The 41,709-nt window shown below is 61.3% G+C and carries 51 protein-coding genes and 2 pseudogenes; 14 read left to right on the forward strand and 39 right to left on the reverse strand.

The window, feature by feature from the left end; all coding sequences use genetic code 11:
* Positions 1–304, forward strand: a 304-nt coding sequence (locus KY379_RS23850; RefSeq protein ID WP_261241639.1) for a transposase, incomplete at its 5' end; no start/stop codon positions are given.
* Here the strand turns inward: KY379_RS23850 and KY379_RS23855 are convergent.
* Together KY379_RS23855 and KY379_RS23860 are read right to left on the reverse strand one after the other, a co-directional pair.
* Positions 301–1,002 (reverse strand): ATP-binding cassette domain-containing protein, encoded by a 702-nt coding sequence (locus KY379_RS23855; protein WP_261241642.1) that lies wholly within the window; start codon positions 1,000–1,002, stop codon positions 301–303. The two genes, KY379_RS23850 and KY379_RS23855, sit on opposite strands and share 4 nt — an antisense overlap.
* On the reverse strand, positions 1,002–1,760 hold the full coding sequence (locus KY379_RS23860) for an ABC transporter permease (RefSeq protein ID WP_261241638.1): 759 nt from the start codon (positions 1,758–1,760) through the stop codon (positions 1,002–1,004). The genes KY379_RS23855 and KY379_RS23860 overlap by 1 nt, the downstream gene beginning before the upstream one ends.
* A 957-nt stretch (positions 1,761–2,717) precedes the next feature.
* Here KY379_RS23860 and KY379_RS23865 point away from each other — a divergent pair.
* Positions 2,718–2,936 (forward strand): annotated as a pseudogene (locus KY379_RS23865) (acyl-CoA dehydrogenase family protein); the annotation flags it as partial.
* 442 nt (positions 2,937–3,378) lie between these two features.
* On the opposite strand, the gene KY379_RS23870 reads toward KY379_RS23865, so the two are convergent.
* The 7 genes from KY379_RS23870 to ribBA all read right to left on the reverse strand — a co-directional run bounded on the left by KY379_RS23870 (position 3,379) and on the right by ribBA (position 11,278).
* Positions 3,379–4,386 carry a TerC family protein gene (locus tag KY379_RS23870; RefSeq protein WP_133326876.1) on the reverse strand — a complete coding sequence of 336 codons (1,008 nt, stop codon included), beginning with the start codon at positions 4,384–4,386 and terminating at the stop codon, positions 3,379–3,381.
* Between the two features lie 148 nt (positions 4,387–4,534).
* Positions 4,535–5,842 carry a substrate-binding domain-containing protein gene (locus KY379_RS23875; RefSeq protein WP_196172772.1) on the reverse strand — a complete coding sequence of 436 codons (1,308 nt, stop codon included), beginning with the start codon at positions 5,840–5,842 and terminating at the stop codon, positions 4,535–4,537.
* A 105-nt stretch (positions 5,843–5,947) separates the two neighbouring features.
* The gene (locus KY379_RS23880; protein WP_261241637.1) at positions 5,948–7,096 is read right to left on the reverse strand and encodes an ABC transporter ATP-binding protein; all 1,149 of its coding nucleotides are present in this window, start codon (positions 7,094–7,096) and stop codon (positions 5,948–5,950) included.
* Between the two features lie 19 nt (positions 7,097–7,115).
* The gene (locus KY379_RS23885) at positions 7,116–7,925 is read right to left on the reverse strand and encodes an ABC transporter permease (RefSeq protein ID WP_133326870.1); all 810 of its coding nucleotides are present in this window, start codon (positions 7,923–7,925) and stop codon (positions 7,116–7,118) included.
* Positions 7,926–7,931: 6 nt separating this feature from the next.
* Complete coding sequence (locus KY379_RS23890) at positions 7,932–8,849, reverse strand: ABC transporter permease (RefSeq protein WP_133326868.1); 918 nt, start codon at positions 8,847–8,849, stop codon at positions 7,932–7,934.
* Positions 8,846–9,871, reverse strand: a complete 1,026-nt coding sequence (locus KY379_RS23895) for a polyamine ABC transporter substrate-binding protein (RefSeq protein ID WP_133326866.1) — start codon at positions 9,869–9,871, stop codon at positions 8,846–8,848. The genes KY379_RS23890 and KY379_RS23895 overlap by 4 nt, the downstream gene beginning before the upstream one ends.
* 285 nt (positions 9,872–10,156) lie before the next feature.
* Entirely contained in the window at positions 10,157–11,278 is a 1,122-nt protein-coding gene (gene ribBA / locus KY379_RS23900; protein ID WP_133326864.1) for a bifunctional 3,4-dihydroxy-2-butanone-4-phosphate synthase/GTP cyclohydrolase II, read from the reverse strand.
* Between the two features lie 78 nt (positions 11,279–11,356).
* Between ribBA and KY379_RS23905 the strand changes: the two genes are divergently transcribed.
* Positions 11,357–11,650 (forward strand): DUF1330 domain-containing protein, encoded by a 294-nt coding sequence (locus KY379_RS23905; RefSeq protein WP_261241636.1) that lies wholly within the window; start codon positions 11,357–11,359, stop codon positions 11,648–11,650.
* Between the two features lie 65 nt (positions 11,651–11,715).
* Here the strand turns inward: KY379_RS23905 and KY379_RS23910 are convergent, their stop codons facing one another.
* The gene (locus KY379_RS23910) at positions 11,716–12,438 is read right to left on the reverse strand and encodes a pirin family protein (RefSeq protein ID WP_133326860.1); all 723 of its coding nucleotides are present in this window, start codon (positions 12,436–12,438) and stop codon (positions 11,716–11,718) included.
* Positions 12,439–12,493: 55 nt separating this feature from the next.
* Positions 12,494–13,501 (reverse strand): alpha/beta hydrolase, encoded by a 1,008-nt coding sequence (locus tag KY379_RS23915; protein ID WP_261241635.1) that lies wholly within the window; start codon positions 13,499–13,501, stop codon positions 12,494–12,496.
* A 144-nt stretch (positions 13,502–13,645) separates the two neighbouring features.
* Here KY379_RS23915 and KY379_RS23920 point away from each other — a divergent pair, with 144 nt between their 5' ends.
* Complete coding sequence (locus KY379_RS23920) at positions 13,646–14,530, forward strand: LysR family transcriptional regulator (protein ID WP_133326856.1); 885 nt, start codon at positions 13,646–13,648, stop codon at positions 14,528–14,530.
* 68 nt (positions 14,531–14,598) lie between these two features.
* Here KY379_RS23920 and KY379_RS23925 read toward each other — a convergent pair whose 3' ends face one another.
* Genes KY379_RS23925 through purU form a run of 6 tightly spaced genes read right to left on the reverse strand, consistent with a single transcriptional unit; the run spans position 14,599 to position 21,421 of the window.
* Positions 14,599–15,204 (reverse strand): sarcosine oxidase, encoded by a 606-nt coding sequence (locus KY379_RS23925; RefSeq protein WP_261241634.1) that lies wholly within the window; start codon positions 15,202–15,204, stop codon positions 14,599–14,601.
* The gene (locus KY379_RS23930; protein ID WP_261241633.1) at positions 15,201–18,110 is read right to left on the reverse strand and encodes a 2Fe-2S iron-sulfur cluster-binding protein; all 2,910 of its coding nucleotides are present in this window, start codon (positions 18,108–18,110) and stop codon (positions 15,201–15,203) included. Before KY379_RS23930 ends, KY379_RS23925 begins: the two co-directional genes overlap by 4 nt.
* Entirely contained in the window at positions 18,107–18,412 is a 306-nt protein-coding gene (locus tag KY379_RS23935; protein ID WP_133326852.1) for a sarcosine oxidase subunit delta, read from the reverse strand. The genes KY379_RS23930 and KY379_RS23935 overlap by 4 nt, the downstream gene beginning before the upstream one ends.
* An 11-nt stretch (positions 18,413–18,423) precedes the next feature.
* The gene (locus KY379_RS23940) at positions 18,424–19,665 is read right to left on the reverse strand and encodes an FAD-dependent oxidoreductase (protein WP_196172778.1); all 1,242 of its coding nucleotides are present in this window, start codon (positions 19,663–19,665) and stop codon (positions 18,424–18,426) included.
* Positions 19,647–20,558 (reverse strand): bifunctional methylenetetrahydrofolate dehydrogenase/methenyltetrahydrofolate cyclohydrolase FolD, encoded by a 912-nt coding sequence (gene folD, locus KY379_RS23945; protein WP_261241632.1) that lies wholly within the window; start codon positions 20,556–20,558, stop codon positions 19,647–19,649. Before folD ends, KY379_RS23940 begins: the two co-directional genes overlap by 19 nt.
* Entirely contained in the window at positions 20,555–21,421 is an 867-nt protein-coding gene (gene purU, locus KY379_RS23950) for a formyltetrahydrofolate deformylase (protein ID WP_133326846.1), read from the reverse strand. Before purU ends, folD begins: the two co-directional genes overlap by 4 nt.
* Positions 21,422–21,673: 252 nt before the next feature.
* On the opposite strand from purU, the gene KY379_RS23955 reads away from it, so the two are divergent.
* From KY379_RS23955 to KY379_RS23970, 4 genes and pseudogenes are all read left to right on the forward strand, one after another.
* Positions 21,674–22,075: a hypothetical protein gene (locus tag KY379_RS23955; protein ID WP_133326844.1), complete on the forward strand. Its 402-nt coding sequence runs from the start codon at positions 21,674–21,676 to the stop codon at positions 22,073–22,075.
* A 153-nt stretch (positions 22,076–22,228) separates the two neighbouring features.
* On the forward strand, positions 22,229–22,948 hold the full coding sequence (locus KY379_RS23960) for a thioesterase II family protein (RefSeq protein ID WP_261241641.1): 720 nt from the start codon (positions 22,229–22,231) through the stop codon (positions 22,946–22,948).
* A gap of 57 nt (positions 22,949–23,005) precedes the next feature.
* A pseudogene (locus KY379_RS23965) lies at positions 23,006–23,188 on the forward strand (hydrolase); the annotation flags it as partial.
* Positions 23,189–23,199: 11 nt separating this feature from the next.
* Complete coding sequence (locus KY379_RS23970; protein WP_409977296.1) at positions 23,200–24,282, forward strand: DUF1615 domain-containing protein; 1,083 nt, start codon at positions 23,200–23,202, stop codon at positions 24,280–24,282.
* Between the two features lie 128 nt (positions 24,283–24,410).
* Here the strand turns inward: KY379_RS23970 and KY379_RS23975 are convergent, their stop codons facing one another.
* On the reverse strand, positions 24,411–25,745 hold the full coding sequence (locus KY379_RS23975; protein WP_133326842.1) for a lysine N(6)-hydroxylase/L-ornithine N(5)-oxygenase family protein: 1,335 nt from the start codon (positions 25,743–25,745) through the stop codon (positions 24,411–24,413).
* 210 nt (positions 25,746–25,955) lie between these two features.
* Between KY379_RS23975 and KY379_RS23980 the strand changes: the two genes are divergently transcribed.
* Positions 25,956–26,408: a hypothetical protein gene (locus tag KY379_RS23980; protein ID WP_133326840.1), complete on the forward strand. Its 453-nt coding sequence runs from the start codon at positions 25,956–25,958 to the stop codon at positions 26,406–26,408.
* A gap of 40 nt (positions 26,409–26,448) precedes the next feature.
* Here KY379_RS23980 and pbpG read toward each other — a convergent pair whose 3' ends face one another.
* Both pbpG and KY379_RS23990 read right to left on the reverse strand, forming a co-directional pair.
* Positions 26,449–27,375, reverse strand: coding sequence for a D-alanyl-D-alanine endopeptidase (pbpG, locus tag KY379_RS23985; RefSeq protein ID WP_133326838.1), 927 nt, complete (start codon positions 27,373–27,375; stop codon positions 26,449–26,451).
* Between the two features lie 131 nt (positions 27,376–27,506).
* Positions 27,507–28,700: a site-specific integrase gene (locus tag KY379_RS23990; RefSeq protein ID WP_261241630.1), complete on the reverse strand. Its 1,194-nt coding sequence runs from the start codon at positions 28,698–28,700 to the stop codon at positions 27,507–27,509.
* 453 nt (positions 28,701–29,153) lie between these two features.
* Here KY379_RS23990 and KY379_RS23995 point away from each other — a divergent pair, with 453 nt between their 5' ends.
* Positions 29,154–29,339 (forward strand): hypothetical protein, encoded by a 186-nt coding sequence (locus tag KY379_RS23995; protein WP_133330755.1) that lies wholly within the window; start codon positions 29,154–29,156, stop codon positions 29,337–29,339.
* A gap of 15 nt (positions 29,340–29,354) precedes the next feature.
* Here the strand turns inward: KY379_RS23995 and KY379_RS24000 are convergent, their stop codons facing one another.
* Positions 29,355–29,816, reverse strand: coding sequence for a hypothetical protein (locus KY379_RS24000; protein WP_261241628.1), 462 nt, complete (start codon positions 29,814–29,816; stop codon positions 29,355–29,357).
* A gap of 43 nt (positions 29,817–29,859) precedes the next feature.
* The gene (locus tag KY379_RS24005; protein WP_261241627.1) at positions 29,860–30,438 is read right to left on the reverse strand and encodes a hypothetical protein; all 579 of its coding nucleotides are present in this window, start codon (positions 30,436–30,438) and stop codon (positions 29,860–29,862) included.
* A 212-nt stretch (positions 30,439–30,650) separates the two neighbouring features.
* Between KY379_RS24005 and KY379_RS24010 the strand changes: the two genes are divergently transcribed.
* Both KY379_RS24010 and KY379_RS24015 read left to right on the forward strand, forming a co-directional pair.
* Positions 30,651–30,899 carry a hypothetical protein gene (locus tag KY379_RS24010; RefSeq protein ID WP_261241626.1) on the forward strand — a complete coding sequence of 83 codons (249 nt, stop codon included), beginning with the start codon at positions 30,651–30,653 and terminating at the stop codon, positions 30,897–30,899.
* A gap of 145 nt (positions 30,900–31,044) precedes the next feature.
* The gene (locus KY379_RS24015; protein WP_261241625.1) at positions 31,045–31,344 is read left to right on the forward strand and encodes a hypothetical protein; all 300 of its coding nucleotides are present in this window, start codon (positions 31,045–31,047) and stop codon (positions 31,342–31,344) included.
* Positions 31,345–31,468: 124 nt separating this feature from the next.
* Here the strand turns inward: KY379_RS24015 and KY379_RS24020 are convergent, their stop codons facing one another.
* From KY379_RS24020 to KY379_RS24030, 3 genes are all read right to left on the reverse strand, one after another.
* On the reverse strand, positions 31,469–32,335 hold the full coding sequence (locus KY379_RS24020; protein ID WP_261241624.1) for a hypothetical protein: 867 nt from the start codon (positions 32,333–32,335) through the stop codon (positions 31,469–31,471).
* A 54-nt stretch (positions 32,336–32,389) separates the two neighbouring features.
* Positions 32,390–33,625, reverse strand: coding sequence for a DNA-methyltransferase (locus tag KY379_RS24025; RefSeq protein ID WP_261241623.1), 1,236 nt, complete (start codon positions 33,623–33,625; stop codon positions 32,390–32,392).
* A gap of 87 nt (positions 33,626–33,712) precedes the next feature.
* Complete coding sequence (locus KY379_RS24030) at positions 33,713–34,303, reverse strand: hypothetical protein (protein WP_261241622.1); 591 nt, start codon at positions 34,301–34,303, stop codon at positions 33,713–33,715.
* A 113-nt stretch (positions 34,304–34,416) separates the two neighbouring features.
* Here KY379_RS24030 and KY379_RS24035 point away from each other — a divergent pair, with 113 nt between their 5' ends.
* A complete protein-coding gene (locus KY379_RS24035; RefSeq protein ID WP_261241620.1) occupies positions 34,417–34,635 on the forward strand; it encodes a hypothetical protein in 219 nt (72 codons plus the stop codon).
* On the opposite strand, the gene KY379_RS24040 is transcribed toward KY379_RS24035, so the two are convergent.
* The 14 genes from KY379_RS24040 to KY379_RS24105 form a co-directional block, all read right to left on the reverse strand.
* Positions 34,632–34,943: a hypothetical protein gene (locus tag KY379_RS24040; RefSeq protein ID WP_261241619.1), complete on the reverse strand. Its 312-nt coding sequence runs from the start codon at positions 34,941–34,943 to the stop codon at positions 34,632–34,634. The two genes, KY379_RS24035 and KY379_RS24040, sit on opposite strands and share 4 nt — an antisense overlap.
* The gene (locus KY379_RS24045) at positions 34,918–35,265 is read right to left on the reverse strand and encodes a hypothetical protein (RefSeq protein WP_261241617.1); all 348 of its coding nucleotides are present in this window, start codon (positions 35,263–35,265) and stop codon (positions 34,918–34,920) included. The genes KY379_RS24040 and KY379_RS24045 overlap by 26 nt, the downstream gene beginning before the upstream one ends.
* A 41-nt stretch (positions 35,266–35,306) precedes the next feature.
* Entirely contained in the window at positions 35,307–35,501 is a 195-nt protein-coding gene (locus tag KY379_RS24050; protein WP_261241616.1) for a hypothetical protein, read from the reverse strand.
* Between the two features lie 2 nt (positions 35,502–35,503).
* On the reverse strand, positions 35,504–36,010 hold the full coding sequence (locus tag KY379_RS24055) for a single-stranded DNA-binding protein (RefSeq protein WP_261241615.1): 507 nt from the start codon (positions 36,008–36,010) through the stop codon (positions 35,504–35,506).
* Positions 36,007–36,792 carry an ATP-binding protein gene (locus tag KY379_RS24060; protein ID WP_409977295.1) on the reverse strand — a complete coding sequence of 262 codons (786 nt, stop codon included), beginning with the start codon at positions 36,790–36,792 and terminating at the stop codon, positions 36,007–36,009. Before KY379_RS24060 ends, KY379_RS24055 begins: the two co-directional genes overlap by 4 nt.
* Positions 36,793–36,877: 85 nt before the next feature.
* Positions 36,878–37,024 (reverse strand): hypothetical protein, encoded by a 147-nt coding sequence (locus KY379_RS24065; RefSeq protein ID WP_165976044.1) that lies wholly within the window; start codon positions 37,022–37,024, stop codon positions 36,878–36,880.
* Positions 37,025–37,031: 7 nt separating this feature from the next.
* Positions 37,032–38,129: a hypothetical protein gene (locus KY379_RS24070; protein ID WP_261241611.1), complete on the reverse strand. Its 1,098-nt coding sequence runs from the start codon at positions 38,127–38,129 to the stop codon at positions 37,032–37,034.
* A 157-nt stretch (positions 38,130–38,286) separates the two neighbouring features.
* Complete coding sequence (locus KY379_RS24075) at positions 38,287–38,481, reverse strand: hypothetical protein (RefSeq protein ID WP_261241610.1); 195 nt, start codon at positions 38,479–38,481, stop codon at positions 38,287–38,289.
* The gene (locus KY379_RS24080; RefSeq protein WP_261241609.1) at positions 38,478–38,708 is read right to left on the reverse strand and encodes a hypothetical protein; all 231 of its coding nucleotides are present in this window, start codon (positions 38,706–38,708) and stop codon (positions 38,478–38,480) included. Before KY379_RS24080 ends, KY379_RS24075 begins: the two co-directional genes overlap by 4 nt.
* Positions 38,705–38,959 (reverse strand): hypothetical protein, encoded by a 255-nt coding sequence (locus tag KY379_RS24085; protein ID WP_261241608.1) that lies wholly within the window; start codon positions 38,957–38,959, stop codon positions 38,705–38,707. Before KY379_RS24085 ends, KY379_RS24080 begins: the two co-directional genes overlap by 4 nt.
* A 20-nt stretch (positions 38,960–38,979) precedes the next feature.
* Positions 38,980–39,423, reverse strand: a complete 444-nt coding sequence (locus KY379_RS24090) for a hypothetical protein (RefSeq protein WP_261241607.1) — start codon at positions 39,421–39,423, stop codon at positions 38,980–38,982.
* 20 nt (positions 39,424–39,443) lie between these two features.
* A complete protein-coding gene (locus KY379_RS24095) occupies positions 39,444–39,737 on the reverse strand; it encodes a DUF551 domain-containing protein (RefSeq protein WP_261241605.1) in 294 nt (97 codons plus the stop codon).
* On the reverse strand, positions 39,734–39,973 hold the full coding sequence (locus KY379_RS24100) for a hypothetical protein (RefSeq protein WP_261241604.1): 240 nt from the start codon (positions 39,971–39,973) through the stop codon (positions 39,734–39,736). Before KY379_RS24100 ends, KY379_RS24095 begins: the two co-directional genes overlap by 4 nt.
* Positions 39,974–40,557: 584 nt before the next feature.
* Positions 40,558–40,830: a hypothetical protein gene (locus KY379_RS24105; RefSeq protein WP_261241603.1), complete on the reverse strand. Its 273-nt coding sequence runs from the start codon at positions 40,828–40,830 to the stop codon at positions 40,558–40,560.
* Positions 40,831–41,394: 564 nt separating this feature from the next.
* Between KY379_RS24105 and KY379_RS24110 the strand changes: the two genes are divergently transcribed.
* Complete coding sequence (locus tag KY379_RS24110; RefSeq protein ID WP_261241602.1) at positions 41,395–41,682, forward strand: DUF1654 domain-containing protein; 288 nt, start codon at positions 41,395–41,397, stop codon at positions 41,680–41,682.
* Positions 41,683–41,709: the final 27 nt, after the last annotated feature.

Below are 41,709 nucleotides of genomic sequence, written 5' to 3' on the forward strand. Positions count from 1 at the left end.
TAAATGGTTGCTGGCCGACAAGGGATACGATGCCGAAGCTTTACGCCGCTACTGCGATCAATATCGGATGCAGCCTGCCATCCCGCTACGCTCAATGAAGCGCAAGCCCAAACCTGGCTTACCCAGACTGTTTGATCGGCCCAAGTACCGGCAGCGCAACATCATCGAGCGCATGTTTGGCTGGCTGAAAGAGAATCGCAGGATCGTGACACGCTTCGACAAGCTTGCAAAAAGCTATGCCGCAATGGTCTCACTGGCTTGTTCCATGCGGTGTTTGCGACAACTCTTTTCGTACAGAGCCTAGGTCGAAGCATTGACAAAGGCTTCATCAAGCGAAGCAGCTTGATACCGAGCTAAAAATGCTTCTGTGCTTCTGAACTCCTCCAGTCGTGTTTTTGCAAGCATGTAGAATCGACTGCAGTTGCTGGCAATTTCTTGGGTGTAATGCGAAGAGACCAACACGCTTGCACCCTCTTGGCAGGCATTTCTTATTCCTAGCCATATGTAATGGCGGAGCTCGGGGTCTACGCCGGCAGTGGGTTCGTCCAGAACGACCAAATCGCTATCCATCAAGAGAAGGGTTAAGGTGAAAAAACTTCGAATTTCACCATAGCTGCAAGTGGATGCTTTTTTGTCCGATATTTGCTTGTATCTCTTTGCAAGAGCTGGAGACCATGTTGCGAGCCGTGCAGGGAAGTCCAGTGGGTCACGGGGGGTGTGGGCGTTTAATTGCAGAATGAGTTCTGCGGCCTCGTGCAGACGTAATAAGGGGGGTGGGGTTAGGATTTGAGTGAGATAGGTGGGGTGGAGGGCTGCATTGTTGATTGCACCATCGTGGGCTTTCTTGGTTCCGCAGATGAGATCAAATAATGTGGTTTTCCCCGCGCCGTTTATGCCGAGGACACCCACGATCTCGCCTTTGGACAGGGCTAGGTTCACGTCGTTCATGATCGGGGTTCGATCATAGGAGAAGGCGACGTTGCTCAAGGTCAAAACACTTATTAGTACCTGCTCCAGATCGGTTGGATTCTGAAAAATTTCCACGTCAAGAGCAGCCCTGCGAATGCGCCGGCTGAGGCAACGGGTAAGCTTAAGACCAGCGGGATTTCCTCATTGTAAATCATGGTGGCTAGATAAAGTGGATTAATGAATGAGGCGTAATGGATGGGGCTTGAGTTTTGCAGCGAGCCTAGGTATCCAGATAAAAGCATCCAGAATGAAAGAAGGGAAAAGACGGTGCTCGCAGTGGTGAATTTCAACGGCATTGCGACAATGATCAAGCCTAAGCATGAAAACAACAAGTAGCAGGTGAAAAAGCATGTTGTAAGATGTAGTAACTCCAGCGCTGAATACACGCCATACAGAGGCTTGGTCACGAGGTAGAACAGGATGGAGTAAGACAAGCTGATTACTGCGTAGCATGCAGTATGAGCGTAAAGGAAGATTTTGATCGACATGGGCTTGTAGATAAACGATCTTACGAATCCGCTTTCTCTTCTGCCGATGAGGTAGAAACTGAAGCCGTAGAAGGCTGAGTTCGCTGCAATATACGAGTAAAACCATGCGGCGGAAGATCTGTATTCCAAAGGTTGGATGTCTTGTTTGAAGTTGCTTTGGCTTAAAGCAATGAACATGATGCACGGAGCTACTCCAGCCCATAGAATAGCCGTTGGGTCTCTGAGGTGCTCTGTTAAGAGAATTTTGCAGGTGATGATTGTTTTGGTTAGTGTGAGCGGTGGTTTGAAGATACTCAGTTTCATGGGGGCGGCACCATGCTGGCTAGTCGGCTAGGGATAATTATTGCAAGAACATTCCGCCTAGAAATTCTAGATGTTGTAGGAATGTTACTCATATGAGGCAAGGTAGCCCGGTGTAAGTGATTGTCTCAGTGCGGCATGGTTTTTCTTTTTGCCGATAACTACAATGGTTTGAAGGGAGTCGATCGTGATAGCATGGGCAGAAATTTTATTGAAAGTATTTTTTCCAGTTCGTACTGTTGCAAATATCCGGAGGTGCTTCCTTTGATGCGCTGGGGCGCACTGGGAATTTTTTGTTTTTGATTGTGGTTAGTCTCGCGTTTGGGCGGTTGGTCGCGACTGGCTCAAAGTTAAGTATTTCGTAGTTGTAGGTTCTAAGTGTTCTCATGATGGTGCCGGCGCTCAAGTGGGCGCCGTCCAAGTTTTGATGGCGCTCCGTTCATATTCATTGGTGAGATTGCTGATTATTTTCTGTTGCTTACCGTCGCTGCAATCAGTAGCGCACCCACCATTGGCATGAGGCTGACTCCAAACTGCCCGACCATGTCAAGCCTCCGAGGTTTAATATCCCCGCCATCATTGGGGGGTGCAAATCTAGGTAGATAATTGTCTTGGGTCAACACCGCTTTCGACAGGTATATGTATTTTTGGTAGGTGTAGATGTTTATAATTTGAATGGCATTGTCAGACGTGTCTTACGATGTTTTGTGGCAGGTTTTGGGGGGTGGGGAGTGGTCTGGTTTTTTTGAGTGAATCTTCTTGGTTGATTGTCGGAAGATTCTTCATTTTATTTTGCTGTTAGATTTTGTTTGATATTTTGGTTTGGCGATAAACAAGGTTTCCAAATGTAAAGTGAGAGGTTGTGACGCAATAATCTGGTTGCTGCCTGTGTTAGGTGAGGGATTTCGGAGCGGTGAGATGGACCACGCTAAGGACCGGCTTGCCGGTTGTGTGTTTCGCCAGGTCGTTCAGATCAAGGTGGTGGCGCCGAACGTGGCATTGAAGGTGATCGATCGGGCGATCCAGTTGCATGGCGGGGCAGGGGTCAGCGGAGATTTCCCGCTGGCCTACATGTACGCGATGCAGCGTACCCTGCGTTTGGCTGATGGGCCCGATGAAGTGCGCCGGGCGGCGATCGGCAAGTATGTGCCGGCGGAGATGTTGCGTAGCGGTAGGTAAGCCAAAGCCGTCTCGACCTCTTCGGGTCGGCGAAGAGGTCGCGGCGGAGTCATTGTGTTTTCAGGTCCACCACCAAATCCTGGGCTGCCTTGTGGCTAGCACGCTCATCAGCTTGCTCATTTCGTCCTGGCGTCAAACACCCGTGTCGGCACTGCCCATCATCACGTTCGGCACAGGTGCCCGGGCAGCGGCATGGGGGCGCTTTTCCGCGTCAGGTCAAGCGTAGGTTGATCGTCTCGGCTTGGCTAAGCGTGTCCGGATTCTTCTTGATGGTGGCGGTATGGGCCCTCTTCAAGTTCAAGTAAAGATCTAGGTCTCCAATGACTGCCCTGTTTGATTTGCCTCAGGCGCTACGTTGGCGCTGGTACTGCGTCTTTCGTAGCAGTACCGCGCCCGGCGATGATCGCATCCATGACCTTGGGATGTGATTTGCCGTAACTGTTCACGGTTCGCCCGTGACCTTCGTTGCAGCTGCTTTTTCGCCCCGCGTCTTGATCAACGACACCACCACCCCACCGAGGAGCAAGCCGAACGTCACCCCGAGCGACAGCAGCGCCGGCACCTTGCCGACCATGCCGTGGTAGAAGATTTTGCATCCGATGAAGATCAACACCATCGCCAGCGCGTACTTGAGGTACACGAACCGGTGCATCAATGCCGAGAGGGCGAAGTACAACGAGCGCAGGCCAAGGATGGCGAAGATGTTCGAGGTGTAGACGATGAACGGGTCCTGGGTGATGGCGAAGATCGCAGGTACGCTGTCGACGGCGAATACCAGGTCGGCCAGCTCGATCAGCACCAATGCCAGGAACAGCGGCGTTGCATGGCGCAACGCCTTGCTGTGACCGGGTGGGGTGAGGCGCACGAAGAAATGCGAACCGTGAATCTGGTCGGTGACACGCATGTGCCGACGGACGAAGCGGATTACCGGGTTGTTGGCCAGGTCCGGTCGGCTGTCCTCGTGGGTGAAGGCCATCTTGATCCCGGTGAACAGCAGGAAAGCGCCGAAGATATACAGCACCCAGGCAAAATGCTGCACCAACGCCGCACCCACGCCGATCATGATCGCACGCAGCAGCACGACGCCGAGAATGCCCCAGAACAGCACTCTATGCTGGTAGCGGCGGGGTATGGAGAAGTAGCCGAAGATCATCGCCATGACGAACACGTTGTCCATCGACAGAGACTGCTCCACCAGAAAGCCCGTGTAGAACTCCAAGGCCGACTGCGCCCCTAACTGGTACCAGACCCATGCCCCGAACAGCACGCCGACGCTGAAGTAGCCGGTGTAGAGCAACAGGCTTTCGCGCATTTCGATTTCGCGGTCCTGGCGATGGAGCACGCCGAGATCGAGCACCAGCAGGCCGATGACGACGGCCATGAAGACCAGCCAAAGCCAGGTGCTGGTACCGAGAAATGGCGTGGTGAGGAATGTCTGCAGAGCCATCATGAGCCCCTCCTGAATGATCGACGTTGCATGGCAACAGTGATCCGACATCACGGCTTGGCAGCCGTCAGAGGGGCCCGGTATCACATGACTCTGAGCCTAGACCCTTTTGCCGGTGACGCCGAATGTTGGGGTGTTACAAGTTTTTGCTTCAGTACACCCACACCTCCACCCGTCGATTGCGCAGGCGGCCTCGCTCCAAGTCGTTGCCGGCCACCGGTAATTCATCTCCCATGCCTGCCACCTCCAGCACTTCGACGCCATCACGGGCGAGCTCGCGGCGCACCGCAAGGGCGCGCAGGCGTGACAGCAGCGCCGCACGGCCCGGCGTTTCCTTGGGATCGCCAAAGCCGACCAATACGGCTTTGCTCTGCAGCTTGTCGTTGTGGCGCAGGTACTCGACCACTCGCTGCACGTCGCGCAGGGCCTTGTTGTCGAGGCTGGCGCTGCCTTCCTGGAAGCGGAAGTTGACGCTCAGCCGTTGCGCTTGCTGGGCCAGGCTGCGATAGCGCGGCGGCATGTCGGCCTGTGCCGGTACTGCTTGCGCCTTTATCTGCTGCGAGACGAAGCCTTGCTCGGCGACGATCGCCTGGCCGGCCGGGCTCTGGGCGAACTCCACCAAGGCCTTTGCCAGCGGCTTGGCATTGGCGGGCAGGTAGAAGTACAGCCGCCGTGACAACGGGTAATCCTCGCTGGCGATCAGGCTGCGGTCAGGAAGCATGGCCGGGACATCGCCCTCGGCGACCGCGAGCACCTTAGCGCCATGCACCGAGGCCAGGCTGGTGAAGCCGATGGCCTGGCGGTCGCCGGCGACCCGCGTCGCCAGTTCGTCGCTGGACTCGAAGCGCTGTGCCTGAGCGGCCAGTTCGGCTTGCCGGGGCTCCAGTACCAGGGCCCGGAAAGTCTCGAAGGTGCCTGAGCGGTCGTCGCGGGCATACAGGTGAATGGGCCCACTGGACACCCCCAGTTGCTCCCAGCGGTCGATCTGCCCAGCGAAGATCCGCGCCAGTTGCGCGGTGGTCAGTTGCGGGAGTGGATTGTCCGGGTGGACGATGACCGCTACCCCGTCGAGGCCGATGACCTGCTCGGAGCTGGCCGCGCGCAGATCGCCCAGTGCGCGCAGTTGGCGAAGCTCGGTGTCGCTGATGGGGCGCGAAGCAGCGGCCAGGTCGGCGTCGCCGCGACCGAGCGCGGTAAACCCGGTGCTCGAACCATGGGCGGCGATATCGATACGAAGTGGGTCGCCCTTGGCATCTTGCGCGGTGACCAGGGTTTCATTGGCTTGCGCCCCAGGTTGTCGCTCGATGGCGCGGGCGTGTTGGGCCTGTAACAGGCCTGTGGCCAAGGCCGGGAGGAGGGCGGCGCCAATGGTATTGGAACCTTGTACGCGCAGTTGCGCGGGGCCGGCCAGTGTCAGACCGGGTAACAAGGCAATCAACAGGAAAAGCGCGCGAGGCATGCCGGGCAACCTTGTGACAGAGGGTTGCCCGGCAGATTACGACGGTGGCGTGACCGAAATGTGACAGCTAACGCTGAGGTCAAGCCGCGACGCTATGGCCCCGGCTCAATGTGCGCCCGCCGATTTGCTCAGGTCACTCTCCGCCCATTCGGTATAGATACAGGCATCGGCCACCGCCCAGCGGACTTTCACATTGTCCCCCGGCTGCATCGACATACCGGCCGCGGACAGCGCCTTGACCGTCAGTTCGGTGCTTCCGGCGGTCACCACATGACAGGTCTGGCTCTCCCCGAGGAACAGCACTTCTGCGACCTTGGCACTGACTTCGTTCCAGCCCGCAGGCAGAGGCTCGCGCGCAGCCTGCTCAGCGGTCAGGGCCAGGGCTTTCTCCGGCCGAACCATGATCAGCGCCTGCTGTTCGGCAGCGAGGCCTGGGGTCAGGCGGATGGCCACTGGCTGCCCCTCGAAGCTGCCGGCACCGTGGCTGTTGGCCTTGATCCGCAGGAAATTCGAGTTACCCAGGAACGAAGCGACGAAAGCGTTCGGTGGATTTTGGTAGAGGTCGTAGCCACTGCCCAGGCCGACGATCTTGCCATGACTGAAGATGGCGATGCGTTGGGACAGGCGCATCGCTTCTTCCTGGTCGTGGGTCACGTAGACGATGGTGATGCCCAGGCGGCGGTGCAGTTGGCGCAGTTCGTCCTGCAGGTCTTCGCGCAGCTTCTTGTCCAGCGCGCCGAGCGGTTCGTCCATCAGCAGGATGCGTGGCTCGTACACCAAGGCCCTGGCGATTGCCACGCGCTGTTGCTGACCGCCGGACATCTGCGACGGCTTGCGGTGAGCGAACTTCTCCAGTTGCACCAACTTGAGCATGGCATCGACACGCTTGTTGGTCTCGGCGGCGCCGAGCTTGCGGATGGCCAGGGGGAAGGCGATGTTGTCGCGCACCGTAAGGTGCGGGAACAGCGAGTAACGCTGGAATACCATGCCGATATCACGCTTGTGCGGCGGCACCTGCACCAACGAGCGGCCTTCGACCAGGATCTCGCCGCTGCTGGGCGTCTCGAAACCGGCGAGCATCGACAGGGTGGTGGACTTGCCCGAGCCGCTGGAACCGAGGAAGGTGAGGAATTCGCCATCCTGGATGTCCAGGTCGAGGTTGTCCACGGCGGTGAAATCGCCGTAGTGCTTGTTCAGGCCACGCAGGCTGACCAGGGTCTTGTCGCGGGCGTTGTCTTTGATCACGGCACTCATTGTTGTTGTCTCCGGGCACTCAGGCGTTGACTTCGGTGCGCCGGCGCAGTGCGGCGGCAATGAACATGACCAGCAGCGACAGGCCGATCAGCAGCGTCGAGGCGACGGCGATCACCGGGCTGAGGTCCTGGCGCAAAGTGGTCCACATCTTGACCGGCAGGGTCTGCAGGTCGGGGCTGGCCATCATCACGCTGAGCACCACTTCGTCCCAGGAGACGAGGAAAGCGAACAGGCCGCCGGCGATCATCCCTGGACGAATCGCCGGGAAGGTCACCTTGCGGATCGCCTGCAGGCGCGAGGCTCCGCAGATGACCGCGGCATCCTCGATCGACTGGTCGAACAGCTTCAGCGAGTTGATGATCGAAATGATGGTGAAGGGCAGGGCGACGATGACATGGCTGACCACGAATGCGAACAGCGTGCCGGTGTAGCCCAGCTTGAGAAACAGTGCGTAGACCGCTACGGCGATGATCACCAGCGGCACGATCATCGGCATGGTGAACAGCCCATAGAGCAGCTCGCGGCCAGGGAAACGACCACGCACCAGGGCGAAGGCGGTGGGCAGGCCTAGCAGCACCGCGGCGATGGTGGTCAGCACGGCGACCTTGAGGCTGGCCAGGGCCGCCTCCATCCACTCGGGGTTGGAGAAGAACTGGCCGTACCACTTCAGGGTCCAGCCCGGTGGTGGGAACACCAACCATTGGGAGGAGCCGAACGACAACAGGATGATGAACACCACCGGCAGCAGCAGGAAGGCCGCGATGACGCCAGTGGTCAGATACAGGCCCGTGCGTAACGGGCGGCCCATGGCATTGGGGGACAGGAGCATGGCGGTTTACCTCGCGTTGCCGACCGGGGATTCCGGCTGCAGCTTCAGGTACAGGTAGAAGAGCACCAGGGTGATCAGCACCAGCAGTGCGGCGGCGGCGCTGGCCAGGCCCCAATTGAGGAACGACTGCACCTGTTGGATGATGAATTCCGGCAGCATCATGTTCTGTGCCCCTCCGAGCAGGGCGGGGGTGACGTAGTAACCCAGCGACATGACGAACACCATCAGTGCGCCGGAGAACAGCCCCGAGCGGCACAGTGGCAGGAACACCTTCCAGAAGTTGGTCCAGGGGCTGGCGCCACAGATCGAGCCCGCCTGCAGCACCATCGGGTCGATGGCGTGCATGGTCGCCTGCAGCGGCAGGACGATGAACGGGATCATGATGTAGCTCATGCCGATCACCACGCCAGTCAGGTTGTGCACCAGCTCCAGTGGGGTATCGATGATGCCCAACGCCATCAACGCCTTGTTGATCACCCCCGAGCCTTGCAGCAACACCAGCCACGAGTAGGTGCGAGCCAGCAAGCTGGTCCACATCGACAGCAGCACGATGTTCAGCAACCAGCGGCCCCAGCCCTTGGGCACCAGGGTGATCGCCCAGGCCAGCGGAAAGCCCAACAGCACACTGATCAGGGTGACCAGGCCAGCCACCGAGAAGGTGTTGAACAGCACGCGTGCATAGGCAGAGTTGGCGAACAACTGTTCGTAGTTACCCAGACCTGGGACTGGCTCCAGGACCCCGCGCAGCAGCAGACCGATCAACGGGGCGAAGAAGAACAGCCCGAGGAACAGCAAGGCTGGAAGCAGGTTGCGGCTGCCTTTCCAGCGCTGGCCCAGGCCGGGGCGGCGCGCAGCCTCCCCAGGGGCGCCGGTGCCCGTGGGGGCACCTTGGGCGTTGTGCAGGGCGTTGACGGCGACTTTCATTTGACCAACCACTCATTCCAGCGTGCGGCGATGGCCTGACCGTTCTTGGCCCAGTAGGCGAAGTCCAGCGTTACCTGGTCTTGGGCGTAGGCGGTAGGCAGATTCGGTGCCAGGTCTTTGTCCAGCTTGGCCACGCTGTCGACGTTGACCGGGGCATAGGCGGTCAGATTGGCGAACTCGGCCTGGCCCTCGGCACCGCTGGCGGTGGCCAGGAACTTCATGGCCGCGTCCTTGTTTTTGGCACCTTTGGGGATGACCAGGAAATCGGCCATGACCAGGTTCTGCTTCCAGCTCACGCCCACCGGTGCACCATCTTTTTGCAGCGCATAGACCCGACCGTTCCAGAACTGACCGAGCGAGGCTTCACCGGAGGCCAGCAGTTGCTGGGACTGGGCACCGCCGCCCCACCAGACGATGTCCTGCTTGATGGTGTCGAGCTTCTTGAAGGCGCGGTCCAGGTCGAGCGGGTACAGCTTGTCGGGCGCTACGCCATCGGCCAGCAGGGCCAGTTCCAGCACGCCGGGGCTGGGCCATTTGTACAGGGCGCGTTTGCCGGGATAGGTCTTGGTGTCGAACAGCGCGGTCCAGTCGACGGGCTTGTTGGCACCGAGCTTGCCTTCGTTGTAGCCGAGCACGAAGGAGAAGAAGAACGAACCGACGCCATGGTCGGAGACGAAGCGCGGGTCGATCTTGTCGCGTTGGATGGTGTTGAAGTCCAGGGGTTCGAGCAGGCCTTCGCTGGCGGCGCGCAGGGCGAAATCGGCCTCGACATCGACCACGTCCCACTGGACATTGCCGCTTTCGACCATGGCCTTGAGCTTGCCATAGTCGGTCGGACCATCCTGGACGACCTTGATGTTGGTCGATTGGGTGAAGGGAGCGGCCCAAGCTTCTTTTTGGGCGTCCTGGGTGGTGCCGCCCCAGCTGACGAAGTTGAGGCTGTCGGCGGCCTGGGTGGCCTGACAAGCCAGGGTCAGCAGGCTGGCGGACAGCACTGCGGTTACACGTTTGCTCAACAGCATGGTTACGCCCTCGTTACTTTTGTTATTCGAGGCGGGGCTATTCATCTTGCGCCCGCCAACTGTGTTCGGGGAGCAGCTTTTACAAAGTGTTCTCGGCCGTTTGTGATTGTAGGTGCCGGCCTGCAGTTTTAAGGTCTACGGGATATCATATTATGGTATTCCAAACTTTTCGCAAGAGGGATGAGGCTACCGGCCATCACTCCGACCTAAGCGCAAGCTACAAGTCTCAAGCTGCAAGCAAAGCGGATCGCGTGTTTATGCAGATCCGCTTTCCTCTTGAGGCTTTCAGCTTGAAGCTTGTGGCTCGAACGGAATGCTCTGCACCACCTCCAGTTCATACCCCGCCAGGCCTGCGTATTTCAGCGGCGGGCCGAGGTGGCGCAGCTTGCCCACGCCCAAGTCCTGGAGAATCTGCGCCCCAGTACCGACCTCCGAATACACCTTCGATTGCCCACGCTGGTAGGGACGTACTGGCTGGGTCAACTGCGGTACCCGTTCCAGCAGGGCCTGGGACGACTCGTGATTGGCCAGGATCACCACCACGCCTGCGCCTTCCTCAGCCACCTTCTGCAAGGCCGCCCACAAGGTCCAGTTGGCCGGGCCGGCGTACTCGGCACCGACCAGGTCGCGCAGCGGGTCGATCACATGCACCCGCACCAGGGTCGGCTGCTCGCGGCGGATATCGCCCATCACCATGGCCATGTGCACCCCGCCTTCGATGTGGTCTTCGTAGGTGACCAGGCGGAAAGTGCCGTGGACGGTCGGCAGTTCGCGCTCGCCGATGCGCTTGATGGTCTGCTCGGTGCTCAGGCGGTAATGGATCAGGTCGGCAATGGTGCCGATCTTGATGCCGTGCTCGGCGGCGAAGACTTCCAGGTCCGGGCGACGGGCCATGGTGCCGTCATCGTTGAGCACTTCGACGATCACCGAGGCTGGGCTGAAGCCCGCCAGGCGCGCCAGGTCGCAACCCGCCTCGGTATGCCCCGCGCGGGTCAGTACCCCGCCTTCGCGGGCGCGCAGAGGGAAGATGTGCCCAGGCTGGACCAAGTCTTCAGGGCGGGCATTGGGTGCCATGGCGGCGGCCACGGTTCGGGCCCGGTCAGCGGCGGAGATACCGGTGGTGACGCCGCTGGCAGCTTCGATCGACACGGTGAAGGCGGTGCTGAACACGCTGCCGTTGGCGGGAACCATCTGTTCCAGGCCTAGCCGCTGGCAGTGGTCGTCGGTCAACGTCAGACAGATCAACCCGCGTGCCTGTCGGGCCATGAAATTGATAGCCTGGGCGTCGCAGCGCTCGGCAGCGATCAACAGGTCGCCTTCGTTTTCCCGATCCTCGTCGTCCACCAGCAGCACCATCTTGCCTTGCCGGTAGTCCTCGAGAAGTTCTTCGATACTGTTGAATGCCATGCTGCACGCTCACTGTGGTGGTGTGATTTTTATGGTATACCATCATACACAAATATCAGAAACCAAGGAGACCAGCCGATGAAAGCCTATTGGATCGCCCATGTCGACGTGACCGACACCGAACAGTACCTGCAATACACCCAGCGAGCGCCCGCGGCGTTCCAGGCTTTCGGCGGTCGTTTTCTGGCGCGGGGGGGGCTTAGCGAAGCGATGGAAGGGCGGCCAACGCCGCAGCGTAGTGTGGTGATCGAATTCGATTCGTATGATCAGGCCGTGGCGTGCTACCACTCAGCCTTGTATCAGGAGGCGTGCAGCCATCGCCAGGGCGTGGCGAAGGCGGAGGTGATCATCGTCGAGGGCTGCAAGCCCTGAGGTGGTGGTTGACTGCGGTATCGTCGGTCAGCCGGCGATACCGCAGTTGCTGCCAGACTTGCAGATCAGGGCATCCCTGGCAGCTCGTGGGGACGCAGGTCGAAGACCAGTACCTCGGCGTCCACGCCAGCGGTGAGTTCCAGCACCTGCTCTTGTCGGATGCGGACGCCATCGCCTTCGTTCAGTCGGTGGCCATTCACATCGATGCTGCCCCGAGCCACGTGCACATAGGCATGGCGATTTTTCGGCAAGTGCAGCCTGGCCTGTTCGGGGCCATCGAACAATCCGGCATACACCCGGGCGTTCTGCCGCACCTGCAAGGAACCTTCGGCGCCGTCCGGCGAAATGATCAGGCGCAACTTTCCGCGTTTGTCGGCGGCACTGAAGTGCTGTTGCTGGTAGCGCGGTGTTGCACCACTGACGTTGGGCACGATCCAGATTTGCAGGAAGTGCACCGGCTGCGTCTGGCTGTGGTTGAACTCGCTGTGCGCCACGCCATGGCCTGCGCTCATCAACTGCACATCGCCGGGGCGGATCACCGAACCAGTGCCCAAGGTGTCCTTGTGCTCCAGTGCACCTTCAAGGACATAGGAGAAGATCTCCATATCCCGGTGCGGGTGTTCGCCAAAGCCCTTGCCGGCGATGACGCGATCGTCATTGATCACCAGCAGGTCGGAGAAGCCTTGCTCCTCTGGGTTGCGGTAATGACCGAAGGAGAATGTGTGGAAAGACTTGAGCCAGCCATGGAAGGCCAGGCCACGGTCTTGTGCGTTACGGACGGTGAGCATGAGCGATCTCCGATGCGGGCAGGGCCGTTCGGCCCTGCCATTGGATGATTGAGGGTTATTGCAAGTGCACCTTCAATTCGGCAGCCGCCTGACGCATCGCCGCCTTCACCGCCGGAACCTGGCTCAACGGGTTGAGCAAGCCATAGTCGTGAATCATCCCGTTGTAACGCACCGAGGTCACCGTTACACCGGCTGCATCGAGCTTGCGTGCATAGGCCTCGCCCTCATCGCGCAGCACATCGAACTCGGCCGTTTGCACCAGCGCCGGCGGCAGGCCCTTGAGCTGTTCGCTGCTCGCCCGCAGCGGCGAGGCGTAGATCTGTGCCCGGGCCTTGGCATCGGTGGTGTAGTTGTCCCAGAACCACTTCATCATCCCGGTCGTCAGGAAATGACCTTCGGCAAATTGCTTGTAGGAGGCCGTCTCGAAGCTGGCATCGGTCACCGGCCACAGCAGCAGTTGGAAGCGCAGAGCAGGAGTGCCGGCCTCTTTGGCCTTGAGTGCGACCACTGCCGCCATGTTGCCACCGACGCTGTTACCCGCCACGGCCAGGCGCTTGCCGTCCACGCCGATCTCCTTGCCGTGCTCGGCGACCCACTGGGTGGCGGCGTAAGCCTGGTTGATGGCGGTGGGGTAGTGCGCTTCGGGCGAAGGCGTGTAGTCCACATAGACCGCCGCTGCGCCGGAACCGACCACAAGGTCGCGAATCAGTCGTTGGTGGGTCGGGAAGTCGCCCAGTACCCAGCCGCCGCCGTGGAAGAACATGAAGCCTTTGACCTTGGCCGGGCGTACCACTTGCAGCTTGATCGACTCGCCCTTGACCTGGATGACGCGTTCCTTCACCTCGATGCCGGACAGGTCGACCTTCACCGAGGCCTGGGCACCGGTCAGCACGGCGCGAGCGTCTTTCGCGCTGAGTTGTTCGAGTGGCTTGCCGCCGCCTTGTTCCAGAGCTTCGAGGAAGGCCTGGGTGTGCTGCTCGACGCCAGGGCTGCCAGCGGCGAAGGCGTTGGAGATGGACAGTGCGAGCACGCTGGCGGTGAGGGCTTTGTGGACAGTGTTCATGAGCGAATCCTTTTCTATGCAAGTGGTGGAGTGGGCGTCTTGCCTGGCCTTGGGGCCATCGCTGCGACCTGTGCGTAGATTAGGGAGATGCATTGACGGGAAAAAGCCGTTATAAAGCGTTTAACTGTCACTGTGAGCGAGACAATGAACCCCTACGAAGACATGCGCATTTTCGCCCAGGTCATGGAAGCCGGCAGCTTCACTTCTGCCGCCGACCGCCTCGGCATGTCCAAGCAATCCGTCAGCCGGCGCCTGATGCAACTCGAGGAGCGCCTTGGCGTGCGCCTGCTCAACCGCTCCACCCGGCGTCTGGATGCCACGCCGCTGGGCCAGCACTATTACCAGTCGGCGTTGCGTCTTCTGGGTGAGGTGCAACAGGTCGAGCACGATATCAGCGGCCAGACCCAGGCTTTGCGTGGCACCCTGCGGCTGAGCGCGCCGCTGTCGTTCGCCATGGCGCACCTGAGCTGCCTGCTGACCGAGTTCCTGCGGCTGCACCCGCAGGTGGATGTGGAGGTGGACCTCAGCGATCGTGCCGTGGACCTGATCGGCGAGGGCTATGACCTGGCGCTGCGTATTGGCGCGCTGGAGGACTCCAGCCTGATCGCCCGGCGCATCGCCAATGTCGAGCGGGTGTATTGCGCAAGCCCTGGGTATCTCGAAGCGCGGGGTGTGCCGAGCTGCCCTGAGCAGCTGACCGAGCACGATTGCCTGCCTTATGGGCATTCACGGCAGGTGCAGTGGCAGTTCAGGCAGGGTGGCAAGGTTCAGTCGATTCAGGTCACCGGGCGCATGCGCGCGAACAACGGCGAGATGCTACGGGACGCGGCGGTTGCCGGGATGGGGGTGACCTACCTGCCGACATTCATCGTCGGCAAGGCGTTGGCGGAGGGGCGGCTGGTCCCGGTGCTGGCGGAGTGGGCTCCCGCGGCGCTGCAGTTGTCGGCGGTTTATCCGCAGCATCGGCAGGTGGCGCGGCCGGTGCAGGGGTTCGTCGAATTCTTGCGTGAGCGCTTGGCCCAACTTTGATGATGTGATCTAGGGTCTCTTCGCGGGCTTGTCGGGGCGCCGAACCGCCGCGAAGAGGCCAGTACAGATCAACAGGTCAATTCATCGACCCCCACCCATCCCCCCTCGAACTCCTCCATCGCATCGAGCATCGCATCACGGAAGTACGCCAGCGAAGCGCGGTCGAACAGCAGGTACAACGCAGGCCACGCCTCGCTCCCGACATTCACCACGATCACGTTGATCCGCGCCGCCGACGTCTGCGCCACGGCCCCCACAGGGAAGGCTTGATCGCGGAGGTCGACACCGCATAACTTGGCCATCACCGCACTGCACTGCTGCCCGGACAACTGCAGCCAGGCATGGCTGTCCTGACGTGGCAGCAGGTAGTTGCGCGAGGCATCCTGCACCCACTGCGCCTCCTCGGCGGCTATCGCTGCGCCCAGGTCGGCCAGACTGCCGAGCAGCAGGTACTCGCTGGCTGACAGGCGCGCCACCCAGGCACCGTCGTCCTGGCGCAAGGCCTGGTTCGGCTGCGCAGGCAGGCGGTAACCCCGCTGTTGCAGGTAGGCGGCACTGTCGCCTCCGCGAAAACCGACCCGCGCCAGCTCGCTCAGGTCGCTCAGCGCGCAGCTCTGCAACCGCTCTGTACACGGGCTGCGGGTGGGTAAGGCTTCGGCTTTCAGGCGGTTCATGCTATGCGCTCCTGGCGTGAGTTGTCGGGGTCGAAGAACGGCAGTTGCACCACTTTGGCGCTGACCATCGCGCCGCCTTCCACGCGGATCGGGATGTGCATGCCGGGGGTCGCCTGGTGGGCGCCAGCATAGGCCAGACCGATGATCTGCCCCAGGGTCTGCGAGTATTCGCAGGAGGTGACGTTGCCGGAGATATCCGCACCGTCCAGGACCAGATGGCCTTCCAGGGGCTGCGCGCTGCCTTTGGGCAAGGTGAAGCCGACCAGCTTGCGCTTGAGGGGTTGCGCTTCGAGGATCTCGATGGAGCGCTTGCCGACGAAGAACGGCTTCTTGCGACCGATGGCCCACTGCGTGTCGATTTCCGCCGGGTGGGTCATGCCGTCGGTGTCCTGGCCGATGATCACGTGGCCCTTTTCCAGGCGCAGCAGGCGTTGGGTCTCGACCCCGAACGGGCGGATGCCCAGCTCGGCGCCCGCTTGCATCAGCGCATCCCACAGGCGCTCGGCATGGCGTGCCGGCACGTGCACCTCATAGCCCAGTTCACCGACGAAGCCGACCCGCAGGATCCGCGCCGTAATACCTGCCACAGTGCCCAGGCGCACGCCCAGGTAGGGGAAGGCTTCGGCTGACAGGTCGACGTCTTCGCACACCTTGGCCAGCACGCGCCGCGACAACGGTCCGGCGAGGTTAACGGCAGCCAGGGCGGCGGTGACGTTGGTGATGTCGACGTCCAGGCGCCACTGGGCATTCCACTTGAGCATCTGCTGGTAGAGACGATCGACGCCACTTGTAGTGGCGGTGACGTAGAAGTGCTGCTCCGCCAGGCGTGCGCAGACGCCGTCGTCGATCACCACCCCGTGCTCGTTGGTCATCAGCGCGTAACGGGTGCGACCGATAGCCAGTTTGGCGAAGCCGAAGGTGTACAGGCGCTCGAGCAGCTCGGCGGCATCGGGGCCACGTACGTCAAGGCCACCCAGGGTGGACACATCGATCAGGCCGACTTTTTCCCGCACATGGCGGGCCTCTTCCTGCATGCAGCGCTCGCGTTCGTCGGCAGCGCCATAGTAGGCCGGGCGCTGCCAGCTACCGGCGGGCATCATCTTCGCCCCGGCCTGCACATGGCGCTGGTGCATCGGCGTCTGCCGGTACGGGTCGAAGGCCCGTCCGGCGACATGCGCGAGCTTTTCCGCCTGGAATGGCGGGCGGGCCGTGGTCACGCCGGTTTCGCCGATGCTGCGGCCGGTAGCCTGGGCCACCAGTCGCGCGGTCGGCAGGGCTGAGTGGCGCCCCTGGGACGGACCCATGCCGACCGTGGAGAAGCGCTTGACCAGTTGCACGTCGCGGTAGCCACTGCGGGTGGCATTGACGATATCGCGAACCTGCAAGTCCTCGTCGAAGTCGACGAAGTCCTTGCCCTTGGGGTGAGGAAAGATCGGCCAGGGGAAGTTGACTCTGGCTTGTGCGCCAAGCGCCGGCACTTCGGCGGCTTGCAGGCCCAGGGCGGTCACTGCTTGCGCTGCCCCGCGGGCGGCATCGGCGAGGACGTTGTCGAGCTGGTGGTGGCCGTTCACGGAGCCTGCGATATCCAGCCCGGCGGGCAGACCGGCGAGAGTGAATTCGTCGCGGTTGACGTCATAGGCGAGCTTGCCGCCGGCCTGGCATGGCAGCTGGTACACCGGCATGTAGCCAGCCGACATGCATAACAGGTCACACGCCAGGCGCAGGCCGTGTTCAGCAACCTTGCCTTGGCCAGTGATAGTGCGGAGGTCGACGCCGGTGACATGGCCCGTGCCGGCTTCAGGCAGGGCTTCGTACACCGTGCTGCCCAGGTGCACAGGTATGCCGCGGCGCTTGAGCTCGCTGGTCAGTGCGCTGTCTGCGGGGGCGGCGCGCATGTCCACCAGGGCGGCGACCGCCACGCCCTGCTCCTGCAGGTCGAGGGCGGCCAGGTAGCCATCATCGTGACCCGTGAGGACCACCGCACGCTGGCCCGGTTTGACCGCGTACAGCTTCATCAAACGTTGGGCGGCGCTGATCAGCATTACCCCAGGCAGGTCGTTGTTGCGGAACACCACCGGCTGGTCGAACGAGCCAGAAGCTACTACGCAGCGTGTGGCGCGTACCTTGTACATGCGTTGGTGTTGGATCACTGGCAGGTAGTTGTCGGTGAACCATCCATTGCAGGTGGCTTCCAGCAAGACCTGGATATTCGGGTGGTCCTCGACCTCTGCCAGCAGTCGCTCGCGCAACTGTCCGGCGCGGGTGCCGGCGATGTCGAAGCGAGCGTAGGTGAGCGAGCCGCCGAGTACCGGCTGCTGTTCGATCAGCAGCACCTTGGCCCCCGCTTTGGCCGCATCCAGCGCAGCGCGCAGGCCAGCCGGGCCCGCACCGATCACCGCCACATCCACGAACAGATAGGCCTTGTCGTAGTACTGCGGCTGGAAGCCGAGGTCCAGCACGCCAAGACCGGCTTTCTTGCGTATCAGCGGCTCCCAGACCTTCCACATGCCCTTGGGCTTGTAGAAGGCGCGGTAATAGAAGCCAACCGGCATGAAGCGTGAGAACTTGCCCAGGTACGCATCGCGGTCATGCTGGAGGCTGCCGTTGAAGTTTTGCCCCTCGACCACAAGTCCATCATCGGCGGCCTGCATGTCGGCCAGCACGTTGGCTTCGTCGGGCAATTGCACCAGGGTGTTGGCGTCTTGCCCGGCCATGCTCAACGGGCCGCGCGGACGATGGTATTTGAACGAGCGAGACAGCAGCCAGCGGCCATTGCCGAGCAGGGCGCTGGCGATGCTGTCGCCGACGAAGCCCTGGCAAGGCTGGCCGTCGAAGGAAAACTGCAAGGGCCGCTGGCGGTCGATCAGCAGGCCCATGGGCGCGGGAAGGCGGTTAATGTGGTTCATCCAGCGATCTCCGGTGTGACGGCAGGGGCGAAGTCGACGCGCTGGTCGAACATTTCCTTGGGGTCGAAGGTTCGCAGCACCTGGTCGCTAACAGTGTGGCGCTCGGCCAGAAACCAGTAGCTGGAGGCGTTGTGCAGCCACCACTCGATGACGGTGCCGGCCAGGTTTTCGCTGTTGAACACATAATCGGCCCACTCGGCATCGCTGCAGGTGGCTGGGTCGGGCATGCGCTTGAGCTCGCCGCCATAGGTGAACTCGCTGATGTTGCGCGGGCCGTTCAAGGGGCAGGTCAGGATCTTCATCGTGCAGTCCTCTAGTGGCTGGCCGCGGTGGCGCCCATTTCGTTGACTTGCTGGAAGCGGCTGAAGCGCTCCAGGGCAAAGGGCGCGATCATGTCCGGCACCTTGCCGCCGCTGGCCACCAGTTCGGCCATGGTCTTGCCGCAGATGGGCGTGGCCTTGAAGCCCCAGGTGCCCCAGCCGGCGTCGAGGTAGTAATTGTCCACCGGGGACAGGCCCATGATCGGGCTGTAGTCCGGGGTCATGTCGGTAATGCCTGCCCACTGGCGCATCAGCTTGGCGTTGGCCATGAACGGGAACATTTCGATGGCGTGGGCCAACAGACTTTCCTTGAGGTCCAGGGTCGAGCGGGTGTTGTACAGCGGGTAGGGGTCGGAACCGCCACCGAAGACGATCTCGCCGCGGCTGGTCTGCTGCACATAGCAGTGCAGCGCCGAGGAACTGACCAATGGATCGAGAAACGGCTTGAATGGCTGGGTGACCATCGCCTGCAGCGGGTAGGTGTGGATCGGCGCGCGGATGCCGGCTTTGGCCATCAACAGTGAACTGGCGCCGGCCACTGCCTGCACCACGCAGCCGCATTGCACCGTGCCACGGTTGGTCTTGACCGCTTCGATACGGCCTCGGCGAATGACCAGGTCCTGCACTTCGGTGAGTTGGTGGATTTCCACGCCGCGCTTGGCTGCCTGCTTGGCGTAACCCCAGGCGACGGCGTCGTGGCGGGCGGTGGCGCCGTCGATGTGCCAGAGCCCGGCCAACACCGGCAGGTGGCCGGGGTCCAGGTTCAGGCTGGGTACCAGTTCGCGGATCTGCTGGCGATCGATCATCTCGGTGCGTCCGCCAAAGTGCTTGTTCACCTCGGCGCGCTGGCGGAAGGCGCGCACGGTGGCATCGGTGTGCGCCAGTGTCAGTTGGCCGCGCTCTGAATACATGATGTTGAAGTCGAATTCGTTGGACAGGTTCTGGAACATCCGCACCGATTCGGCATAGAAACGCACACCCTCGCTGGTGAGGTAGTTGGAGCGGATCACCGCCGTGTTGCGTGCGGTGTTACCGCCGCCCAGGTAGGATTTTTCCAGCACGGCGATGTTGCTCACGCCGTGGTACTTGGCCAGGTAGTAGGCGGTGGCCAGGCCATGGCCGCCACCGCCGATGATCACCACGTCATAGCGTGGCTTGAGTTCGCTCGGTGGCGGCAGGTCGACCTCCACCGGGTAGTCGGCGCTCAGGCCGTATTTCAGCAGGGCGAAAGGCATGGGGTGCGCTCCTGGCGGGTGGCCTGTTGCTGCAGGTCGAGGGCGATCAAGGTGTTCTTCATCAGATAAGCGATGGTCATCGGCCCCACGCCTCCGGGCACGGGGGTGATGGCCGCGACCTGAGGCAGGGCGGCCGTGAAATCGACGTCGCCGACCAGGCGGCTGTGGCCGCCTTCATCGATACGGTTGATACCGACGTCGATCACCACCGCCCCGGGCTTGAGCCAGTCGGCACCGATCAGGTGAGGTTTGCCGACCGCGGCCACCAGGATGTCCGCCTGACGGCACAGGGCCGCCAGGTCGCGACTGCGTGAGTGCACCACGGTCACCGTGCAGTCCGCTTGCAGCAGCAGCGCGGCCATGGGTTTGCCGACGATGTTCGAACGGCCCACCACCACGGCATGCTTGCCGCGCAGTTCGCCACAGGCTTCGCGCAGCAGGCGCATGCAGCCACTGGGCGTACAGGGAGTGAGTACATCGCGGCCTTGGGCGAGGCCGCCGACGTTCTCGCTGTGGAAGCCGTCCACGTCCTTGAGCGGGTCTATTGCCTGGAGAACACGGTGCTCGTCGATGTGTGCCGGCAGCGGCAGTTGCACGAGGATGCCGTTGACGGCCGGATCGCGGTTGAGCCGGTCGATGAGGGTCAGCAGCTCTGCCTGGGTGGTGTCGCCCGGCAAGCGATGTTGCAGTGAGCGAATGCCAACCTCTTCGGCGCGCAGCACTTTATTACGTACATAGACCTGACTGGCCGCGTCCATGCCCACCAGGACAACCGCCAGGCCCGGCTGCACATCACGCTGGCGCAGGGCCTGGACCTGTTCGCGAACCTCGGCCAGCACCCGTGTCGCGGTGGCCTTGCCATCGATCAGCTTGATGTTGGGGGAGGCGCTCATTTGAAGATCACCGTGCGGTCGTGGTTGAGGAATACCCGATGCTCGAGGTGGTATTTCACGGCGCGGGACAGGGCGATGGTTTCGGTGTCGCGGCCGATCGCCACCAGATCGTCTGGAGCGTAGGCATGGTCCACGCGTTGCACTTCCTGCTCGATGATCGGGCCTTCGTCGAGATCGCTGGTGACATAGTGCGCAGTGGCACCGATCAGCTTCACCCCACGCTGGTAAGCCTGATGGTAGGGCTTGGCACCCTTGAAGCCCGGCAGGAACGAGTGGTGGATGTTGATCGCCCGGCCCGACAACTGCCGGCACAGGTCGTCGGAGAGGATCTGCATGTAGCGCGCCAGCACCACCAGCTCGGTAGCGGTCTCCTCGACGATGCGCATCAGCGCCGCTTCCTGTTCGGCCTTGGTCTCCTTGGTCACTGGCAGATAGACGAAGCGAATGCCCTGGCGCTCCGCCATCGGTCGCAGGTCGAGGTGGTTGGACACCACGGCGGTGATCTGCATGTCCAGCTCGCCTTTGGCGTGGCGGTAGAGCAGGTCGGACAGGCAGTGGTCGAACTTGCTGACCATCAGCAGTACGCGCATGGGGCGGGCACTGCTGTGCAGGCTCCAATCCATGTCGAAGCGCTGGGCGACGTCGGCGAAACCGGCTTGCAGTTGCGGGGTGTCGCCCGTGCAGCCGGTGTTGTAGCGGAACACGGCGCGCATGAAGAAGCGGCCATTGTCCTCGTCGTCGAACTGCGCCATTTCGCTGATGTAGCAACCTTGCTCGGCCAGGTAGGTGGTCACTGCAGCGACGATGCCGGACACAGCCGGGCAACTGACGCGCAGGATGAAGTGGTCGGGAGCGGGATGCATGTCGGGGCCTCGTGGTGAAGTGGGGCAGGTCGGCACAAGGGCAAAAGATGTCGCGGGCGGCGAACGATGTTTCTTTATAGGAATATTAATTTCTCTTGAGCGATTTATAGGCGATCACGGGGTGAATGGTCCAGAGGTTTGTGAAATTTTTTATCCTGGTAGGAATATTGGTGGAAGAGCAGGGCGCTGCTTTCGTGGTGGTTGTCGCTTGCGACTTGCCGAGCCCTGGCCGCTACAGGCTATGCTTGGCCAATGAATACACCACTTCCATGGCGCCAGCCCTGCCCGCCGGGGGCGTGCGATTGCGGTCGGGAAAATCTGGCCGAACAGCCGTCCTCGGCCCAGCGCATCCTCCTGCTGACCCGTCAGGAAGAAAAGCGCCTGCTCGAGCGCCTGGAGAACCTCAAGGACCTGGAAGACTTGCAGCGCCTGCAGGTGCGAATGTTCGAGAACCTCGGCATCCGTGTGCATATCTCGCCCGGTTTCAACGAGGTGCGCACCATGCGTGGCATCGTCATCGAGCTCGAAGCCCTGCCAGGTTTGTGTCGCAAGACCCGGCAATCGATCCCGGCGGCCATCCGTCGTGGGCTGGAGCGCAATCCACAAGTCGCCTATCGCCTGCTCGACGCCCATGACCTGCTGCGCGATGCCTGAATGCTGAAGGCATCGGCCTAATTTTCCTGAAGCCGGCTACGTCTATTTGGGGCCCTGCGCCAAGTGGGGCCAGAGACGTTCAGACCAGGAGAAAGACAGGCCATGACAGGTGGTACCGACCAGGCAGCAGACAATAGCCGAAGCCGCAGCCCAGTGAACACGCTGAACCTGTTGTGCCTGCCCTATTCCGGCGCCAGCGCCATGGTCTACAGCCGCTGGCGCCGCAAGCTTCCGGCCTGGTTGCATGTGCATCCGGTGGAACTGCCGGGGCGTGGCGTACGCATGGGCGAGCCACTGCACACCGACATGCAGGGGCTGGCCCGGCAGCTGGCGGGCGAGCAGCGCCTGGCCGCCAGCACGCCCTACGCCTTGCTAGGCCATAGCCTGGGCGCGTTGCTGGCCTTCGAGCTGGCCCACGAGCTGCAGGCACTGGGTTGCCTGGCTCCGCGAGCGCTGTTTGCCTGCGGGACGGCAGCGCCGACTCGGCGGGAGGACTATGCGGGTCGGAACTGGTGTGAGGCGAAGTCCGACGAGCAGTTGATCGATGAACTGCGTGAGCTCAACGGCACGCCGGAAGCCGTACTGGCCAATGCCGAGCTGATGGCGCTGACGCTGCCCGTCTTGCGTGCCGACTTCCTCCTCTGTGGCCGTTACAGCTACCGGCAGCGCTCCCCCCTGGGCTGCCCGCTGCACGTGCTTGGTGGCGCGGCGGACCAGGCCAGCGAAGCGCAGTTGCTGGCTTGGGGCGAGGAAACTGCGGGTGAATTCTCGCTGCAGTGGTTTCCCGGCGGGCACTTTTTCATCCACGAACACGAAGACCGCGTGCTCGCCACGCTGACCGATGTCCTGGAGCCCCTGCGCCGGAGTGCCTGATTGACGTCACTGCCTGCGTGGGGGACGCTATGCCTTTTCCCAGGCAAGGGGCAGGCAATGCTGATCGATCCACACAAGGCTACGTTGTTGGCCGTCGACCTTCAGGAGAAACTCATCGGCGCCATGAGTGACCCAGCCGGTACCCGTGCCCGCGCGCGTTGGCTGTTGTCTGCCTGTAGCGAGCTGAAGTTGCCGATCGTGATGTCCGGGCACCCCAAGGGGCTCAAGACCTATCTCGCCGGTGAGCAGCCCTGAACGGCCGGCTGTTGGCGTTCGGCCTGGCTGGCCTGGCGCTGTTGCAAGGTTGTGCCGGGCGTCAGGCGGCAGAGCCCGAGGCCGATCCGACCAAGGTGCGTGCCCAGCTGATGCGCCTGTTGCCGGCCCAGGCCAAGGACCGGGCAGGTTGGGCCAGGGATATCCAGGTCGCGTTCAGCGCCCAGCGCATCGCGCCGAGCAAGAGCAACCTGTGCGCGGTGTTGGCGGTCACGGAGCAGGAGTCGACCTTCAGCGCCGACCCTCAGGTCCCGAACCTGGGTCGCATTGCCCGGGATGAAATCGATCGGCGCGCCGCACGCTTGCATATTCCGCGCATGCTGGTCGATGGTGCGTTGAACACCTCCTCGAGCAACGGCCAGAGCTATCAGCAGCGCTTGTTGGCGGTGCGCAGCGAGAAGCAGCTCAGTGCCCTGTACGATGAATTCATCGCCCAGTTGCCCTTGGGCAAGACCCTGCTCGGCGGCCTCAATCCGGTGCACACCGGTGGGCCGATGCAGGTGAGCATCGACTTCGCCGAGAAACATGCGCAGGACTATCCGTACACCTACAACGGCACCCTGCGCCAGGAAGTGTTCACTCGGCGCGGCGGCATGTACTTCGGTATCGCGCATTTACTGGGCTATCCGGCGAACTACGATCGCCAGCTCTATCGCTTCGCCGACTTCAACGCCGGTTGGTACGCCAGCCGCAATGCCGCATTTCAAGCGGCCTTGGCCAAGGTCAGCGGTGCCGATCTGGCGCTGGACGGCGACCTGATAGCACCGGGGGCGATCCTGCCGGGTAACACCGAGCGGGCAGCCCGTACCTTGGGGGCCAAGTTGGGTCTGCGCAATCCGCAGATTCGTGCTCAGCTCGAACAAGGTGACAGCCTGGGCTTCGAAGACAGCAAGCTGTACAGCGGCGTCTTCGCCCTGGCTGAGGGGCGCGCCGGCAAGCCATTGCCTAGGGCGGTATTGCCCGGAATCGAGCTGCAGAGCCCGAAGATCACCCGCAAGCTGACCACGGCGTGGTTCGCCAGACGGGTGGATGAGCGCTATCAGCGGTGCATGGAGCGCTAGAGGCAGGAACCGACGAACACGATTGACCCTGACAATCCGCCGGCCCGATATTCGGTATCGTCTCGCAAGGCGCAAGCCGACAGGGCGCGCACCAGACGCCCTGCCGGCTTGGAAGAGGCGGAGGGCGATCAGGCGCTGGTCAGAGCGACCGTCGGTTGGCTGCGGCCATGGTGGCGGGCCAGGTCGTGGTATAGCGCTTGGCTGATTTCCGCAGCGCGCGATGGCAGCACCGACAGCAGGGTATCGCTCAGGCCATGACTGCTCTCACAGAAGCCTTGCAGGTACACCGAGGCGTGCAGGTCTTCGCTGGCCAACACCCGATAGTTGCGATCGACGCTGAAGTCCTCGAGGTAGCCGGCCAGGGGTGCCAGCAGGTCCCGGTGCGAGCGACGCTCGTAGCCGGTAGCGAGGATGACGGCATCGTAGCGGTGGGTCTGCTGTTGGCCGGTGGCCAGGTCGCGCAAGGTCAGTTCGATGCCATCGCGGGTTGCGACCACCGCTTCGACCTGGCGGCGGCACAGCACATTGTGGCGGAACTGGTGGGCGACCTTCTGGCGGTAGAGGATGCCGTAGATGCGCTCGATCAGGTCGAGATCGACCACCGAATAGTTGGTGTTGTGGTACTCGCCGAGCAGCTTGCTGCGCTGGTCGGCCGGTTCGTTGTAGACCAGGTCGGTGTAGTCGGGCGAGAAGATCTCATTGACGAACGGGCTGTCGTCAGCCGGTTTCAGGGCCGAGCCGCGTAGCACCATGTCGACCTTTACCGAAGGGTAGCTGTCGTTCAAGTCGATGAACGCTTCGGCCGCGCTCTGGCCGGAGCCGATGACTGCGATACGCATGGGTTTGCCCTCGGTGCAGGGCAGTTTGCTGAGGCTGCTGAGGTACTGGGAGTGGTGGAATACCCGGGGATCGTCCTTGAATGCCCCGAATTTCTCGGGAATCTTTGGCGTGCCACCGCTGCCTACCACCACCGAGCGGGTGCGTCGACTGTATTCACGTCCCTGCTGGTCACGCGATACCAGGCGCAGGTGCTCGACCCGTCCGCCCTGGAGCTCCGGCTCGATGCGCAACACTTCCTCACCGTAAACCGCCTGGGTCGCGAAGTGCTCGGCGGCCCAGCGCAGGTAGTCGTTGTACTCGAGGCGGCACGGATAGAAGGTGCCCAGGTTGATGAAGTCGGCCAGGCGTTGCTTCTGATGCAGGTAGTTGACGAAGCTGTAAGGGCTGGTGGGGTTGCGCAACGAAACCAGGTCCTTGAGGAAGGAGATCTGAAGCTCGCTCTGGGTGGCCAGGGTCTCGCCGTGCCAGCGGTAATCCTTCTGCTTGTCGATGAACAGGGCGTCGAGGGCATGACCCTGGCTCTGGGCAAGCTCTTCCAGGGCGATGGCCAGCGCCAGGTTGGAAGGGCCGAAGCCCACGCCGATCAGGTCTTTGATTGTTTCCGGGTTTGAAGACTGGCTCATGGCTGCGATTCCATAAAAGTCGAATGTGGACGCCCGCCGGGGAGGCGCCGGCTCCTGCGCAAGTACATTTGTTCAAACGAGCCAGGTAGTGGGGAATTTACCGGGGGGGGTTGCAGCGAGGTCGCGGCCGAGGCTAAAGAGTTGCGTCGCGTGGCCGATAAGCAGGACAGCTCAAGAACCCCCATGGACGCGTTTCAGGCAGGAATCAAAATGGTAGGAATCAGTTCGGTCACGATCAGCACGGCAGCCAGCCAGGCACAGGTCACCAGCACCGATGTGGCGGCCAGTGAGGGCACCGAAGACAGCGCGGGCTCTGTTCAGGCTGGCACCTCCGGCAGCCAGGCGGCCAGTCAGGCGCAAGGGGCGGGCGGCGCGGCGGGCAGTGGTGCCAGCAGCAGCGACAGCAGCGCCTCCTCGGCCATCAACGAGCTGAAGGAAATGATCAAGGAGTTGCAGAAACAGCTGGCCGAGCAGCAGAAGGAATTGGCTGCGTTGCAAGCCAAACACATGGACGAGTCGGCAAAAGCGGCGGCAGTGAGTGCCAAGCAGGCCAGCATCGCCACCCTCAGCGGTCAGATCCAGGCCGCGACGGCGCAGTTGCTGGAATTGCTGACCGCCGAAGGCGGCAGCGCCACCGGTAGCATCGTCAGTACCCAGGCCTGAGGGCCGTGCCAGGCCCCCAGGTCGTCGGGGAGCGGTGCGCTTACTCCGAAGCCAGGCGGGCCTTGTTCTGGCGGTCCGATTTGTATTGCATCGCCACGGCCGGGGCCGGCTTGGCCGAGCCGGTTTCCAGCCACTGGCGCATGCGGCTGGCGTCGGCGAAGTGAGTGTACTTGCCGTAGGCGTCGAGGATCACCATGGCCACCGGGCGGTTGTCCATCCTGGTCAGTAGCACCAGGCAGTGGCCGGCTTCGTTGGTGAAGCCGGTCTTGGTCAACTTGATGTCCCAGTTGCTCTTGTTGACCAGGTGGTCGGTGTTACGAAAACCCAAGGTGTAGTTGGGCTTGCGGAATGCCACGGTCTTTTCCCGGGTGGTGGACAAGGTGCTCAGCATCGGATACTTGCGCGAGGCCAGCAGCAGCTTGGCAAGGTCGCGGGCGGTGGAAACGTTCTGCGTCGACAGGCCGGTCGGTTCGACATAGCGCGTGTGGCTCATGCCCAAGGCGCGGGCTTTGGCGTTCATGGCCTTGATGAAAGCCGGGTAACCGCCGGGGTAGTGGTTGGCCAGTGTGTTGGCGGCGCGGTTCTCCGACGACATCAGGGTGATCAGCAAGGTCTCGTGGCGATCGAGCTGGCTGCCCAGCCGCACCCGCGAATACACCCCCTTCATCTCGGGGTTGCCGGCGATGGTCATGGTGAGCATTTCGTCCATGGGCTGCTTGGCGTCCAGCACCACCATCGCCGTCATCAACTTGGTGACCGAGGCGATGGGTACCACGCGGTCGGCGTGGCTCGAATACAGTTCCTGGTTGGTGTTCAGGTCGATCAGCAGGGCGCTGCCGGAGGCCAGGTGCAACTTGGACGGGTCATTTTTCACCTGGGATGGGGGTTGTGCAGCAGCGGTCGACGGTAGGGTCGCGGTACCTGTGAGCAACAGCAGCAGGCTGAGGATGGACAGGGATGTTTTCACGTTGAGGCTCACTAAAAGTTGGTATGTCGTTGGCTGTGCAAGGGTTTTCCCCCTCGAAACCCGTGCATTCTGGAGTATGGCTCAACCTCTGTCGAATGCCTTATGACTAAAGGGCGCAAGGTGAAGGATATTTAATCCTGTACCAATTCTGTACCAATTAGCTGCTGCTCCAGCTTCGCCAATTCGGACCAATCGTTGGCCGAAGTAAGCCACTTTGCATAGGTGGAAAGAAGCACTTGCACCGAGTGCCCAAGCTGCCCTGCAATGAAGGCAGGATTCATCCCTGACATGAGACACATCGTGGCATAAGTGTGCCGACAGTTGTACTGGGGCCGATGCCTCAAGCTCAGCGCTTTCATCGCGTGGCCGAAGTGGTTGGCCGGCGTTTCCGGCACGGTCATATGCGGCGAGGCGCCGGACGGCTGGAAGATAAAAGGCGAGGTCGTCGAGACGCGCCGCTTCTGCCGGGAACGGTAGTGCGCGATCTCCTTGGCCCGCTCAAGCGCCGCCAGGGCCCGGCTGTTCAGCATGACGGTTCGGGTGTACTTGGTCTTGGTGCGCTCGATGACCTGTTTTTCAACTACGATCCGGCAGATGTGCGCCGTCTTCTTTTCCCAGTCGATCTCGTCCCAGCGCAGGGCCATGATTTCTCCGGTGCGCATCCCGGTGTAGAAGGCGAACTCGTAGAAGGCTGCGTAGACTTGGTGACACCGGGTCAAGTTGGCATACAGCCACTCAATTATCGAATCCGCCTCTTCCACAGTGAAGGGGTCTACCTGCTTCCTGCTCTTCTGTGGCAGCTTGATAGGATCCGCCGGGTTCTTATCGACTACCCCATCAAACACAGCCTGCTTGAAAAGCCGCTTCGCAATGGCAATTGCTGCGCGCTTTACGGTAGAGCTCTTCCACTCGGTCGCCGTGACCACCTTCCTCAAGTCCATGGTTGATATGCCCTTGATGGGGCGTACCGCCAGGTTGGGCATCCAGTAGTTATTCAACAACCCCTTGTAATTTACCCGCGTGTCATTCACCACTTCCAGGCTATCCAGCCAGCTTTGCGCGTATTCGCCGAACAGCAGTTCGTTGGTCCTGGTGATGTAGCCCGAGCTTGGGAAAAGCTCGGCGTACCGTTGTTCATCCAGTACGCCGTGCTTGGCCAGGCTGACTACCTGAGCGCGTAGATCGGCTGCCGCTTTGATCCCCTTGGCGGTCTGGGGATGCGCGAGTGTTTCGGATCGACGCTCACCGTTGACAGTAAAACGGATGCGGATTGATTTGCCGATGAACTCGACTCCAGTGGGTAGCCCCAGCTTCCTTCCAGCCACGCTTCGTATCTCCTGATGCTGTAAAAGATCCTGCCGTCGATTTTCTTCCAGACCCCCTCGGGGATCACGCCACGGCTTCGCTTTCCTTCCAGTGCGCGCTTGGTGGTGCCGATCAGCTCAGCCATCCGATCCTCGGGCACCTTGTCTTGCACCCAAGCAATGGGCGCCTGTTCTTCGTCTTTCATGGGTGGTCTCCACGCCGCCGGTGGCGGCAGGTTGTTGGTCAGGCCGACGGCACAGGCTCGACGATGTAGTAACTGGTGCACCGGCAGCGCGGACAGATCATGGTGCTGGCACCCTTTAGCCATTTGCAGGGAGCAAGAACGCGCTCGCTTTCCTTGTGCTGGTTGCGGCACCTGCTGCACTTCACGGTGTTATCGGACATAGGTCATCCTCGCCCGCGCATGTCGGCGGGCTCATGTGGTTTAATCGGGGTTCAATGGGAGGAACGATATGGCCAAGGAAACTAGAAAGCCGTGGGGCTATGCAGCAGTCACCCTGATACCAACTGGTATCGGGTTCGCTTTAAGTGGGCTGATGACAGAGCAGCCTGCATTCATCTACAGCGGCCTTGGCATGGCCATACCGGGTGTGTTGCTGGCTGCGACGCATTTCTGGTCGGCACGCCGGCGGGCTTGAGTAGTAGGGGAGGGGTTACTTCTTCTTAAGGTCGGCCTTGCGCTTGCGCTCGGCCCGGACGAATTCTTTGGACGTGCTGGCAAGTCCGCCAACCACGTCCTCTGGCATGAGAGCGTTGTTGCAGTGAGGGCAGAGAGGCGCCATGGTCGTGCTTCGCCATGCGTCGTCCATTGCCTTTGCGGCTCGACTGCGGAGCTGGAATTTCTCAGCCTGGGCCAGTTCATCTGCCCGGCGATTGAGCTTGCTTACCGCGCCGGCGTAGCGCTCGACAAGGAAGATGAAAGCATCGAACGCCTCTACCTCGGTCTCGCAATCGCTGCACCAGACGCGCCGCTCCTTCTCGTCGTAGACCATCTTCCGGTGGCGGCATGAGGTTCTTGGTCGACGGGTAAGGCCGCGCGCCACCCGGATGTCTTCGATCTGGACAATCTTCACGCCGAATGACCAGTCTTGCGGCTCGATAGGCGCGTCACTCATCGCGGCCCCCTGTAGATCAGGTAGGCCATGTAGGCTAGGGCGATCATGGCGCCACCTGCTTACTGTATCCGGCGTCGATCATCGCCTCGATCACCTGTCGGGAAACTGCCTCTGCGGGGATGTCACCCCGGAAAGACTCAAGCGTTCTTGCTATGGCCGTGTGAGCATTGCGGAGCTTGTGCAGGCGTTCATCAGCAGCGATTTGCTCTGGCGTTCTGATTGGGCGGAATCGTTCGATGGCCTTGTGTGGCAGTCGCTCCTCAACAAGAGGGCGGCCGTTCTGGTACGAGGGGCGGGTAAATACGATGCCCAGCTCAGTAACCGCGGTAATGGTCGCCTCGACCCAGCCGAGAACGTTGGCCTTAAACTCGCACTTTGTGCCAACTGCAGGTAGACCTTCACCATCCCAGCGCGCCGGCCGCGGCGTTATGTACTGGACCTGGCCACGCGTGAAGTTGTGCCGGTGATCGCCGGTCCCGCCGCCATAGGGGTAGGCGCGATCCTCGGCGCCGACCACGGCGTACTGGTCCATGTTGATCCACACCTCGGTGATGCCGTGATGGGCAACCAGGCCGTGGCCGTCTGCCCACTCAGGCGCCTTGCTCCAATCGATCTTGCTCACAGCTGATACCTCTCATCAATCCAGCGCCCAGGCGCCGTAGCGGGCGTAGGTTCGGGTTGGGTTTCGTGCGGGGAGAGCTGGCGCTCGTTGCCTGTATGGAATGCTTGAGACATAGCTTCGCCTCGCCGCCATTCGGCGGAACAGTTAGGATTGATGGAAAGAAGGCAGACCACGAAGGTCTACCACGCAAAAGCCTTGGAAAGGCTCAGACCTTGTTGTGCAAGCTGGATGAAAAGACCATGCCGGATATTGAAAAAAGATATCGCGCTTACAAATTGCTGCGGGAGCTGGACTCGCTCACTTCCACCACCATGAATCAGGTAGCTTACGGCCGCTTGGGAGGGCCAGCATGGCAAGCCGCATGCGAGGCGCACCGCGCTGCGTTCAACGCCTGGATCGAATTTGCTGATTCGCTTGCAGCCGAAGCGAAAGACAGAGACTGCGCTTCCAAATCCCAATAAAACTTATACAGAAGTGAAAGTCTGTATAAGTTTAATGCCGACTGTCGCTTCGCTAAATTTTCTGATCTACGTCACTTGAAGTTTTTTGTGTGCGATTTATTTTGACCCTCTAATGGATGAACAATAAAGATTGGAGGAGGGTCACATGCGAGTTCGTGGAAATGTGTTCTGGGATTGGGCAGACCCGCAGCTCCATCATCGTGCCCATGATGAAACACTGGACGACGGCACGCACATTGATGTTCAGGTCAGGCTTTCTAAGACAGGCCAAACGCAGATGTTCATTGGCGTGTACGCGCCTCAAGGTATGGCGTTGCACGAAGAGGCATTCAATTCTCGACCAGGCGAATCGATGACGCGTGCTCTGGCCTGGGGCGTTGGGCGGGCGCGCCGGATAGCAATTGAAGGCTTAACCGCCGTCGAACACACTGCTTCTGCTGGGTAGAGCTGCCCTTTCTCTGGCTGGCTCGGGATCGGAACTGAGCCAGCCTCTCTCCGCCGCCATATCGCGACAGTGAATAGAGGGGAGAGGGGTTACATCTGATCGGAGTACATTTGTACTCATGTGGTCACGAGTGCTGTCGCGCCGGGGAGGGGCTGGTGTGGGGGCACCACTTACAAGTTCCACCTAGGCCGCAATCACCACCATCGAGACATTTACCTGGTTGGGCTGCTGGCGCGATCGGCTCTGCGCTGGCAGATAGGGCGGCGGATATCCTCCGCTTGTCGGGCCAGGACAAGATCGTCTTGCCTTCAAGGTCGCGCAGCAGCGCATCCCGCTCGGCCAGCTTAGCTTCGGCGGCGTCGTATCTGTCGCCCAGCTTGTTGCGGTCTTCTCGGGCCTCGGCTAGCTGGGCGCGCAGGCCTTCGATAACCTTCATCTGCTCATCGGCCACGGCCTTCCAGCGCACGTTAGGATCGGCGTGGGTGTAGAGCTTGGTTCCATCTGCAGGCAATGAGCTGCATGCGGATTCAAGAATCCTAACCCTGTAACCAGAGGCGTCGATGCTGAAAACAGCCACCGGCTCGCCCTGGTGCTGCTCGGCTGGCGCTGCACCGGTCATTGGCCCCAGGCCAACAATCTGCAGCCCAGTCTCTGCTGCATCCCTCTCTGCCTCTTCTTTGGTCCACCAGAAGGCAGTACCAACCATCCAGGCTATGGGGTCGGGGTGGGGCTGCGGGGCTGGAACCTCGAATTCCTTCGAGGTGGCCAGAACGTAGCGACTACCACAGTCAGGGCATGCAGCCGCAATAACGTTCTTCCGCCCGCAGCCTGGGCACTTGTCTTCCACTGGCTCAGGGCCGCTCCAGTCGCATTCGTGGCACGCGCCGAGAGTGCTATGGGCGTCATCGATGCCGATGTGATTGCATCCTTCGCACTCTCGGACCTCCACGTAAATTCGGTTGCGCTTCTGCACTGGCGCAACGCTGACCATCTCTTTGTTGCTTGATCGGTTTTCTGTGGGAATGGGGATACCTCAAGTTGAGTTTCAGCTTCCGAAAAGACTGAGCTGCGATTCGGCGGGTTGTTCGCGAGCGGCGGTGACCTTGGCCAGCTCGTGCTCAATGCGCGCCTTGGCGATCGCCAAGTACTCCGGGTCGAGCTCGCAGCCGATGAACTCGAATCCTTCGCGCATAGCTGCTTTGCCAGTGCTGCCGCTGCCCATGAACGGGTCGAGCGCGGTACCGCCCGGCGGGGTTACCAGGCGCAGCAGGTAGGCCATTAGGTCGGTGGGCTTGACCGTGGGGTGGTGGTTGCCATTGCGCTTGGGCCAGTCCGCCTGCTCGCGCTCACGCATGGTGGCGCAGGCGGTCACAGCCGGCTGCTCGCCGGCAGAAAGCCCGTCGTTGCGATCGGCGCGGCTAGCCTTGGCGCAGTAGAAGAACCGCGCTGCGCTGCCCGAGTCCATGCGGCGCTCGCCAGGCTTCATTCTGAACCCGACCAGTCCGGCATTGCTGCTGTCTGCCGATGGTTCTGAGCCCCGGCCGCGCCGCATGGCTCCGTAGGCGTTTTGGGTCTTCCTGGCTTCGCTGTTGGTGCTGGCGCAAGCGAGCTGGCCGGGAGCGTCCGGGAATTGCTCGAGAACCACCGGGCTCCCGTCATGTACCAGGTTGGCCGGCCAGCGACCCACTCGCTCGGAATGATCAAGTCCATCCCGCTGGTCTTTCTTCCGCCCGCTTTCTTCCGCGCTTTTTTCACCAGGGCGCTTGGGGAAGGCGCCGTTTGCACCGCGGGAATGAGTCGATACAACCTCACTCCCGACTCGGCAACCGTCTATGTTCAGCGCCCCAGTGCCATGCGCAAGTACGTTCGCCGCTACAGTGCCAATAAGCGGCTTGCGCGCAACAGTGACTGGCTCAAGAGCAGGCTTGAGCGCCGTGCCCCAGCCAGCCATCCCGTCGACATCGTTTCCGATGTTGCGGGACTTAGGGAATCCAGATCCGTACACCCAGGCGATCATGTCGCGGATCTCGAAGCCGGCGTCCTCGATGCGCACGGCCATACGGTGCTGGGTGCGAGTGCCGGCGAACGCCAGCAGGTGGCCGCCAGGCTTGAGCACGCGCAGGCATTCCGCCCAGATATCGACGCTGGGCACGTCGTAGTCCCAGCGCCTGCCCATAAAGCGCAGTCCATAGGGCGGGTCGGTAACGATGCTGTCGACCGAGTTATCGGGCATGGCACGCATCGCATCGATGCAGTCGCCAAGGTGAAGCGTGTAGGTCATGGCTTGCTCCATGCGTGCAGGCGCCGCCCTCGCCGGGGAGGCGTTATCGTTGAATAGGGGAAGGCGCTGGCGGGCAGCGACGGAGGGTCAGGCGGCGGCGTCTTCAGCCGCAGGCTTTGGCTGGTAGACCAGCGTGCCGTCGAGGATGGCGGCCTTGATCGCTTCGAACTCCCAAGCGTAGTACTGCGACTCGACGTAAACCCGTAGCTCGGGGTAGTCGTGCTGCTTGCGGCGAATGAAGGCCTCGGCCGCTTCCTTGGTGAAGTGACTATTCACGATTTCCCAGCGCTTGTTCCAGCCGGTGACTGTGTGGTCGTCAAGTTCGCCCAGGAACTCCCACTGGTCGTCAGTATCAAGCTCGATGAAATTGCACTCGTATCGATCGTGCACAGCTAGGTCGATTTCGTGCTGCTCTTCCTCGTCGAGATCTGCCCAGTATTCCTCAGGGCTGAACCAGGTATTGCCATCCAGGCAGACCGCTGTCCCCTCGGCGTACTCGGGGTCGAACCCATAGTCGATCCGCTTCTGCTGCACAGTGAACAGGGCGCATGCCGTGTGGTGCCACTTCACGCCCTGGCCGTTGCAGTGATGGCGAAGGCGGGCAACGAAGTCCTGCCAGGTGTCGGCGTCCATCGGGTGGCCGGTTGCCAGGCTCGGGCTGGCTTCGGTATCGCTCATGGCTTTCTCCATGCATGGCGCCGCCCTCCGTGCTGGTGGCGGCATGGTGGCAATTTGGTTTTGTATGGGGTATTACGGGTGACCGGCATGGGGCCGGATTAAAGGAGACGCAGATGAGTCAGAACGACGGAGCAATCGAAATCACTCACAAGGGCGTACTCGTGCATGCTGCACCGTATGCACCTCAAGGCACCATCGAGCATTTCCACATCGTAAAACCTGGTTCGCTTGATGTGCTGCATACCGTCGAAGGACCTTGGGAATCGCAAGCCGCGGGCAAGGAAGGTGTGATCGCAGCGGTTGAGAAGCTTATTGAAGATGGCAAGATTTAATCTGCCAGCTCGATTCTCAGCGCCTCGCGCGCCCTAAAGTTCTCAAGCTTCCGCACCACAGAAGGCGAAACCGTGATTTCGTGGCGCGGAGGTGTCAACAGCGGCAGGGCACCGCCCGGGCCAAGCCCATGCAGGTGATGAATCATCAGCGTCATCGCCTCGCCCTGTTCCTCGATCCCAGCCCACTCCATCAGCTCAAGCAGCGCCTGTTTAGTCCCTGGTCGAACCTTCAAACGCAGGTCTTCTTCCTGCAAGCGCTCCGCCTTGGCCCTGCGCTTCTCGTCACGCTGCTGCTGCGTCAGAGCCATCATCGCCTCCATTGCGCACGAAGCGGGCGCCAGGCCCGATATCGAGCAGGTCGCACACCCGGTTGATGATCTTGAGCGCGGCGTCGAATACCTCGGCGTCGTCCGGTTCGCGGGCCAGGCGTTTCATGTTCGGCTGGTGCTCGAGGCAGACCTTGTCGACCAGGCGGCGAGCCAGCCTGCGCAGGTGATCGGCGCTGTCGTGAAGGCGAAGGCTCAGCGCAAACGCCAGGGCCACATCATCAGGCCGGTACCGTCCACCGCTGCGGGTGATGTACAGCTTTCGCACCGGCTTGCGCATTGATGCGTCGAAAAGGGATGCCATGCTCGACCTCCTGCAGGCCGCTTGGGGGAAGGTGCAAGTGCTCACGCCGCCTTGTTCTTAGCAGCGCGCTTCGGATTTTTCTGCTCAATCTCAAGGTCCATGTCGTTCCAGCCGGCCAGGAACCAGGAGCCGTGGAACGTGTGATAGGCGAATGGGTTAGCCAGCTTGCTGCCACCGGAGCGGCGGCAGTCCCGGCCTTCGTAGTAAACGCTGGGGTGCTCGCCGCGATCGCTCATGGCTATGCACCTGCCAAGTGGTGGAGCGGGGCGAACGGGATATCGTCGTCGAAGTTATCCGGCGGCGCCGACTGCTGGCTCTGCTGGGTCGCCTGGCGCTGCTGCTGACGGGGCTGCTGCCTTTGCTGTTGAGGCTGGCGCTGCTGCTGCCCGCCGCCCTGGCCGTCTGGCCTTCCGCCTAGAAGCTGCATGGTGCCGTTGATGTCGACGTGCACCTCTGTGCTGTACCGCTTGATGCCATCCTTTTCCCATTCGCGGGTCTTGAGCTTGCCTTCGATGTAGCACTGCGAGCCTTTGCGCAGGTACTCGCCGGCAATCTCCGCGACCTTGCCGAACAGCACCACCCGGTGCCATTCGGTTTTCTCGACCTTCTGGCCGGTCTGCTTGTCCGTCCAGGCCTCGCTCGTGGCCAGGCTCAGGTTGGTGACCGCGTTACCATTGGGCAGGTAGCGGACCTCGGGGTCCTGACCGCAGGCGCCGACTAGGATTACTTTGTTGATACCCCTCATGCTGCTTTCTCCGCGAGTTCTGCTTTGCGTTTATCTTTGGCGGCATTCAGCTGCGCCAGGTGGTCGGGCGATTGCTCAAGGATCCGGTATGCAGCCGAGTACACGCTCTGCAGCTCCTGCATCGTCTCGGTAACCGGGATCTTCGACAGCGCATCCTGCAGTGCCGTGGTCTGCAGCTCGGCCTGCGACTTACCGTCGTTCAGCCAGGCCAGCAGCCGACGCCCCGTGTCCTCGCTGATCACCTCGGGCTGGTCGAACAGCTTGGTCCTGTCCTTGCTGGCGATGGCAGCGTGGCCGTCGTGCGTGATGTCGAGCACCACGGTGAATTCGTAGTCGGTGCCGTCACGCTGCTCGGACTTCATGCCGAGCTTGATCACTTTCTTACCTTCGCCCTGCACCGTCTCCGTCTTGCTCCGCATGGTGCAGATGATGTGCAGCGGGCTGGTCAGGATCTTGTCCGTCAGCTTGCGGTGGCGCGGTGTGGTTTCGTTCCAGGCCGCCCAGGTGTTGCCCTTGAACTTCTGGTGCGCGAGCTTTTCGTTCGACTCCAGGCAGCCGCCGGAGCCTGTCCACTCGTGCGAGTAGCTGTCGATGATCAGTACGCTATAGCCGGCCTGTTCGGCGGCGGTGATCGCCTCGGCGTATCGCTCTGGCGAGTAGGGCGCGTGCAGCTCGAGCACGTCGAAGTCAGCAATGTCGGCGTACAGCGAAGCGCTACCGTGCTCGGTGTCGATTACCGCGATACGGCCGCCCAGGCCCTTGGCCATGAGCAGCGCTGACATGGTCTTTCCAGACCCGGATGGCCCAGCAAGTGCCAGCCGTAGCTTGGCCTGCTTGCGTTCGGCTTTCTTGAACATGGGGATGCCCTCAGTTCGGTTGGTTGTCCCACTGCCGCTCAATACGAGCGGCCTCGTCTTCATACTCTTTGCGCTCTTCGCCCTGGTACCGCTCAGGCGAGAACGATCCGACCGTCATCCAGTCGAGCTGGGCGGCCAGGCGGGGCGTTGTGTTCATGGGCGCCTCAGTAAGAAATGGCGATGTTCGGGATCTTGCGTTGAGCGATCAGGGTGATCGCCTGCTTTGCGCACTGCTCAGTCATGCCGCCAGCCACGAAGGCCTCCAGGGAAGTGCGGTTGATGCTGGCCCGGTGCGCCTTGTCGGACTCGCGGGCTTCCTGCTGGCGAAGGATCTCAGCGGCAGCGGCATCAGCACGTCGGCGCTCGTCTTGACGCGCCTGCTCGGCAGCCTCTTCGGCCTGGCGGGCGGCAGCCTGCCGTTCTTGCTCGGCCCGCTGCTCGGCGGCTACGCGATCTGCCTCGGCCTGAGCCTTGGCGCGCTCCGCCTGCTCGGCCTGCAGTTTCAGCTCAAGTTCACGGCGGTCTGCTACTGCTTTTGCCTCCTGCTCACGACGCTGGGCGGCTTCGCGCTCGGCCTGGGCCTTATGCTCGGCCTCCAGCCGGGCGCGCTCTGCTGCTTCCTGGGCGATGCGCTCCTCGCGCTCCTTCTGCTCACGGGCGGCAGTCTCAGCGCGCAGACGCTCCAGCTCTGCCTGCTCGGCTTCGTGCTTTTCCTGCCTGGCCAAGGATGCGCGTAGGGATTCCAGCGTTTTGGCCTTGGCTTGATGCGCCTCCGCTTCGAACTCCTCAAAGCCTTCGTCAATCACAACTGCTTCGGCCTGACTGATCTTGAAGCGGATACCCTCCGCAAATAGCGTTTCAACGTCCACCAGGTCGCGCAGCTGCTGGATGCGAGCCTGGTGTCGGTCAACCCGATCATCTTCGGCAGCCTGCCATGCGTTCAACGGGCGGCGGACTTCTTCCTGCCAAGCATCCAGAAGGTCACGCATGCGCTTGCGTTCGGCATCGACCTTCTTGGGGATCTCCTTGAGCTCAGCCACGAGCTCTTTGCCGACGTTGTCCAATGCGGTTTTGGAGCGGGCTACTTTGTAGGCGATCGAGGCGATAGCCTCACGACCTTTGCGAGTGGTCACATCCGGGACGAAGGCGTCGATCTCCTCGCGGATTTTACGAAGGTATGGGTCCAGACCGTTGGCAGCCTGGAAGACCTGGAGCGCGGTGTCTTTCGGCGGCACTGCAGCCAGTTCAGTTTGTGCGGACATGCGAATCTCCCGCGCCGTCCATGCGGTGGGCGCTGACAAGTTGGTTATTGGGTGATGCAGCCGGCTAGGGCGCTTGCGAGCATCCAGGCGGTGCACAGGGAGAGGGTGATGAAGCTGCCGCGCCACATGGCGTAGCGACGGGCGCGCTGGTAGCCGGTCATGGCCGCACGCGGACGGCGATGCGCCGGCCCTTCATGGTTACGGCGAGGCTGCGCTTGAGGCTAGCCACAGGTGTTTCGCGCGGAAGACCAACAGCTTCATTGAAGGGTATGCCGAAGCTGATCACCGCCAGGCTTCGCTCGATCTGCTCGAGCTGTTCGTCAATCAGGGATTTAACCGGTGCTGTGGTCATGAGGCCATCCTGTTAGCGATAAGCCATTGTTGGTGATCAGCCACTACAAAGCGGTTCAGCCGCTCCTTGTAGAGTCGCTGCTCGGTCAGGTCGATTGCGCCAGTGAGCCCCGCAAGGTCTATGGCCGTGTCGAGCTCGGCCCGAAGGACTGCGGTGAAACGCTCGCGCGCCCATTCAAAGCGCGACTCGATGAAATCGACTACGTCTTGCCTCGTCTTCCTGTTCATGCAGTCCTCCGGGCGGCACCTGAGCCGCACATGGCTTCCATCTTGTCGAGTGCCGCGGCAATCACCCGGCGGCTGGTAGCTTTTCGGTGTTCTTCTTGCTGGCGGATGATCGCAAGCCACGCTTGGTTGTTCGCAGCCGCCTGATCGGGGGTTATGTCTGCGGCCCAGTGGACGTCGTGATCACCGGAGATTCGGCGATCAAGCTCGCGGCCCTGTGCGCTGTCTGCGTAAAGCTCATGCTCGTGAGCCATGATCGCCTCCAGGTGGTGGATCAGTCGGTGTATGCGATGTACTTGAAACGGCCATTGCCGAAGTGCTCGAAGCGGCCGCCGAAGGTTCCGCGAACCTCGCGCTCAACCTCTTCGCGGCTCATGTGTTCCGGGTAGACGCCTTCCTTGATCATTGAGGCGTTGGTGTGGGGCACGAATCGCCAGCTGACCTTTGTGTTATCCAGCGGGGCATTTCTGGCGCGCTCCCACTCTTCGACCTGTGCTTTCCAGAAGTCCTTTTCCTTCTGGCTGATTGGCTCTGGCTCAGGAGCTGGGTCTTCCGACTCCTCCCAGCCACAAGCCTCGCAGTAGCCGCGTGGCGCAGTGCATGCCCCGCAGGGTGGGTTGATATGGCAGCTGCAGTTTTCTACATCGTGCGATTCGATGACGCCCTCACAGCCATCACGGCCGCAGGTATCACCCTCGCAATATCCGGGTTCGCTCATGGCGCCCTCCAGGTGGTGGGTTACTCGGTGGGTGGGGAAGGGAGGGGCTGCCAGTGGGTGACGTCGCGGTCATTGATTGGCTCATACCATCCCGCGTACTCGGCGCTCTCTTTGACGTCATACCAACCGAAAGCCTCGGTGATACCGTCCTCTTCGCCGCAATCATCATCAGGGTTGTACAGCCCATAGCCATTCAGGTACTGAGCAGAGAACACGAACGTCTGCCCTTCGACGACAGCGCAGACGATGTACTCTTTTGCTGTTCCTGATAGCTGCTGAGGCAGCCTGTCGCTGCACTTGATCCAGCCGCTCATGCTGCCTCCGGGTGCTTTTCGCCACAGAACATGCAGTAGTTGCCAAGCACATTGATGATCGCCTTGGCTTTGATCTCTTTGCCCTTGGCGGTAGTGCGAGTTCCGACAACCTCGCATTCCGCATATTGGCGTCCAGCAGGAATGAGCATGTAGCCCTGCAGGGTCGCCTTGGCGCCGGTGATTTCCGGGTGCCGCTCAGCTGCAGCCTTTTCGAATTTTTGTCTGCAATCGCACATAGGGAAGTCCTCTAGACCGCATTGGCCAGGCGCCAGGCGCGGGTGACCAAGCCCACCGTGAAAGGTGGCCTGGCGCCTGGCCAATGCGGTCGATGTGAAGGGAAGAGGTGTTGAACTAGGTGTTGCGGGAGTTGACGCTGAGTGAGTGGTACCGGCGGTGGGGTCTTAGCCCGAGCCGCCGGCAAATAGAATTGCTACTCGACGATGCAGATCCAGCGATGGTTTTGCCGGTATGGCGCTCTGGTAAATGCAACGTCTGTTACGAGTTTCATGCCGCGCTCTTGGAGAGCTTTGGTCAGTTGAGCGAGTGTCTCTGCCTGGATAGTCATTGCTGTTACCTCGTCAGATTTACTGCGTTCATAATTCCTGACCGAGCAGGCAATTAGCTGATTCAATATTTTTTACTGCTTTGAGGATGCATTGGGGTGTGATCTGGTGTTGAGCGCCCCGTATCCACGTTTCGGCGCATCCATCACGGCGCTTGGGTTTCAGCGGCCACGTCTCACAGATCACACTCCGATGCAGCCTGCGATGGGGAGCAGGGCATCGGGCAGTTAACGTCAGGCGGACGTGGTGTTGGTTGTTCAGTCGTCGTCGCCCTGGTTCAGCATCTTCTCGACGTCTGCCACCGTGGGCTTGTTCCAGTTCTTGATCTGACCTGTATCGAGGTCGATGTTCAGGATCAGGTAGTCGCCGTAGTGGTTACCCGGGAAGAAGTCCGGCACATATCCCTCGTAGCTGCAGACCTCATCGCCCTGGGCGTCTTGCAGGCCGGCGGCGAAGTCATCGCGCACCTTGATGTGCAGACGAATTTCGGTCACATCGACCTGCACCGTTTTCTGCTGGTTGATCTGCATGCGGCGTTCCTCGGTTGATTTCCCGGCAGCCACTCGTGCGAATGGCTGCGAGTGAAATCGGTATTGCGGGGCTCCGTTACTCGCCACGGTGGCCTGGGCGATTGCTTCATTGCTGCAGCCTCCACCGGTTCCCCGGAGTGGCCCGCTGTACCAGTGCATCAGCCCGTTCTGAGGGCTACCTGGCAGGGAGCGTTTGCAGCTCAACCCTTGGCCCGCTTGACGCTTTCAGTGAGGGAGCGCGCCGCATGGCTTCGAGCTGGCCAGTTCCAGAGCTGGCATGGGGATCGAATTTATTGCTCGCGCTGTACCGTTGCCGGGATCGATCCGCGAGGTTCCCATCGATGTGTAAAGAGCGGTGAGGCTTGAGGGCCTCGGCAGTCCCTCGTGAGTGACTGCTGTGTTGAGGCAAATATCACGCAATGTGTTTTTTATGTCAACACGAAATGTGATTTATTTTTTCGAGGCCGTGTTGAAAATCTTCCAAGCGAAGCGTGTTCACCTTTCACAGGGCGTGATGTATGCTTTGCTAAATACTGGATGGATGTACAGTTAACGGAGGAAGGTATGGCCAAGCAGAAGAAGTCGAACCCGCAAGCACGCCATGAGATGACCGGGCTGGAACGCTTGGGGCTGCGGGTCTCGTCGATGATCAATCACCCCATCGCGCAGGCTCAGCGTTGGGTGACTATCCATCGCCTGGACACGGACGGTGACATGGAGTGGGAGGAGGTGATGGGCCTGCTGGCCGAGACGCCAGAACTGGACCTGACGTTCAATGACGACGAGAGCGTGACGGTACGGTGTAAGCGTCCGGCGAACTCACCTTGCGTAAGTCAGGCCGGCACCCACTGATGCGGCAGCAACTGTCCGATCTCACTG

Source organism: Pseudomonas sp. HD6422 (assembly GCF_025377065.1).
Classification (GTDB): Bacteria; Pseudomonadota; Gammaproteobacteria; order Pseudomonadales; family Pseudomonadaceae; genus Aquipseudomonas; species Aquipseudomonas putida_U.

Excerpts from the sequence above, each read along its gene's own strand:
- KY379_RS23860 (WP_261241638.1), bottom strand. The coding sequence starts at position 1,760 with ATGAAACTGAGTATCTTCAAACCACCGCTCACACTAACCAAAACAATC.
- KY379_RS23870 (WP_133326876.1), bottom strand. The coding sequence starts at position 4,386 with ATGATGGCTCTGCAGACATTCCTCACCACGCCATTTCTCGGTACCAGC.
- KY379_RS23875 (WP_196172772.1), bottom strand. The coding sequence starts at position 5,842 with ATGCCTCGCGCGCTTTTCCTGTTGATTGCCTTGTTACCCGGTCTGACA.
- KY379_RS23880 (WP_261241637.1), bottom strand. The coding sequence starts at position 7,096 with ATGAGTGCCGTGATCAAAGACAACGCCCGCGACAAGACCCTGGTCAGC.
- KY379_RS23885 (WP_133326870.1), bottom strand. The coding sequence starts at position 7,925 with ATGCTCCTGTCCCCCAATGCCATGGGCCGCCCGTTACGCACGGGCCTG.
- KY379_RS23890 (WP_133326868.1), bottom strand. The coding sequence starts at position 8,849 with ATGAAAGTCGCCGTCAACGCCCTGCACAACGCCCAAGGTGCCCCCACG.
- KY379_RS23895 (WP_133326866.1), bottom strand. The coding sequence starts at position 9,871 with ATGCTGTTGAGCAAACGTGTAACCGCAGTGCTGTCCGCCAGCCTGCTG.
- ribBA (WP_133326864.1), bottom strand. The coding sequence starts at position 11,278 with ATGGCATTCAACAGTATCGAAGAACTTCTCGAGGACTACCGGCAAGGC.
- KY379_RS23905 (WP_261241636.1), top strand. The coding sequence starts at position 11,357 with ATGAAAGCCTATTGGATCGCCCATGTCGACGTGACCGACACCGAACAG.
- KY379_RS23910 (WP_133326860.1), bottom strand. The coding sequence starts at position 12,438 with ATGCTCACCGTCCGTAACGCACAAGACCGTGGCCTGGCCTTCCATGGC.
- KY379_RS23915 (WP_261241635.1), bottom strand. The coding sequence starts at position 13,501 with ATGAACACTGTCCACAAAGCCCTCACCGCCAGCGTGCTCGCACTGTCC.
- KY379_RS23920 (WP_133326856.1), top strand. The coding sequence starts at position 13,646 with ATGAACCCCTACGAAGACATGCGCATTTTCGCCCAGGTCATGGAAGCC.
- KY379_RS23925 (WP_261241634.1), bottom strand. The coding sequence starts at position 15,204 with ATGAACCGCCTGAAAGCCGAAGCCTTACCCACCCGCAGCCCGTGTACA.
- KY379_RS23930 (WP_261241633.1), bottom strand. The coding sequence starts at position 18,110 with ATGAACCACATTAACCGCCTTCCCGCGCCCATGGGCCTGCTGATCGAC.
- KY379_RS23935 (WP_133326852.1), bottom strand. The coding sequence starts at position 18,412 with ATGAAGATCCTGACCTGCCCCTTGAACGGCCCGCGCAACATCAGCGAG.
- KY379_RS23940 (WP_196172778.1), bottom strand. The coding sequence starts at position 19,665 with ATGCCTTTCGCCCTGCTGAAATACGGCCTGAGCGCCGACTACCCGGTG.
- folD (WP_261241632.1), bottom strand. The coding sequence starts at position 20,558 with ATGAGCGCCTCCCCCAACATCAAGCTGATCGATGGCAAGGCCACCGCG.
- purU (WP_133326846.1), bottom strand. The coding sequence starts at position 21,421 with ATGCATCCCGCTCCCGACCACTTCATCCTGCGCGTCAGTTGCCCGGCT.
- KY379_RS23955 (WP_133326844.1), top strand. The coding sequence starts at position 21,674 with ATGAATACACCACTTCCATGGCGCCAGCCCTGCCCGCCGGGGGCGTGC.
- KY379_RS23975 (WP_133326842.1), bottom strand. The coding sequence starts at position 25,745 with ATGAGCCAGTCTTCAAACCCGGAAACAATCAAAGACCTGATCGGCGTG.
- KY379_RS23980 (WP_133326840.1), top strand. The coding sequence starts at position 25,956 with ATGGTAGGAATCAGTTCGGTCACGATCAGCACGGCAGCCAGCCAGGCA.
- KY379_RS23995 (WP_133330755.1), top strand. The coding sequence starts at position 29,154 with ATGGCCAAGGAAACTAGAAAGCCGTGGGGCTATGCAGCAGTCACCCTG.
- KY379_RS24000 (WP_261241628.1), bottom strand. The coding sequence starts at position 29,816 with ATGAGTGACGCGCCTATCGAGCCGCAAGACTGGTCATTCGGCGTGAAG.
- KY379_RS24015 (WP_261241625.1), top strand. The coding sequence starts at position 31,045 with ATGCGAGTTCGTGGAAATGTGTTCTGGGATTGGGCAGACCCGCAGCTC.
- KY379_RS24020 (WP_261241624.1), bottom strand. The coding sequence starts at position 32,335 with ATGGTCAGCGTTGCGCCAGTGCAGAAGCGCAACCGAATTTACGTGGAG.
- KY379_RS24025 (WP_261241623.1), bottom strand. The coding sequence starts at position 33,625 with ATGACCTACACGCTTCACCTTGGCGACTGCATCGATGCGATGCGTGCC.
- KY379_RS24030 (WP_261241622.1), bottom strand. The coding sequence starts at position 34,303 with ATGAGCGATACCGAAGCCAGCCCGAGCCTGGCAACCGGCCACCCGATG.
- KY379_RS24035 (WP_261241620.1), top strand. The coding sequence starts at position 34,417 with ATGAGTCAGAACGACGGAGCAATCGAAATCACTCACAAGGGCGTACTC.
- KY379_RS24040 (WP_261241619.1), bottom strand. The coding sequence starts at position 34,943 with ATGGCTCTGACGCAGCAGCAGCGTGACGAGAAGCGCAGGGCCAAGGCG.
- KY379_RS24045 (WP_261241617.1), bottom strand. The coding sequence starts at position 35,265 with ATGGCATCCCTTTTCGACGCATCAATGCGCAAGCCGGTGCGAAAGCTG.
- KY379_RS24050 (WP_261241616.1), bottom strand. The coding sequence starts at position 35,501 with ATGAGCGATCGCGGCGAGCACCCCAGCGTTTACTACGAAGGCCGGGAC.
- KY379_RS24055 (WP_261241615.1), bottom strand. The coding sequence starts at position 36,010 with ATGAGGGGTATCAACAAAGTAATCCTAGTCGGCGCCTGCGGTCAGGAC.
- KY379_RS24060 (WP_409977295.1), bottom strand. The coding sequence starts at position 36,792 with ATGTCAGCGCTGCTCATGGCCAAGGGCCTGGGCGGCCGTATCGCGGTA.
- KY379_RS24065 (WP_165976044.1), bottom strand. The coding sequence starts at position 37,024 with ATGAACACAACGCCCCGCCTGGCCGCCCAGCTCGACTGGATGACGGTC.
- KY379_RS24070 (WP_261241611.1), bottom strand. The coding sequence starts at position 38,129 with ATGTCCGCACAAACTGAACTGGCTGCAGTGCCGCCGAAAGACACCGCG.
- KY379_RS24075 (WP_261241610.1), bottom strand. The coding sequence starts at position 38,481 with ATGACCACAGCACCGGTTAAATCCCTGATTGACGAACAGCTCGAGCAG.
- KY379_RS24080 (WP_261241609.1), bottom strand. The coding sequence starts at position 38,708 with ATGAACAGGAAGACGAGGCAAGACGTAGTCGATTTCATCGAGTCGCGC.
- KY379_RS24085 (WP_261241608.1), bottom strand. The coding sequence starts at position 38,959 with ATGGCTCACGAGCATGAGCTTTACGCAGACAGCGCACAGGGCCGCGAG.
- KY379_RS24090 (WP_261241607.1), bottom strand. The coding sequence starts at position 39,423 with ATGAGCGAACCCGGATATTGCGAGGGTGATACCTGCGGCCGTGATGGC.
- KY379_RS24095 (WP_261241605.1), bottom strand. The coding sequence starts at position 39,737 with ATGAGCGGCTGGATCAAGTGCAGCGACAGGCTGCCTCAGCAGCTATCA.
- KY379_RS24100 (WP_261241604.1), bottom strand. The coding sequence starts at position 39,973 with ATGTGCGATTGCAGACAAAAATTCGAAAAGGCTGCAGCTGAGCGGCAC.
- KY379_RS24105 (WP_261241603.1), bottom strand. The coding sequence starts at position 40,830 with ATGCAGATCAACCAGCAGAAAACGGTGCAGGTCGATGTGACCGAAATT.
- KY379_RS24110 (WP_261241602.1), top strand. The coding sequence starts at position 41,395 with ATGGCCAAGCAGAAGAAGTCGAACCCGCAAGCACGCCATGAGATGACC.